At 30.0% G+C, this 57,671-nt stretch carries 50 protein-coding genes and 1 other RNA gene (2 of these 51 only partly in view); 26 read left to right on the forward strand and 25 right to left on the reverse strand.

Going from position 1 to position 57,671, the window contains the following annotated elements; translation table 4 throughout:
* The 3 genes from L872_RS0103600 to L872_RS0103610 form a co-directional block, all read right to left on the reverse strand.
* A protein-coding gene (locus L872_RS0103600) for a TatD family hydrolase (RefSeq protein ID WP_027063474.1) crosses the window boundary here: on the reverse strand, positions 1–491 show its 5' portion. 319 nt of this gene lie to the left of the window's left edge; 491 of the gene's 810 nt are visible here — the first part of the coding sequence; the start codon lies at positions 489–491; its stop codon lies off the left edge, out of view.
* Between the two features lie 82 nt (positions 492–573).
* Complete coding sequence (locus L872_RS04775) at positions 574–3,483, reverse strand: cation-translocating P-type ATPase (protein WP_051418464.1); 2,910 nt, start codon at positions 3,481–3,483, stop codon at positions 574–576.
* Between the two features lie 70 nt (positions 3,484–3,553).
* A complete protein-coding gene (locus L872_RS0103610) occupies positions 3,554–4,351 on the reverse strand; it encodes a TatD family hydrolase (protein ID WP_027063475.1) in 798 nt (265 codons plus the stop codon).
* 83 nt (positions 4,352–4,434) lie between these two features.
* Between L872_RS0103610 and L872_RS0103615 the strand changes: the two genes are divergently transcribed.
* Positions 4,435–5,037, forward strand: coding sequence for an FMN-dependent NADH-azoreductase (locus L872_RS0103615; protein WP_027063476.1), 603 nt, complete (start codon positions 4,435–4,437; stop codon positions 5,035–5,037).
* Between the two features lie 17 nt (positions 5,038–5,054).
* On the opposite strand, the gene L872_RS0103620 is transcribed toward L872_RS0103615, so the two are convergent.
* The 12 genes from L872_RS0103620 to L872_RS0103675 form a co-directional block, all read right to left on the reverse strand.
* The gene (locus L872_RS0103620) at positions 5,055–5,807 is read right to left on the reverse strand and encodes a hypothetical protein (RefSeq protein ID WP_027063477.1); all 753 of its coding nucleotides are present in this window, start codon (positions 5,805–5,807) and stop codon (positions 5,055–5,057) included.
* 1 nt (position 5,808) lies between these two features.
* Positions 5,809–7,167: a tRNA uridine-5-carboxymethylaminomethyl(34) synthesis GTPase MnmE gene (gene mnmE, locus L872_RS0103625; RefSeq protein WP_027063478.1), complete on the reverse strand. Its 1,359-nt coding sequence runs from the start codon at positions 7,165–7,167 to the stop codon at positions 5,809–5,811.
* Positions 7,168–7,214: 47 nt separating this feature from the next.
* Positions 7,215–8,480, reverse strand: coding sequence for a serine--tRNA ligase (gene serS, locus L872_RS0103630; RefSeq protein WP_027063479.1), 1,266 nt, complete (start codon positions 8,478–8,480; stop codon positions 7,215–7,217).
* An 84-nt stretch (positions 8,481–8,564) separates the two neighbouring features.
* The gene (locus L872_RS0103635; RefSeq protein WP_027063480.1) at positions 8,565–8,771 is read right to left on the reverse strand and encodes a hypothetical protein; all 207 of its coding nucleotides are present in this window, start codon (positions 8,769–8,771) and stop codon (positions 8,565–8,567) included.
* A 1-nt stretch (position 8,772) separates the two neighbouring features.
* Complete coding sequence (locus L872_RS0103640; RefSeq protein WP_027063481.1) at positions 8,773–9,528, reverse strand: hypothetical protein; 756 nt, start codon at positions 9,526–9,528, stop codon at positions 8,773–8,775.
* Positions 9,528–10,022 (reverse strand): dual specificity protein phosphatase family protein, encoded by a 495-nt coding sequence (locus tag L872_RS04780; RefSeq protein ID WP_051418465.1) that lies wholly within the window; start codon positions 10,020–10,022, stop codon positions 9,528–9,530. Before L872_RS04780 ends, L872_RS0103640 begins: the two co-directional genes overlap by 1 nt.
* Positions 10,022–11,644 carry a PTS transporter subunit EIIC gene (locus L872_RS0103650; RefSeq protein ID WP_027063482.1) on the reverse strand — a complete coding sequence of 541 codons (1,623 nt, stop codon included), beginning with the start codon at positions 11,642–11,644 and terminating at the stop codon, positions 10,022–10,024. The genes L872_RS04780 and L872_RS0103650 overlap by 1 nt, the downstream gene beginning before the upstream one ends.
* 107 nt (positions 11,645–11,751) lie before the next feature.
* Positions 11,752–12,507, reverse strand: a complete 756-nt coding sequence (locus L872_RS0103655) for a MurR/RpiR family transcriptional regulator (RefSeq protein ID WP_027063483.1) — start codon at positions 12,505–12,507, stop codon at positions 11,752–11,754.
* A gap of 104 nt (positions 12,508–12,611) precedes the next feature.
* On the reverse strand, positions 12,612–14,438 hold the full coding sequence (locus tag L872_RS04785) for an ABC transporter ATP-binding protein (RefSeq protein WP_036268993.1): 1,827 nt from the start codon (positions 14,436–14,438) through the stop codon (positions 12,612–12,614).
* 16 nt (positions 14,439–14,454) lie between these two features.
* Entirely contained in the window at positions 14,455–16,296 is a 1,842-nt protein-coding gene (locus L872_RS0103665) for an ABC transporter ATP-binding protein (protein ID WP_027063484.1), read from the reverse strand.
* Positions 16,297–16,491: 195 nt separating this feature from the next.
* Positions 16,492–18,318: an ABC transporter ATP-binding protein gene (locus L872_RS0103670; protein WP_051418466.1), complete on the reverse strand. Its 1,827-nt coding sequence runs from the start codon at positions 18,316–18,318 to the stop codon at positions 16,492–16,494.
* Between the two features lie 252 nt (positions 18,319–18,570).
* Positions 18,571–20,568 carry an ABC transporter ATP-binding protein gene (locus L872_RS0103675; protein WP_245576616.1) on the reverse strand — a complete coding sequence of 666 codons (1,998 nt, stop codon included), beginning with the start codon at positions 20,566–20,568 and terminating at the stop codon, positions 18,571–18,573.
* 176 nt (positions 20,569–20,744) lie between these two features.
* Between L872_RS0103675 and L872_RS0103680 the strand changes: the two genes are divergently transcribed.
* Together L872_RS0103680 and L872_RS04790 are read left to right on the forward strand one after the other, a co-directional pair.
* The gene (locus tag L872_RS0103680; RefSeq protein WP_027063487.1) at positions 20,745–21,581 is read left to right on the forward strand and encodes a hypothetical protein; all 837 of its coding nucleotides are present in this window, start codon (positions 20,745–20,747) and stop codon (positions 21,579–21,581) included.
* Between the two features lie 243 nt (positions 21,582–21,824).
* Entirely contained in the window at positions 21,825–22,274 is a 450-nt protein-coding gene (locus L872_RS04790) for a nuclear transport factor 2 family protein (protein WP_051418467.1), read from the forward strand.
* Positions 22,275–22,328: 54 nt separating this feature from the next.
* Here L872_RS04790 and gyrA read toward each other — a convergent pair whose 3' ends face one another.
* From gyrA to L872_RS0103705, 4 genes are all read right to left on the reverse strand, one after another.
* Positions 22,329–24,809, reverse strand: coding sequence for a DNA gyrase subunit A (gyrA, locus tag L872_RS0103690; RefSeq protein WP_027063488.1), 2,481 nt, complete (start codon positions 24,807–24,809; stop codon positions 22,329–22,331).
* 39 nt (positions 24,810–24,848) lie between these two features.
* On the reverse strand, positions 24,849–25,424 hold the full coding sequence (locus tag L872_RS0103695; protein ID WP_027063489.1) for a nucleoside 2-deoxyribosyltransferase: 576 nt from the start codon (positions 25,422–25,424) through the stop codon (positions 24,849–24,851).
* A gap of 25 nt (positions 25,425–25,449) precedes the next feature.
* Positions 25,450–27,354: a DNA topoisomerase (ATP-hydrolyzing) subunit B gene (gene gyrB, locus L872_RS0103700; RefSeq protein ID WP_027063490.1), complete on the reverse strand. Its 1,905-nt coding sequence runs from the start codon at positions 27,352–27,354 to the stop codon at positions 25,450–25,452.
* Positions 27,355–27,544: 190 nt separating this feature from the next.
* Positions 27,545–28,297, reverse strand: a complete 753-nt coding sequence (locus L872_RS0103705; RefSeq protein ID WP_027063491.1) for a MurR/RpiR family transcriptional regulator — start codon at positions 28,295–28,297, stop codon at positions 27,545–27,547.
* A 108-nt stretch (positions 28,298–28,405) separates the two neighbouring features.
* Here L872_RS0103705 and L872_RS0103710 point away from each other — a divergent pair, with 108 nt between their 5' ends.
* Positions 28,406–29,773 (forward strand): alanine--tRNA ligase-related protein, encoded by a 1,368-nt coding sequence (locus tag L872_RS0103710; RefSeq protein WP_027063492.1) that lies wholly within the window; start codon positions 28,406–28,408, stop codon positions 29,771–29,773.
* A 25-nt stretch (positions 29,774–29,798) separates the two neighbouring features.
* Here the strand turns inward: L872_RS0103710 and L872_RS0103715 are convergent, their stop codons facing one another.
* From L872_RS0103715 to rnmV, 4 genes are all read right to left on the reverse strand, one after another.
* Positions 29,799–31,247, reverse strand: coding sequence for an MATE family efflux transporter (locus L872_RS0103715; RefSeq protein WP_027063493.1), 1,449 nt, complete (start codon positions 31,245–31,247; stop codon positions 29,799–29,801).
* Positions 31,248–31,308: 61 nt separating this feature from the next.
* Complete coding sequence (locus tag L872_RS0103720) at positions 31,309–34,056, reverse strand: P-type ATPase actuator domain-containing protein (protein ID WP_027063494.1); 2,748 nt, start codon at positions 34,054–34,056, stop codon at positions 31,309–31,311.
* Between the two features lie 49 nt (positions 34,057–34,105).
* Complete coding sequence (gene rsmA, locus L872_RS0103725) at positions 34,106–34,912, reverse strand: 16S rRNA (adenine(1518)-N(6)/adenine(1519)-N(6))-dimethyltransferase RsmA (RefSeq protein WP_027063495.1); 807 nt, start codon at positions 34,910–34,912, stop codon at positions 34,106–34,108.
* Position 34,913: 1 nt separating this feature from the next.
* Positions 34,914–35,453, reverse strand: a complete 540-nt coding sequence (gene rnmV, locus L872_RS0103730) for a ribonuclease M5 (protein ID WP_027063496.1) — start codon at positions 35,451–35,453, stop codon at positions 34,914–34,916.
* A 74-nt stretch (positions 35,454–35,527) separates the two neighbouring features.
* Between rnmV and L872_RS0103735 the strand changes: the two genes are divergently transcribed.
* Positions 35,528–36,496, forward strand: coding sequence for a rod shape-determining protein (locus tag L872_RS0103735; RefSeq protein WP_027063497.1), 969 nt, complete (start codon positions 35,528–35,530; stop codon positions 36,494–36,496).
* Positions 36,497–36,705: 209 nt separating this feature from the next.
* On the opposite strand, the gene dnaN is transcribed toward L872_RS0103735, so the two are convergent.
* On the reverse strand, positions 36,706–37,833 hold the full coding sequence (dnaN, locus tag L872_RS0103745; protein ID WP_027063499.1) for a DNA polymerase III subunit beta: 1,128 nt from the start codon (positions 37,831–37,833) through the stop codon (positions 36,706–36,708).
* Positions 37,834–38,045: 212 nt separating this feature from the next.
* On the reverse strand, positions 38,046–39,392 hold the full coding sequence (gene dnaA / locus L872_RS0103750) for a chromosomal replication initiator protein DnaA (protein ID WP_027063500.1): 1,347 nt from the start codon (positions 39,390–39,392) through the stop codon (positions 38,046–38,048).
* 304 nt (positions 39,393–39,696) lie between these two features.
* On the opposite strand from dnaA, the gene rpmH reads away from it, so the two are divergent.
* From rpmH to lysS, 21 genes are all read left to right on the forward strand, one after another.
* A complete protein-coding gene (rpmH, locus tag L872_RS0103755; protein ID WP_027048299.1) occupies positions 39,697–39,831 on the forward strand; it encodes a 50S ribosomal protein L34 in 135 nt (44 codons plus the stop codon).
* 20 nt (positions 39,832–39,851) lie between these two features.
* Entirely contained in the window at positions 39,852–40,184 is a 333-nt protein-coding gene (gene rnpA, locus L872_RS0103760) for a ribonuclease P protein component (RefSeq protein WP_027063501.1), read from the forward strand.
* A gap of 40 nt (positions 40,185–40,224) precedes the next feature.
* Positions 40,225–41,388, forward strand: a complete 1,164-nt coding sequence (yidC, locus tag L872_RS0103765) for a membrane protein insertase YidC (protein WP_027063502.1) — start codon at positions 40,225–40,227, stop codon at positions 41,386–41,388.
* A gap of 64 nt (positions 41,389–41,452) precedes the next feature.
* On the forward strand, positions 41,453–42,259 hold the full coding sequence (locus L872_RS0103770; protein ID WP_027063503.1) for a Cof-type HAD-IIB family hydrolase: 807 nt from the start codon (positions 41,453–41,455) through the stop codon (positions 42,257–42,259).
* The gene (locus L872_RS0103775; protein WP_084340197.1) at positions 42,252–43,064 is read left to right on the forward strand and encodes an HAD-IIB family hydrolase; all 813 of its coding nucleotides are present in this window, start codon (positions 42,252–42,254) and stop codon (positions 43,062–43,064) included. Before L872_RS0103770 ends, L872_RS0103775 begins: the two co-directional genes overlap by 8 nt.
* A gap of 19 nt (positions 43,065–43,083) precedes the next feature.
* Positions 43,084–43,167: signal recognition particle sRNA small type (gene ffs / locus L872_RS05020), an RNA gene on the forward strand.
* Positions 43,168–43,179: 12 nt separating this feature from the next.
* A complete protein-coding gene (locus tag L872_RS0103780; RefSeq protein ID WP_027063505.1) occupies positions 43,180–43,617 on the forward strand; it encodes a nucleoside deaminase in 438 nt (145 codons plus the stop codon).
* 91 nt (positions 43,618–43,708) lie between these two features.
* Complete coding sequence (dnaX, locus tag L872_RS0103785; protein WP_027063506.1) at positions 43,709–45,700, forward strand: DNA polymerase III subunit gamma/tau; 1,992 nt, start codon at positions 43,709–43,711, stop codon at positions 45,698–45,700.
* 1 nt (position 45,701) lies between these two features.
* On the forward strand, positions 45,702–46,292 hold the full coding sequence (gene recR / locus L872_RS0103790; RefSeq protein ID WP_027063507.1) for a recombination mediator RecR: 591 nt from the start codon (positions 45,702–45,704) through the stop codon (positions 46,290–46,292).
* A gap of 3 nt (positions 46,293–46,295) precedes the next feature.
* Entirely contained in the window at positions 46,296–46,928 is a 633-nt protein-coding gene (tmk, locus tag L872_RS0103795; RefSeq protein ID WP_027063508.1) for a dTMP kinase, read from the forward strand.
* Positions 46,910–47,653 (forward strand): hypothetical protein, encoded by a 744-nt coding sequence (locus L872_RS0103800; RefSeq protein ID WP_027063509.1) that lies wholly within the window; start codon positions 46,910–46,912, stop codon positions 47,651–47,653. Before tmk ends, L872_RS0103800 begins: the two co-directional genes overlap by 19 nt.
* The gene (locus tag L872_RS0103805) at positions 47,653–48,375 is read left to right on the forward strand and encodes a tRNA1(Val) (adenine(37)-N6)-methyltransferase (protein WP_027063510.1); all 723 of its coding nucleotides are present in this window, start codon (positions 47,653–47,655) and stop codon (positions 48,373–48,375) included. The genes L872_RS0103800 and L872_RS0103805 overlap by 1 nt, the downstream gene beginning before the upstream one ends.
* A 147-nt stretch (positions 48,376–48,522) precedes the next feature.
* The gene (locus L872_RS0103810; protein WP_027063511.1) at positions 48,523–49,500 is read left to right on the forward strand and encodes a MurR/RpiR family transcriptional regulator; all 978 of its coding nucleotides are present in this window, start codon (positions 48,523–48,525) and stop codon (positions 49,498–49,500) included.
* Between the two features lie 81 nt (positions 49,501–49,581).
* Entirely contained in the window at positions 49,582–50,766 is a 1,185-nt protein-coding gene (gene tilS / locus L872_RS0103815) for a tRNA lysidine(34) synthetase TilS (RefSeq protein ID WP_027063512.1), read from the forward strand.
* 63 nt (positions 50,767–50,829) lie between these two features.
* Positions 50,830–52,902, forward strand: coding sequence for an ATP-dependent zinc metalloprotease FtsH (gene ftsH / locus L872_RS0103820; protein ID WP_027063513.1), 2,073 nt, complete (start codon positions 50,830–50,832; stop codon positions 52,900–52,902).
* A 64-nt stretch (positions 52,903–52,966) separates the two neighbouring features.
* Entirely contained in the window at positions 52,967–53,827 is an 861-nt protein-coding gene (locus tag L872_RS0103825) for an Hsp33 family molecular chaperone HslO (RefSeq protein WP_027063514.1), read from the forward strand.
* A 415-nt stretch (positions 53,828–54,242) separates the two neighbouring features.
* On the forward strand, positions 54,243–55,130 hold the full coding sequence (locus L872_RS0103830; RefSeq protein WP_051418481.1) for an ABC transporter ATP-binding protein: 888 nt from the start codon (positions 54,243–54,245) through the stop codon (positions 55,128–55,130).
* Between the two features lie 161 nt (positions 55,131–55,291).
* Positions 55,292–55,954 carry a nitroreductase family protein gene (locus L872_RS04965; protein WP_027063516.1) on the forward strand — a complete coding sequence of 221 codons (663 nt, stop codon included), beginning with the start codon at positions 55,292–55,294 and terminating at the stop codon, positions 55,952–55,954.
* 202 nt (positions 55,955–56,156) lie between these two features.
* On the forward strand, positions 56,157–56,471 hold the full coding sequence (locus L872_RS0103840; RefSeq protein ID WP_027063517.1) for a DUF1904 family protein: 315 nt from the start codon (positions 56,157–56,159) through the stop codon (positions 56,469–56,471).
* Between the two features lies 1 nt (position 56,472).
* On the forward strand, positions 56,473–57,450 hold the full coding sequence (gene dusB, locus L872_RS0103845) for a tRNA dihydrouridine synthase DusB (RefSeq protein ID WP_027063518.1): 978 nt from the start codon (positions 56,473–56,475) through the stop codon (positions 57,448–57,450).
* Between the two features lie 26 nt (positions 57,451–57,476).
* On the forward strand, positions 57,477–57,671 hold the 5' end (the start) of the coding sequence (gene lysS / locus L872_RS0103850) for a lysine--tRNA ligase (protein WP_036268998.1). 1,311 nt of this gene lie beyond the right edge of the window; the window shows 195 of its 1,506 coding nt (coding positions 1–195); its start codon is at positions 57,477–57,479; its stop codon lies beyond the right edge, outside the window.

The raw sequence follows: 57,671 nt of genomic DNA on the forward strand, positions 1-57,671 counted from the left end.
GAATGAACAACTCCAGAAGTAACTTTATGTTGTTTTAAAATTTCCAATGCATCATCATAAGCATTAGTTGAACCCTTTACATCACGAATGTGTAACATAATTGGTAAATTTAGTTCTTGGGCAATTTTAATTTGATTAATAAATGATTCTTTTTGTTGTTTGATATATTTAGTTGATCGATTATAATCCAAACCTGTTTCCCCAATGGCAACAACTTTATCAGCATGAGCCAAATCTTTTAAAAATTCATAGGCCTCTTCTGTAAATAAATGAGCTTCATTGGGATGAATTCCTACGACTGCAAAGACATTCTTATTTTTTTCCGCTTGAATGATAGCAACTTTAGAAGATTTAATGTCAAAACCAATGTTATTAATAAGATCTACTCCAACCCTATTTGCTTCCTTAACAATTTCTGACGATGTGATTTCCATTTCTGCATATGCACTATCATTTAGATGACAGTGAATATCATAAATTCCTGATGGCATAAGTAGTCCCCTTTTCCTATTAAGTTAATTATAAGTCTTAATTTTATTAAAAAAAATAGAAACCTTAAAGATTTCTATTTTCTTAAGATTTTCGTAACTCCTCGCTTAGTTTTGCAATCTTTGATTTAATTTTTTGCTTACGGATTTGAGTACGGGCCTTCTTGGCTGCTCGTGCTTTTTTCTTTTCATCACGAAGCTGTTTTTTTCTAAAATTGAAACTAGCCAATGTTAATTCATCGCGATGAATATGTTGATATATTTTACGGAAACAATAGTTTTCTAATCATTTTAATAAGAAAGTTGCAAAAGCTAAACTAAATGAAACAACTCATATTCAAGCTGGCATACTTGCTATTTTAAATCCAGAACTGATTCCGGGAACTACAAGTGTTCCAATATTTAAAATAAGTGCAAACATTATTGCAGCAATCATTCACTCGTTAATACGTAGTTTCTCGGCTTTTTCACGAGCAACTTTAACAGTGTAGTTACGTGTTTGAGTTGTTCAAACATAAAACACTGGAGCAAAAATAATTACTACATAAGCCGCAGTTGAACCTGCTTGGGCATTATCTGTTGCTACAGCTGCAATAAAGAAAGCCATTACCGCACAAACTGTATTAATCAGAGCCATTGATAAAATTTCTCATGAAATTCATTTAAAAACAGATTCCTTAGAACTTCGTGGTTGGTATGCCATCAAAGTTTCTTTAGAATGGGCCATTCCAATAGGAATTGCTAAAATTGTTTCTACAGCAAGAATATGTCATAAAACATTGATGTCTCCCAATGCTTTAATAATTCCGTCTGGAGTTCCATATTTTTCTCCGCTAATTGCAGTTATTGCTAAAACAATTAAAATTGTCAAAATTTGTGATAAGTTTGCTCCTAATAAGAAGGCAATTGAACGTTTAATTTTTTCATAAACGTTACGTCCTTCACGAACTCCTGAAATTATTGTTGCAAAGTTATCATCAGCTAATATTACTTTTGCAGATTCTTTAGCAACATCAGTTCCAGTAATTCCCATTGCAATTCCCACATCTGCTTTTGCAAGAGAAGGAGAATCATTTACTCCGTCTCCTGTCATTGCCACAATTTTTCCTTGAGCTTGTAATGCTTCAACAATACGAGTTTTATGCTCCGGATTTACACGAGCAAAAACATTCGTTGTCTTTAACTTTTCATTAAATTCTTCATCATTTAATTGATCAATTTCTTCACCAGTTAAACCTTCATAAAATTTTGAGTTTGATATTCCTAAACGTTTAGCAATTTCTAACGCAGTTATTTTGTGATCTCCTGTAATCATAATTACGCGAATTCCTGAATCATTTGCTCTCTTAATCGCACTTTTGGCTTCATTTCTCGGAGGATCCATCATTGCAACACATCCCAAGAAGATTTCATCTTGATCATATTCTTCAATTTTTTGATTTTGTTCTACATAAGCAAAACCTAAAACACGCAAAGCTTCTTTTAGCAATGGAGTACATTTTTCTTGAATTTCCATTTTCATAGTTTCAGTTAAAGGAACAATTTTTCCATCTACATAGGTTTTAGAACAACGTTTCAACAATTGATCTAACGCCCCTTTTGTGTAAACAACACGTTTTCCGTCAACTTCATTAACAGTTGTCATTAATTTTTTGTCACTATTAAAAGGAATTTCGTCCAATCTCGGATACATTTCACGATATTTTAGTTCATTTAGTTTTAGTAGTTGAGTTCAATTTGTTAAGGCTAATTCTGTTGGGTCTCCAATTTGGACTCCACCTTCACTTATTGAATCACTACATAACATTAAGGCATTTATAAAATGGAATGACTCTGGATCATTTTTATTATAGCGATAGATACGTTGATCTTGAATTTCGTTGTTGGTAAATACTTTTAAAATAGTCATCTTATTTTGAGTAAGTGTTCCTGTTTTATCAGAACAAATTACATTAACAGCTCCTAAGGTTTCAATCGCATTAAATGTTTTAACAATAACTTTACGATCAGCCATTTTACGGGCACTAATTGATAAAGTAATCGTAACAATAATCATAATTGATTCTGGAATTAGCGAAATTGCTGCAGAAATTGAAAAAATTAAGGCATCAACTAAATTTTCTGAAGTACGATTACTTTCTAAAAACATAATCGTAAAAATTAAACTACCTAATAAAACAGCAAAAATTGAAACTCACAATGTTAATTGACTCAATTTATTTTGCAAAGGTGATTTCTTTTGTTTTGTATTAGCAATACTTGACGCAATTTGACCAACAGCTGAATATTTACCAGTTGCAAAAACAACTCCTACTGCTCTTCCATCAGTAATAAATGTTGACATAAATCCTAAATTGATTTGGTCACCCAAAACCATCTCTTTATTCATTAAAGATTTAGTAACTTTTTCAACAGGTAAAGATTCTCCAGTCAATGCTGATTCATCAACTCTTAGCTTCGGTGATTCAATAATACGAATATCCGCTGGAATAAATTTCCCAGTTTCAATACATACAATATCCCCTCTAACAATATTTTCTACAGCTATTTCAACTTGTTTTCCATCCCGAATCACAATTGTTTTAGGCTCAGCCAATGATTTTAATGCATTCAATGATTTATGAGCTTTAATTTCTTGAATTGAAGCAATTAGCGAGTTAACCAATACAACTCCAAAAATTACACAAATACCAGCAATATTTTCACCTTTGAAAGAAATTTTTAAAGATAACGGCAAAATTATCGATAAAATTCCTGCCAAGATCATAAGCATTGCTAACGGGTCTAAAAAGGTTTTAAAGAAAATAACCAAATTCGAAGTTTGTTTGGCTTCTTCGAGTTTATTTGGTCCTTCTAACTCTAAACGACGTTTGGCTTCTTCTGAAGAAAGTCCAACACTTGGGTCAACATCAAATTTACTACAAATTTCCTTATTCGACATTGCATATCAACGTTTCAAATCTTTTTTCGATTTGACACTATTATTTACACTCATGACATAAACCTCCTGAGTTTCAAATTTTCTTAATTATAGCACTCTAAAATTTAGACTACTTGTCTTTTTGTTATATTTTGAAAAGCTTTTTAGCATTTTTTGTTGTTGATTCAATAACTTTTTCAACATTAATATTTTTTAGTTCAGCAATTTTTTGAGCAGTCAAAAAAATATATTTTGGATAATTGGTTTTCCCTCTATGAGGATGCGGTGTCAAATACGGAGCATCAGTTTCTAACAAAAGTTTATCTAACGGAATATACTGAGCAGCTGCTTGTAAATCTTTAGCATTTTTGAAAGTTACTGCTCCACCAATATTGATATAAGCTCCAATTTCTAAAAACTTTTGAGCATACTCAATGTTTGCTGAAAAACAATGAACAATCATTTTTTTAGGTTGATATTTTTTTAAAATCTCTAAAGTGTCATCATACGCCTGATACTGATCTTTTTCATCGCGAATATGCATTTGTAATACCAAATCATTTTCAATTGCGATTTCTATATGTTTAATGAATCACTCTTTTTGCAGTTCAATATCTTCTTTTGTATAAAAGTAGTCCAGTCCAGTTTCTCCAATTGCGATCACTTTTGTTTCAGTTGCTAATTGCTTTAATTGCTCATGTTCTCTTGTAGATTGATTGCTTACTTCATTAGGATGAATTGCAATTGCTGCATAAATATCGTCATATTTGGCAGCATAACTAATTGCTTTCAAAGATGACGGAATATCAAACGAAGCGCAAAGCCATGCGCCAACATTATTTTCATAACCTTCTTGTAATAAATCTCCAATCATCTCATCATTAAAAAAAGTTTCATCATTAAAATGAATATGAGCATCAAAAATTTTTTTATCATCAATCATGTTACACCATCCTTTATTAAGGTATATCTTATCAAAAATAAAGTTATAATAGTTATATATACAACTACAGGAGGTATATTATTATGAGTAATAAAATATTAGTTATTTCAGGTTCTGTTAGTCCAGTTGAGACTTCATACTCTGCTGAATTAACAAAAAAGTTTATTGAAGAATATAGAAAAACAAATCCAAATGATACTTTTGAGTATTTAGATTTGAATGAAGTCGCTATGGCTTCAAAGACTTTGACAAGAGCAACTATGGGAAATTATTTTAATGAAGAAGATTCAATAAAATATATTAAGCAGTTAAAAAGTGTTGATAAAGTTATTATGGTAAGTCCAATGCATAACTTTAATGTTACTGCGCTAGTAAAGAACTATTTAGACCACGTGCTTTTAGCAAATGAAACTTTTTCATATAAGTATTCAAAAAAAGGTGATGCAATTGGTTTATTGGAACATTTAAAAGTTCAAATCTTAACTACTCAAGGAGCTCCATATGGTTGATACTTATGAGGAAACCATACTGAATATTTAAAAGGAACTTGAGAGTTTGTTGCCGCTAAAGTTAACACACCAGTATTGCTGGCAGGAACAAAAACTGAACCACTAAGCAAATTAAGTCCAACAGAAGCTGTAAAAACTATTGAAAAAGAAATAATTGCTGCTGCTCAAACATTCTAAAAAAGTAAGTAACTTAGTTACTTACTTTTTTTCTCTGTTTTCAGGTGGTTTTTTCAATATTGTGAAATGCAATTACCAGTATACACATAAAATATAAATATTCCCATATGCCCAAAAAGTAAGATTATTGCAATTGCAAAAAATCCCGGTCAAGATAAAACATCAGGTGACAAGAATCAATACGGAAATAGTTCACGTTTTTCTTCTAAAGAGTTTCCTGCAATTCCGCTACTTTTCAACCATAGAAATCTATACAAAGCGAATAACATATAAATTCCAATATAAAACATAATTTTTCATGCATCTTTTCGCATTACTTCTTTAAGATTGCGTGGCTCATTAGCATATAAAAAGAAATGTAACAATAATATTGCCGGAATTACTAAGTGTCCCAAAATTGCTTTAGCGGTTTTATCTCAAGTATCTAAGGCATTTGCTGCATTCGATTTAGGAGCAATTATATTAGTAAACAACCCTGCAAAATATAAAATTCCAATAACTGTGTTAATTGAAACTACAAAAACTTCAAAGCAACTCAGTGAGCTATTTGGAGTTTTGTTAATTGCATTACAGAACGTAAAAATTGCATATACTAAAGTAACTGTTAAAGTTCAGTTACTATAATATTTCATTTGGTCGAAAAAAGACTTATTAAAATCAATATCGGTTTGTCTTGCCAAATCGGCAATATTAGTAATTGTAAAAGTCGCAATTGCCAAAATTATTAATACTGTCGCAAAGATATATTCGCTTCATAGTTGTTTTTTCATACTATTTACCTAAGCAATATTTTCGGAAAATGTTGTCAATAATTTCTTCGTCATATTGTTCCCCTATTAATTCATTTAAAAAATTTCAAGCTTCATATAGATCAACATTAACAATATCAATTGGCATAAAATTTTGAATCGCCTGAAGCGATTGTTGAATCTTTTCTTGAACTTTTTCAATTAAGGCAATTTGATTAATATTAATTAAAATTAATTCATTGGAAGCTAAAATTTCTTCATTGATGTACATATTTTGAATTTTTAAAATCAGTTCATCGATCTGATAATTAATAGCACTAGTAAAAATTGCTTCTGGGTATTTTGAAATAATCATTTTCAACTCTTCTTTACTTAAAAGTTCAGATTTGTTAACAATTAAAATATGTGGTTTATGACTTAATAATTTAAATATCTCAGTATTTTCTTCGTCATTAAGATTATCTTTTGTAACAACAAAAAGTACCAAATCTGCTTTATTGATAAGACTTTTTGACTTTTGAATTCCTAGCGATTCTACAACATCATCAGTTTGACGAATTCCCGCAGTATCGACTAAGTTTAAAGTTACATTTCCCAAACTAATTTGACCTTCAACGATATCTCTGGTTGTTCCTGGGATATCAGTGACTATTGCCTTATCCTCATTCAATAATGTATTTAAGATCGAAGACTTTCCGACATTAGTTTGACCAACAATTGCAGTTTTAATTCCTTCAACAGATTTATTAGCCATTTTTGAGCGAATCACCAGTTTCGTAACTTGTTGTTCGATCAAAACTAATAACTTTGTTAAATCACTAATGCTAGATCCCTCAATATCGTCGTAATCGGGATAATCAATAGAAACTTGGATTCGTGAAATAATATCCATTAAATTTGCTTTCAATTCAACAATTGCTTGATTATTGGCTCCGCTCATATTATCAATTCCAATTTTTAAAGCTAAATCATTAGTGGCATGAATCAAATCATTAATTCCTTCAGCTTGAATTAAATCAATTTTTCCATTCAAAAACGAACGTTGTGAAAATTCACCCTTCATTGCCATTCGAGCTCCCTGGTTTAAAATTAATTTAATGATTCGGTTAGTATTTAAAATTCCTCCATGACAAGCAATTTCAACAACATTTTCTCCCGTAAAAGATTGAGGATTTACGAAAGTTGTTAAAACGACCTCATCAACAAGGGCATTATTATCATAAAGTTTACGAACAAAAACCCCTTTTGTTAAAGGAACTGGTTTTTTTAATAACTGATTAGTAATTGCAAATGCATCATCACCACTTATACGAATTAAGGCAATAGCCTGGGTTGCAATGTTGGTTGCTGGCGCAACAATAGTGTCATTTAAATTAGCCATTCTATACCTCGCTCAAAACTATTATATAAAAAATAAGACATAAAGTCTTATTTTAAAAATTCTTGATTATTAAAATATGGTTTCATTACTTTTGGTAACGTTAATTTTTCACCATCTCAGTAGTTTTCTAAAATCGCTGCGAACAAACGATCGATTGCAACTCCTGAACCATTTAAGGTATGAACTAGTTTAGTTTTACCATCTTTATCTTTAAATCTTGTAGCCATATTACGTGCTTGGAAGTCTCCACAATTTGAGCATGATGAAATTTCACGATACTTATTTTGTTCAGGGAATCATACTTCTAAATCATAAGTCTTCATTGAAGAAAATCCAACATCTCCAGTACATAACTCTACAACGCGATATGGTAATTCAAACATTTGCAAAATATCTTCAGCATCTTTTACTAGTGCTTCCAGCTCAAGATCTGATGATTCTGGATGAACAATTTTTACTAGCTCAACTTTGTTAAATTGATGCAAACGAATCATCCCTTTTGTATCTCGTCCAGCTGAACCTGCCTCTTGTCTAAAACATTGAGTGAATGAAGTATACTTAATTGGCAATTTATCGCAATCTAAAATTTCATTAGCATGTAAATTTGTTAATGGAACTTCTGCAGTTGGAATTAAATATTGATCACCAACTTTATAAGCATCATCTTCGAACTTGGGAAGATTTCCAGTTCCATACATTGAATCTGAATTTACAATAACCGGTACAAACATTTCCTGATAACCATTGTTAGTATGTCTTGTTAGCAAAATATCTGCAATAACTCTGACAATTTTAGAACCTAACCCAGTGTATACCAAGAATCTAGAACCACTTAACTTTGGACCTGCCTCAAAATCTACAAGCTTCAGTTTTGAAGCAATATCTCAATGAGGAGTTTTGTGGTTGATAATTTTATCCTCTCCAAAACGGCGAACTTCAATGTTATCATTATCATCAATTCCAATTGGCATATTTGAATTTGGAATATTTGGAATGTAGCGTAATTTATTATCTAATTCCTTTTCAACTTCTTTCAATTGCTTATCCAATTCTTCAATTGTAATATTCATTTGTGAAACTTTTTGTTTAACTTCTTCAGCTTCTTTTTGATTGTTGTTTCTTAAAAGTTGACCTACTTCTTTTGACATCAAATTTTTAGAAAATTTGACCTCTTCTACCTGTTTAAGCAGTTGCTTTCTTAACGTATTTTTTTCAACTACAAAAATAAGATCATTTGTATAATCTTGTGTGCGAGAATTCAAACGTTTAGTCACTTCTTTTAAATTTTGTTCAACATAATTTATATCTATCATAAAATACCTCTTTTGTTAATTTAATTATATACTCTATCACCTATTTAAAAGATAAAAACTTTTCTACTTTGTGCCTTTTTGTCCTTAAATGTTAACAGCAATACAAAGTCCTAATAAAATAATTCCCGCAGCAACAAAAATTAACCAAATAGAATCTTTAAATCAAAAAGCAAGCGATGGTTTTCGAACATTAAGTTTTTTGTTTTTTGTCTTATTATATTTAAAATAAATAGTTGCACCAATTCCAATTAATAAAACTCCAAAAACACTTAGTACAATGATCGCAATCACTTTACTGTCTCTTAATAATTCTTAAAAAATCGGCATTTCCATCAACTGCTTTTGTTGTTGTGATTTTTTCTATATCTTTTTGCAGTTTTTCAATTGGCTTCATTAACTCAGAGTTTTTTCAAATTTTGACTTTAAATGGCTCTCCTGTTCCAAATTCTCTTAGTTCAAATTTGGTCATTTCAAAATCTTTTTTGCAAATAGTATCTAATAATAAAATAGTTTTCTTGGTATTTAAAAGACCTTTAAAATTTGTATAAATATATTTATGCAAATCTTTTTGTATTTTTAAAAGACCATAATCAAGTTTAAAAATTTTGCCGTAACTTTTTTCGTAGATTCATGTAGAATGATATTCTAAATCAACATAAAATTCTGCACTTTTATCAAGGACATTTTTATAAAACTTTCGTTGCGTTATAAATTGAGCTTTGGGGAATTCCATTTTACAAAGCTCTTGCAAAAATTTACTCATTTTAACAAATGTGATTTCTTCATTTTTATTTAAAGTTCCACTGCTTTTTAAATATCTCAGATAAAATATAAAACTTTCAATGTTAATCATCTTATCGTTTTCAAAAAAACGCGTTGATAAAAAATTCCCTTTTTCACGAATTTTATCTTCAGCAAAGTTTCCAGCTCCAACTAGCTTTAAAGTTTTTAAGTCATAAGCAACTAAATTTGACTCACGAAAAATACATTTATTGTTTTGAAAAATTTCAACAAAGTAATTTCCAAATTTAATGATTTTATTATCCATTAGAATTTACCTCATTCTAATTTAGCTTTTTTAGCAATATCTACAAACGGAAAGTGAGTTTTTAAAAAATCGAAAACTCCTTGATTTAATTTCATATATGGGTAAAAGTTATCAATAAATTCAACAATTGCATCGGAAAAGTTATCAGCCTTAATAAACTTTTGAGTGACTAAGTAAATAAAAACTAACGACGGACTTCTGCTTACCCCCAACTGACAATGAACATAAATGTCACTTTCCTCATTTTCAATTAGAAATTTTAGACCTGCAACAAACGGTCTTTCTGATAAATAGTTAACATCATGAATATCTACGATGTTTAATATAATTTTGTCTGGTAGCAACAGAAAATCTTTATCACGAATAATAATATCTTTATTTTTTGAAAAAATGTTATAGTATATATCACTGATTTTTACTTCTTTTACAGTACTGTTCGGAGCCGAAAATTGGTCTCCCAGTATTAAATTATTTACAATTAATTTACGTGTCATTATTCCTCCATTTTCAAGTATTTTTTTAATTCAGTAGCAATATTAATTACCTTGGGACCATAAATTACTTGATATTTATTGCCCATTTTTTTAATTCCAAAGTTTCCAGTTGAGTTCAAAATATCTTCATTAACTAATGTTTCATCAGCAACCGTTACTCGTAAACGCGAAACACAGTTAGTTAAGATTGCAATATTTTCTTGCCCTCCAAAACCTTCAATAATTGTTTTTGTTAAACTTAATTGCTCACTTTCTTTGTCGGTCACATTTATGGGCTCAAGATTAATTTTTTCTCTAAACTCTTTTTTTGAATGTAATTTAATCTCAGTTCCATTAGCACCAGGTGTTTTTAACTTCAGTTTTTTAATAAGAACAACAAATGTTGTTGTATAAACTGTAAACATAATTGGACCTATTACAAAGATTCCTCATGCACGTTCTATATTTTTAAAATTAATTCCATTAACGATTATTCATGTTATTAGACCTGATCCTCTTGTCGAAACTTGGGCAAAATTCCCTAAGTACATAAACATATAAGTAAATCCTGTAAAAATTACATGAAATACATATAAAATTGGTGCTGAAAATAAAAATGTAAATTCAATCGGTTCAGTAATCCCTGATAAAAATGAGGACAACATTGCTGAAAAAATTACACTTCCTCCAACTTTTCGATTTTGTTTAGGAATGCAAATTCACATTCCAAATGCTGCTCCTGTCAAGGAAAACATGTTTGTTGGAAAAGTTCCATTAATAATTCAGGCAGACTTCGCTGTAACAAATTCTCCAGCTCCTAACTTAGCAATTGCAATACTGTAGATTCCTTTAACTGTTTCATTAGTTTGGGGGTTTACTCAAGTATCACCAACTTCGGTATAATACAAAAAGTAATTTAGTACATGATGCAAACCAAATGGGATAAGCATTCTAATAATAGAACCGTACATAAACGGTGCAGCGACACCCATACTACTAATACCTTGTCCAAAACTTTTAATAGCTCCTGAAATTGGAATTCATGCCAATGCTAAGGGCATTCCAAATAATCATGCTACTAAAGTTGTCGCAACTGGTGAAAATCGCGGTCCTCCAAAGAAAGCCAAATAAGTAGGAAATTTTAAGCGATAAGTTCAACGATGAACGATATAACCTAATAATCCAGCAGTCATTCCACCAAGAGCTGAATATTGAAAACCAACAACTCCAAATCTTGTAATTAATCCATTTTCTTTTGGACCATTACCTATAAGCATTTCTGGAGACACAATTGACAAAATCATATTACCTGCAACATAAAGCGCAGCTAATGCCATCAATCCAGATAAAGCTGCAGCAATCTTCTCTTCTTTGGCTAATCCCGCTGCTAATCCAACAGCTACCAAGAAGTCGATATTTGTAATTGCAATCATTCCAATATTTTTAATTGCATCAGCGGCAATTTTAGTATTTCCTGAATAAGTTCCTGCAGAAACGGCAATTGCTTGTACAGCATATCCCATAGCTCCAATTAGCGCCAATAACGGTATGATTGAAATCGGTATTAAAATTGCACGAGCAAAACTTTCCAATGAAGAACGGGCACTAAGTATTTTGTTTTTAATAATTTGTGCTTTTTTCATTTTTCCTCCTCGAAAATATTTTATTAACCAAGCGATAAAAAATAAGGTTTTACAACCTTACACTTTTTCTTTTTTTATGGAAAATATTTTCTAAAAGGTATTAGAAATTAAATATAATTTAACATTTCTAAAATAAACTGATCAATTATTAAAAGTAAAATATACTTAGCCGTCATGGGAAATCTTTTGCTATCTAAGATATATTCATCTTCATAACTACCATACAAATGATAATCAAGATATTTTTCAAAATTAATTTTTTGAGAACCAGTAATTCCGATTATTGCATAAGGTTTAAAAACAATAATTTTTTTTAAGTATTCCTTAATTTGGTTGTTAAACCCTGAAGAACTTAATACAAAAATAATTTTTTCTTCTACATCAAAAATTTGAGGATCATATTTGTCATATCTTAATTTGACATTTACATGCATATCCAAAAAAGTTGAAAACATGTACTTTGCTAAAATTAGCGTTTTCCCTGAAGCATAAATAATGACTGAGCGTTTGTCTTTAATAATTTCTTTAGAAACATTTTTAATTAATCTTAAGTTGATTTCAGTTAGCGTTTTAACAATCGGGTCACATAAGTTTTTTTGATAAAGACGAATGCTCAGTGACTCTTTATCATCATCACTAATTGTAGAATTATAAGTTTTTTTAATCATATCTTTAAAACCATCAAACCCTATTTTATTACAAACTTTTGTAATTGTACTTGGACTAACATTGCAATCAGCAGCTACTTTCTTAATTGAAATAGTATCAATCACTTTATGATAAATTACAAAATAATCAGCAATCATTTTTTGTTGTTTTGTTAATTTAAGATAATGATTCTTAATTTCTTTTAATAAGTTCATAGAAAATCCTTCTTTCAAAATAATCATATAAACAAAACGACAAAATCTATGAAACAATTTTTGTATTAAAAAACAAAAAACCCACAAATGTGGGTTTATATAGTCTAACTCATTAATCCTGCTTGATAAAGATTTTGGAAATGCCCTGGAGTATTGATTAACTCATCAAAAGATCCTTGTTGAACAATCCCTTTACCATTTGCTCCAAGAACAATGATTTGATCAACATTTTTAATTGTTGATAAACGGTGGGCAATTGTCACACTAGTACGGTTTTGCATTAACTCGTCTAATTTAGCTTGAATTTCTTTTTCAACAATATTATCTAATGCTGAAGTTGCCTCATCTAAAATTAAAATCTGTGGATCTTTTAAAAACATTCTCGCAATTACCAAACGTTGTTTTTGACCTCCAGATAACATAAATCCTCGTTCTCCAAGAACTGTTTTATATCCTTCTGGTCAGCTCATAATTAAACCATGTAGTTCGGCTTTTTTACATGCTTCAATTACATCATCATCTGTAGCTTGAAAACTTCCATACTTAACATTTTCAAAAACATCACCAAATAAAATTTGAGGGTCCTGTTCGACATATCCTAAATGTTGCAGATAACTTTCCAAATTAAGATCTTTCAAATCGTATTTTTTATTAATGACAATTTTCCCTTTGCTTGGATCATAAAGTCTTAATAATAACTTAGCAATTGTTGATTTACCTGAACCAGTTTCTCCAACAAAAGCATATGATTTACCTTGCTCAAATTTAAAATTAAATTTTGGTAGAATTTGTTTTTCAGGTTTTTCTGGATAGTTAAACTCAACATCTTTAAACACAATGTCACTAGTAATTTTTTTAATTTTGATTCCATCATTATAGTGAAAATTCATAATTGAATCGGCTTGTAATGTTGTACTAATTCTAGCTGATGCCACTCCAGCAGAAGCAAATCCTCCTGACATATTCAGTAAAGTAAACAACGGACCAATTAGCAACCCTTGTGATAAAGAGTACGCTGCAAAAGTATTTTTGAAAAAGTCTAATGTTTGTTGTGAGTCTCCTGATGAGCCATAAAAGATAACTGCAAAGATAGGAGCAGTAAAAGAAATAATAAAATCTCCTGCAAAAACAACTGTAAATAACAACGATAATCAACTAGCAACTGGTTTTGTTTGTTCAAAATAATCAACGTGTTTAGCTTTGAAATTTTCAGTTTCATAAGCTTCAGTTCCCGAAGCTTTAATTAATCTAACCGAAACAATTCGATCAATTACGTTACCATTTGTTTTTTCCAAAGTTTGACGAACTCTTTCATATCGATTAACTAACATTATGTAAACGAACACAAATCCACTTAAAATAACTATGAATAGACCTGTCCCTACAAGAGCGATTTTTCAATCTAAAATAAATGTCATTGTAACAGCAATCGCAATTTGAAAAACTGAAATAATTCCTCCAACAGGAATATTAATTGCTCAATCACTAACAAACTTTGAATCAGATATTACATTAGTTAAAAGTTCTCCAATTTTTTTGTCAGAGTAATACGAGATATCTTGACGAACTAATTTTTCTAAAATACGATTTCGTAAGTCTATTTCAATACGTATTGCCATTAAGTATCCTAAGTAGTTAATTGCAAAAGTATTAATTGTGTTAATAACAATTGAAATTGCCCCAATTAATACTAAATAAGGTCATGATAGATTTCAATAGCTTGTAATAAAAGACGACCCAACAGTTTCGGTTGCAAAGTCTTTAGTCAAGTCCATGTTAATTTGTTGAGTTAACAATGGAATCATCATCACAGTGATACCGTAAATTAAAATCAACGGCATCATTAAAACACTTAATTTTCATTCTTTGACATAATAGCGAAAGATGATTTTGAAAAACTCACTATTTTTTGATATTTTTCTTTTTCCCATAAGTTCAACTCCTTTCTTAACCTTGTTGGGTCATTAGACCTGCATTATACAAGTTTTTAAAATGCCCTGGTTTGTTAACTAATTCTTCAAAGGTTCCTTGTTGAACAATTCCCTTACCATTTGCACCAAGAACAATAATTTGATCAACGTTTCTAATAGTTGATAAACGGTGTGCAATTGTCACGCTAGTACGATTTTTCATTAACTCATTTAACTTAGCCTGAATTTCTTTTTCAACGATATTATCCAACGCTGAAGTTGCTTCATCTAAAATTAAAATTTCTGGGTTTTTTAAGAACATTCTTGCAATTACTAGACGTTGCTTTTGACCTCCAGATAACATAAATCCTCGTTCACCTAAAATTGTTTTATACCCTTCTGGTCAACCAGAAATTAAGTCATGAATTTCGGCTTTTTTACATGCAGCAATGACTTCTTCATCACTAGCGTCAAAACGGCCATAGCGAACGTTTTCATAAACATCTCCAAATAAAATTTGTGGTTCTTGTTCAACATAACCAACGTGTCTTAAGTAAGAAGCCAAATTTACATCTTTAAGATTTTGATTTTTATTAATAATGATTTCTCCACTGCTTGGATCATAAAATCTAAGTAATAGTCTCGCAATTGTTGACTTTCCTGAACCAGTTTCTCCAACAAAGGCATATGATTTTCCCTCTTCAAATTTAAAACTAAATTTTGGAAGAATTAATTGTTCTGGTTTTTCGGGATATCTGAATTCAACATCTTTAAAGATAATGTCGCCTTTAATTGATTTGACAATATTTTCTCCAAAGTAGTTTGGATCTAAAATTGATTCAGTTGCAATTGTTTCAGAAATTTGCGAAGCTGCAACTCCAGACATTGCTAGTCCAAATGAAGAGTTCAATAAATTATATAGTGGTCCAATTAAAATCGCTTGAGCTAGCATATATGATGCAAATGTTGTTCCAAAAAAGATTTTTGCTTTTTCGGGATCATTACCTAAACCATAAAAGATTCCGGCAAAAATTGGTGTTGATAATTGAATAATACATTCCCCTGCGAAAATAATCGTTAACATTCACGACAAACTAATTGCAGTCGGTTTTTGTAAACTATAATACTTCTGATGAGTTTCTTTAAATTTATTTGTTTCATAAGCTTCAGTTCCTGTTGACTTAATTAATCTAACTGTTGCGACTCTGTCAGTAACATTTCCATTAACTATTTCAATTTCTTCCCTGATTTTTTCATATTTTTTAACTGTATTTTGGTATGCAAATATAAACGCTATACAAATAATTACAAAAACTGTAAATCCCGCTGCAGCTATTTTTCAATCAAAAATAAATGTCATAGTTACAGCAACAATAATTTGAGAAACTGAAATTCCGATTGAAGACGGAATTGTAACTGCTCATTCTCCTACCACTTGAGTATCAGAAACAACTTTTGTTAAAATTTCTCCAATTTTTTTATCAGAATAATAAGAGATATCTTGACGAACTAACTTTTCTAAAATACGATTACGTAAATCGACTTCAATTTTACGTCCTAAAATATAACCATAATAACTAAATACAAACGTTGCTATAACGTCTAACAAAATTATCGCTACTGCGATATAAATACATTCAGTTCAATGTAGCCCTCAAAAATTTGCTGGGATTGGTTCAATATTTCCTACATTTTCGTTTGCTTCTTGAATGATACTCATAGTCATTTGTTGAGTTAACATTGGCACCATTATTCTCGTTAATGCAAATAAAATAATCATTACTAGCATTAATGAAACTAATTTTCATTCTTTTAAATAGTATTTTCAAATTACTTTAAAAAATTCACTATTTTTTGATATTTTCTTCTTCCCACTCATAAATTCTCCTTTGAATGATATGAAACTTTAAACTACTCTTAATATTCAAAAGAACTGTTTATTCTGCTTAATTATTTTTTAATTTGCTCATTTTTATACACATCATTACCAATTAAAATTGGCTTTAAGTCAAGTTTAACACAATCATAATTGAATTACTTTAAGCTATAAAAAAATTAGCATTTTGCTAATTTTTTAATCCATTAGTCCGGCTTCATATAGTTTTTTAAAATGTCCCGGAGTATTTTTCAATTCTTCAAAAGTTCCTGTTTGAACAATTCCAGCTCCATTTGCTCCTAAAACAATAATTTGATCTGCATTCTTAATTGTTGACAAACGGTGGGCAATCGAAACTGTAGTTCTCCCAACCATTAAAGTTTCCAACTTTTCTTGAATTTCTTTTTCTACAATGTTATCTAAAGCTGACGTTGCTTCATCTAAAATTAATACTTGCGGATTTTTTAAGAACATTCTCGCAATTACCAAACGTTGTTTTTGGCCTCCAGACAACATAAACCCTCGTTCACCTAAAATTGTTTTGTAACCCTCTGGTCAAGTTTTTACTAAATCATGTAACTCCGCCTTTTTACATGCTTCAATAACCTCTTTATCTGTTGCTTCAAAAGTTCCATAGCGAACATTCTCAAATACATCACCATACATAATTTGCGGCTCTTGTTCTACATAACCAATATGTTTTAGGTAACTCGCCAAATTTAAATCTTTTAAATTTTGTGTACCATTAATTAAAATTTCTCCCTCAGTTGGGTCATAGAATCTCAATAATAATTTAGAAATCGTTGATTTACCCGAACCTGTTTGACCTACAAATGCATAAGATTTTCCCTTTTCAAAAACGAAATCAAATTTCGGTAAAACAGTTTTAGTTGGTTTTTCAGGATAAGCAAAACTCACACCTTTAAAAATAATATCTCCGTCAATTCCAGCAATTTCTTTTCCATCAAAATAATGTGGATCCATAATTGATTCCGAGTTAATGGTCTCATTAACTCTTGAAGCAGCAACACTTGCTTGAGCTAAACCAAATGCTGCATTCATTACATTAAATAACGGCCCAATCATCATTCCTTGAGCTAAGGCAAACGCTGCAAAAGTCACTGTAAAAAATGTTTTGACTTGTTCAGTGTTTCCCGAATTCCCAAAAATTAACATTGCTGCAATAATTGTGGAAAATTGTAATAGCGAAACTCCTCCAAATAAAGTTGTCAGCATTAACGCCTGCATTCTCCCAACTAGTTCAGACTTTGAGTAATACTCTTGATGCACTTCTTTAAATCTTGCAGTTTCATAATTTTCAGTTCCTGTTGATTTAATTAATCTAACTGTCGCAATTCTATCAATAACATTACCGTTAATTTCCGTAATAACTGCACGTACTTTGTGAAAACGTTTTGTAGTTACATTAAATGTCAAATACATAATTAACATAATTGTTGCAAATGTCACTAACGCTACTAACGCTAATTGTCATTGCAAAATAAACATCATCATTAAAGCCGCAATAATTTGGAAAACAGAAATACCAATTAGCATTGGAATCATGACTGATTGATCTCCAACCATTTGAGTATCTGATACAACTTTTGTTAAAATTTCACCGATTTTTTTATCTGAGTAATATGAAATGTCTTGACGAACAAGTCTTTCTAAAGACCTATTTCTTAAATCAATTTCAATTTTCTTTCCCATCAAGTATCCGACATAGTTAAATAAATATGAACAGATACAGTTAACAACTACTGCGGAAATTGCAATATAGACCAGCTTATCTCATCCAATCCCTCAAAAGTTCGGTGAGGGTTCTACACCAGCTTTTTCGCTCATAATAGACATGGTCATCTGGTTTGTAAGTAGTGGAATCATTAATCCACAAGCAACGATAAAAATCATTAATGTTGCAATTACGATTGTAAACTTTCACTCTTTGATATAAAACTTGTAAATCATTTTTCAAAAAATCTTGTTTGATTTTTGATTTTTCGCTAATGTTTGATTCTTCATTGTATCCCTTTCTTGTTTAGCAGTTTTACACAATAAAAATATCAACTACATCTTGATTAGTTTTTTATTGCACATTGCCTGTTAAATTTTATTATTATTTCACAAATTTTGACTTACTTAATTTTTTTATACTTCATAAATTGATTTTCCTTAGGAGTAAAGACTACCATCTATTTTTTAATTATACCAATTAAACATTATAAACAAAATTACTCATAAAAAAATACTTTAATTGCTTAAAGTATTTTTTGATTAGTCCATTAATCCTGCATTGTAAAGTTTTTGGAAATGTCCTGGTTTATTTTTCAATTCATCAAATGTTCCTGTTTGAACGATTCCGGCTCCATCAGCTCCTAGAACAATAATTTCATCGGCATTACGGATTGTTGATAAACGGTGGGCAATAGAAATAGTTGTACGATCAACCATTAATAATTCAAGTTTCTCTTGAATTTCTTTTTCCACAATATTGTCTAAAGCAGATGTCGCTTCATCTAAGATTAGCACCTGAGGATCTTTTAAAAACATTCTCGCAATAATCATACGTTGTTTTTGACCTCCAGATAACATAAATCCTCGTTCACCTAAAACAGTGTCATAACCGTCTGGTCAAGTCATAATTAAATCATGCAATTCAGCTTTTTTACATGCTTCAATTACTTGTTCATTTGTAGCATCAAAACGTCCATAACGTACATTTTCATAAACATCACCAAATAAAATTTGAGGATCTTGTTCAACATAACCTACATTATATAAATAACTTGATAAATTAATATCTTTTAAATTACTTTTACCATTAACAATAATTTCACCCTCAGTTGGGTCATAAAATCTTAACAGTAATCGTGAAATAGTTGATTTACCAGATCCAGTTTCTCCAACAAAGGCATATGAACGCCCCTTTTTAAAAGTGAAGTCAAACTTAGGTAAAATAGTTTTTGAAGGTTTTTCAGGATAAGCAAAACTCACACCCTTAAACTCAATATCTCCTTCAATTGAGTCAACAATTTCTCCATCGAAATAATGAGGATTTAAAATTGAAGTTGAACTAATTGTTGAATCAATTCTTTGTGAAGCAACTGATGCTTGAGCAATTCCAACAGCTGACATTACAACTTGAAATAATGGTCCTACCATGATTCCTTGTGCTAGTGTAAATGAAGCAAATGTTCCCATAAAAAAGCTCATAGCTGCTCCAGAATGAATAGCATCAGCATTTCCATATCTCAACATTGCAACTCCAATAGAAACAAATTGAATGAAGCTAATTCCTGAAAACAAAATTGTTACCATTAACGCTTGAACTTTTGCTAATTTTGTTGCTTCTGCATAATAATCTTTATGTAAATTTTTAAAACGTTGTGTTTCATAGTTTTCTGTTCCTGTTGCTTTAACTAAACGAACAGTTGAAATTCTATCTGTCACATTTCCATTAATATCTGTAACGATTTCACGAACATTACTAATTCGTTTTTTAGTAAATCGAAATGAAATTGTCATCGCTACTAAAATGATAAAGAACATTCCTAAAACACATGCTGCTAACACTGCTTCAAAAACAAACATCATTACTGATGCTCCAATAATTGTTAAAACAGCGCTTAACAAAGTCACTGGGACTTGAGCTGATTGATCTCCAACTATTTGAGTATCTGATATTACTTTAGTGATAATCTCTCCAATTTTTTTATCAGAATAATATGAAATATCTTGTCTAACTAACGCTTCTAATGCTTTATTACGCAAATCAATTTCAATTCTTTTTGAAAGCAATACAGAAACAAATTGTGATAAAAATGAAACTACCGCATTTCCAATAACGATTCCTAAAGCTATTGAAAGTGTCGCTTGTCAACTTAGTCCCCAAAAAGCAGGGTCGCGAGTGTATTCTTTGGCACCTGGTAATTTTGCCACTTCCTGCGCAATTTTATCAGAAATGTCCATTGTCATTTGACGAGTTAATAATGGAATTGCCACTGAGGCAATTACTGAAATAATAGTTAAGACAACAATAATTGTTGCTAATCTTCATTCAGATTTGAAATATCTCCCAATCATAATGAAAAAAGTTCCTTGAGCCTTTGATCATTGAATATCTTTTTCAACCAGTACAGCTACTGCTGCATCATGTTCTTCTTGGGTAATTTGCTCATTATGCAAACGTGCATCTAAAATTTTTACTTCCTTTTGAAACTCTTCATTACGAATTTGACGCTTCTCAGAATTTACTGTATGTTTTTTCTTCATATTCTTACTCATTTCTTTTAAAATAAACTCCCATATAGTTTATAAGTTTAATTTTACAACATTTAAGACCAAGGAATATCATATTTTGAATATTTTAAAAAATGTAGAGTTTTTTATTGGTTTTAAAACACAATGCTATTTTTCATAAACTTTGTAAAATTTAAAAAGAGGTATCTATGAAGCCAAAATTAAAAGAAGAAGTCACTCAAATTTTGAGAAAAAAGGTTAAAACTAAAATCTTATTGATTGTTTTATGTTTTTTAGTTGTTTTACTATTTTTTATTAGCAGTTTGGTTTACTTAATATTTGCTAGTGCATCTTTCTTTGATACTAAAGGGAATAATTTAGTGATTTTATTTTTTATAATTATTTCTTTTGTTGGAATCACTATTTGAGCATATTGATTCTTAGTAAATAAAAAGAAGTTTCTTTGTTCATTGAGCAAAAACGATACATTTGAACTTTACGAAAAGTTTTTTGCAGATAATAATTTTAAATTTAAGTACCGCGGTGTGTTTCATGATCTGGATGGTGGGGGAAGTTATTTAAAAATTCAAGCTAACAATTTTCATATGACTTTTGCTGCTTATGAAAATCAACGAACTTCTTTAGTTTCTTTAGATAAATTTTATGTTACCAAATATATAGCTAGAGCTTATAGCCCAAGAATTCAACCACCAAAAAAAATTTTTCTTAATCCTGTTACATGAAAGTTACTAGAAGATTCTGATTATAAAAATAAGTTGAGCTCTGATGAGTTAGTTTTTACTAATAAACTAAGTAGTTTACCAATAGAAGCTTATAAAAATAAGGCTATTAAAATTAAATTTGGCGAAATTCGCTTATCTTGAGAAAAAATTAATCGTGAACAATCATTTTCTGACCTTCGTACTTTGAAATTTAGTTATCACACAATTTCCAAAGCAGCAGAGTTAATTTTAGAAAAACTTGAATTTGAGGTAAGTGAAATCCAACAAGCTATTGATATTTTTAATCATCTTATAAATGAATAACTAATCAAAATTATATTAGTTAAATGAAATTACATAAAAACCGCTTTTTTTGCGGTTTTTTAGGCATTTTTAATAATATTCTCATAATTAATTAGAATTCATTAAACCAAGTTATAATAACCAAGTGATGAGAAATATAGAGTTAACCTATTGAGTGTCTTAAAAAGAAACTATAAAGTTACAGCTTTTGAAACAATTCTTTGTTAAAGCAAATACTTTTGATCACTAAGAAAAGAGATTTATATGGGAAAACAAGAAATATTAGACAGTTTTTATACAGCTTTTAAAAACGGAGATTCTGAAAAAATGAATAGTTTGTATTCAAAAAAAGTAACTTTCAATGATGCCATTTTTGAAAACTTAAATTATAAACAAGTCACAAACATGTGAACATCACTACTAGCAACTAAAGAACAATCACAATTTGTAGTAGATTTTGAAATTAAAAATCTTAATGAAGAAATCTTTGTAGTATGAACTGCAACATATTTATTTGGACCTAAAAGGCGCAAAGTTGTTAATGTAGTTGAATCACGAATGACCATTCAGGATGAAAAAATTATTGTTCATACTGACAGCTTTGACTTTTATAATTGAGCAAAGCAAGCCATTGGTGGACCAGCAATAATTTTTGGTAAACAAAAATGATTTCAAAAAAAAGTTGCAGCCAAAGCAATGAATAAATTAAAGTAATAAAAAAGTCACTTTACTTGTGACTTTTTTATTACTTATTATGCTTTTAAAATTTTAATCTTCTTCAAATTCTTGATTCTCTTCTCCGTTTTTACGGTATTGTAAAGTCACGGCCTTAATCTCGTTTGTTCCTGATAGTCTAATTCCTCGAACTCCGGCTGCAGAACGTCCTAATGTTGGAATATCTGCAACTTTTGATTTAATCAAGTTACCATCGCTTGAAATAATTAAAATTAAGTCTGTTTCTCGAGCAGCAATAATCGCTTTAAAATCTCCGGTTTTTTCATTCAGATTCATAACTTTAATCCCTTTACCATTTCGTCCAGAAATACGGTACTCTGATAAGGCAGTTTTCTTAAAGTTTCCTTTTGAAGAAATTGTTGTAATGTTCTCAATTCCAAATGAAGAAACTGCTCCAACAACAATGTCATCTGTATCAAGTTTGATTCCTTTAACTCCTGATGCCGTTCTTGATAATGGACGAACGATATCTTCATTAATGCGAATTACTTTTCCTGATTTATTGGCAATAAAGACTGTATCTTCACCAGTTGTTGGCATTACTGTTACTAGTTGATCATCTTCTTTTAAAGTAATGGCAATTTTTCCATTTTGATTAATACTATCAAATAATGAAATATCGGTACGTTTAATCATTCCGTTTTGAGTAATAAATGTTAGATATTTAAACTTCTCTTTAGTATTTCTTAATGGCAGAATTGCTGTAATTTTATCCTCATTTGTTAATCCATTTAAGAAGTTAACAATTGGTAATCCTCTAGCTGTTCTTGAATATTGACGAATGTTATAAGCTTTTGTTCTAAATACTTTTCCTGAATTCGTAAAGAATAAAATTCAATCACGCATTTTTCCCATTGTTGCAATTGCAATTGGGTCATCATTAGCTGAATTGACACTTACTCCACGACCACCACGTTTTTGAATTCTGAATTCTTCAGCATCAACACGACGAATATAACCCTCTTCAGATAGTAAAATCATTGTTTTTTCATCAGGAATCAATTCTTCATCTTGAATATTCATAACAGATTCACTAATGGTTTCTGTTCGACGGTTATCCCCAAATTTAAGGGCAATATCTGATAATTGTTCTTTAAGAACACGATTTTGTTCTTCAGTATCAGCAATTAAGAAGTTTAAGTATGTAATTCTTTCTTGAATGGCTGCCATCTCTTCAGCAATTTTTTCACGCTCTAAACCAACTAAACGTTGTAAACGCATATCCAAAATTGCTTTATTTTGTTCATCATCAAAACCAAAAGTTGCAGTCAACTGTTCTTTTGCCTGATCTGAAGTTTTGGCGCTTCGAATAATTGCAACAACTTGATCGATATTACTTAAAGCTTTATGTAATGCTTCTAAAATATGATGGCGTTTATCCAATTTATTTTTTTCAAAAATACTACGTTTAATAATAATTGCAATTTGAAATTCAACATAGTTTTTAATAATTGTTTTTAAGTCTAACAATAGGGGAATATTGTTATGCAACGATAACAAGTTAATAGAATAACTTGACTGTAGGTTTGTATATTTATATAGTTTTGAAAGTACAACGTCTGGATTAGCATCGCGTTTTAAGTCAACGACAATACGAATTCCTTCGTAGTTAGATTCATCTCTTAAATCTGCAATTCCGTCAATTGCCTTATCTTTAACTAGTTCAGCAATACGTTCAATAACCTTTGCCTTATTAGTTTGATATGGAATTTCTGTAATGATTAAGCGAGAATGACGATCGTTTTCCTCAATATCAATTTTTGCACGAATAATAACTCCACCACGACCAGTTTTGTATCCTTCACGCATTCTTGCTCCGTTTGTCATTAAAGCCCCAGTTGGAAAATCTGGACCTTTAATATGTTTATCTAAGATTTCATCAATAGTAATCTCATTATTATCAATGTATGCTGAAATTGCACTAACTACTTCTCTTAAATTATGTGGTGGAATTGATGTTGCCATCCCCACGGCAATCCCCATTGCTCCATTAGCTAATAAATTGGGGAAATAACCTGTTAAATAAGCAGGTTCTCTTTCTGATGCATCATAGTTATCGACAAAAGGCACAGTATCCATATCAATATCTTTAATAATAAAATTAGAGATTTTTGATAATCTTGCTTCTGTATAACGCATGGCCGCAGCTCCATCACCATCGATTGATCCAAAGTTTCCGTGACCATCAACTAAAGGATAACGATAAGAAAAGTCTTGCGCCATTCTTACCATTGATTCATAAACAGCACTATCACCATGAGGGTGATACTTACCAATTACTTCCCCAACAATACGGGCAGATTTCTTATGCGGTTTTTCAGCAGTAATCCCTAAATCGTTCATTGCATAAATAATACGACGGTGAACTGGTTTTAAACCATCTTTTAAATCTGGTAAAGCACGTGAAACAATAACACTCATTGCATATTCCAAAAAGTCTTTTCTAACTTCTGCTGAAATATCCATGGGTTTAATCGTACCGTGATTATGTTCTATTTTATTTTCGTTACTCATTTTTACACCTACATTCTATTGATAAGCAACAACTAAAAACTATTTTTTAAAACCGTGGTAAATTGAATCCTCAGCATATAAGTCTTTAATGTCAAAACGTTCTCTATAATTTTTTGTATCACCAGTTTCGATAGCTTTAATAGCTTCTCTAGCAGTTTTATGTGAGTCACAAACGATTAATTGAGGAACTTCTCCTTGATTTAAAGCATCATAATAAAATGCTCCAGTAATCATTTCATTGATTCCTAAACCTGGAATTTCACCACGTAAAATCCCTTGTTTAAATCTAAAATCAGAAATAATTGGGAATAAGTATTTTTGCTTATTTGCAATTGCTTGTTGAACAACTAATCCAAATTCCATATGCGTTCCTGAATCTCAACCATCAATTTCCAAAATTACATAGTCAGCATCAGTTAACCCTTCAAAATCCATTTCAAAAATTGCTTTATTTGTTGGTCTTTCAGTTTGGTTAGTGTCAAAATCCACTGGATTTCCAATTCAGAAATCAGGGAACATTTCTTTTAGAGCAGCTCCCTCAGCTTTTCGAGCATCTCATTGAGCTTCAGTAAACATACTTCCGGCATTATAAATTACTTTTTGATTATTTCTCATAATTTTATTCCTTTTCTTTTTGACTCTAAAAGTCAATATTTTCGACAAATTCGGCGTTTTCTTGAATATAGTTTTTACGTAATTCAGGGTCTTCTCCCATTAAATCAGAAAAAACTTCATTTGCAATTGCTGCATCTTCAAGATCAATTCTTAGCATTGTTCTTGTTTCTGGATCCATTGTCGTTTCTCATAACTGCATTGGGTCCATTTCTCCAAGTCCTTTGTAACGTTGAATTGTATAACGACTATTACTAAACTCGTTTTCCTTTAGTTCGTCTAATTCAGCATCTGAATAAGCGTAAGCAACTTTTTTCCCAGCTTCAATTTTATATAAAGGTGGTTGGGCAATAAATATGTTTCCGTTTTTAACCAAATCTTTCATATAACGGTAAAAGAATGTCAACAATAATGTTCTAATATGAGCCCCATCAACATCGGCATCTGTCATAATAACAATTTTTCCATAACGTAATTTTGTCAAATCTAAGTCTTCTTTAATCCCTGTTCCAATTGCAGTAACAATCGATTTAATTTCATTGTTAGCAAAGGCACGGGCTTCAGCAACTCTTTCAACATTTAGGACCTTACCTCTTAACGGCAAGATTGCTTGAAATTTACGGTTACGTCCTGTTTTAGCACTTCCCCCAGCTGAATCCCCTTCGACTAAGTACAATTCAGCAATTGTTGAATCTTTTGATTCACAATCGGCTAGTTTTCCTGGTAATGAAAAAGTATCCAATGCCGATTTACGACGAGTTTCTTCACGGGCTCTTTGAGCTGCAATACGAGCTTTTTGAGCATTCGCATTTTTATCTAAAATTGCTTTTGCATCTTCTGGTGATTTCAACAAGAATTCTTCAAAAGAATCTCCTACAACTGCATCAACTGCTTTTTTAGCATCGGGATTAGCTAATTTTGTTTTTGTTTGTCCCTCATATTGTGGGTCAGTATGACGAATTGAAACAATACATACCATTCCCTCTTTGATATCGTCTCAAGAGTATTTACTTGGGGCTTTAGTTCCTTTAGCGACTTTTTCTGAATAACGATTGATTACACGAGTTAGAGCTTGACGTAATCCATCTTCATGTGATCCACCTTCATGTGTATTAATATTGTTTACAAATGTAATTAAATTTTCTTGGTACTCAGCATTATATTGAAGTGCTACTTCAACTTCAATGTCATCATGCTTTCCATCAACGTAATATACACTTGGGTTAATTTTTGATTTAGTTTCATTTTTTTCTTTAACATAATCTAAAATTCCATTTGGGAAATGATATTCCACTGTCTTATCAATTCTTTGATCAGTTAAGTTAATTTTAATTCCTTTGTTTAAGTAAGAAAGTTGTTTAACTTTATTTCTAATTGTTTCATAGTCAAAAGTAACTGTTTCTTGAAAAATTTCTGGGTCTGGTTTAAAACGAACAATTGTTCCTCGTTTATCAGTAGTTCCTAAAATTTCCAATTCAGTTTGCTTTGTACCACCATCACTAAAGATTTGATGATAAACATTGCCATCACGCATAACCAGAACATCTACATACAATGAAAGAGCGTTTACAACTGATGCTCCAACCCCATGCAATCCTCCAGAAATTTTATAAGAATCAGAATCAAATTTTCCTCCAGCATGAAGTTGAGTAAAAACTAACTCCAACGCTGATTTTCCTGAATCTTCTTGAATTCCTACTGGAATTCCACGACCGTTATCTTCTACGATAACTTCGCCTTCTTTTGTAATTGTTACCGAAATAGTGTTTGCTTCACCAGCCATTGCTTCATCGATTGAGTTGTCTAAAATTTCTCAAACCAAATGGTGCAATCCTGTTTTTGAAGTTGATCCAATATACATTCCGGGACGTTTTCTAACAGCTTCAAGACCTTTTAAAACTTTAATCGATCCTGCTCCATATTGTTCTGCCATATTATTCACCTTTTTTTCCTAAATAACTATTATAATTATATCTTATTTTCAATTTAAAAGGGCATTTTAAATGTTTTTGGTCTGCCCTAATAAAGTATGTGCTTTGGAGATGAAAAGGTCATAAAAAGCAAATTTTATGCCAAATATGTGATTTTAATGTTTTTAGAAAAAAATAAGAGCGAACTCTTACTTAAGATTTAAAAAATATCTCCATTGCTGCAAAAATATAGTCCAAAATAATTTTTCAGTATAGTAAGTTACTTGAAAGCAATGAAGATGATGCTGTAATAATAAAATTGGCCTCTTGAAAATTTCGGATTTGTTTAGACGAAGCAAATACTGCTGTTTGCGCATTCTTGGTTTTTTTGGCAACTTCAAAAAACTTTTCTAGATGTTTATTGTCAGCTCCAGAAATAAAGAATACAACTAAATCATTATTATTAATTTTATATGCACTGCTATCATCAGTTAAAAAGCTTGGATTATAAATGCGTGTATTTTCTTGGTATTTAACAATTAAACTATGAAAAAACTGGGCTTCATTTCAGCAATTATAAGCAGAGACAATATGAACAGTTTGAGCAGTCTTAATATTTTTTGCTATTGTTTCAATATCGCCCATAACTTTATCTAAATCTGCAATTGTATTTTTTAGTAATTCATTAAGTGATGATAAATCATGAACTTCAGAAACATATGAAGGTTTAACATTTTCACATTCCACTTGTAAACGTAAAATTACTTCATTATAACCTTTGCAATCGACTTTTTTAGCAAATTTTGTCAGAGTTGCCTGACTTATAAATAGCTTTGATGCCATTTCTTTAGAAGATAAGAACTTTTTTTGTAAGAAGTTTTCAAAAAGTTGAACTGCAATATTTTTATTTAATGATTCTTTAGTTTCATCTTTAATAACAACTATTTTATTAATTATTGAGTTCATACAAAACTTCTCCTTTATATAAAAATTATACTTAATGTTTTTAGAAAAAAAGTGTTTTAAGTAAATAAATGTTATTATTAAAAAAATAGAAATGAGAGTTATATTTATATGGAAAATTTTAAAAATTATGCAAAATCTTTAAATATTGAAAAAACCAAGTTTGTTGGTCATGAAGTGTCAGAAGCAGACGCTCAGATCTTAAAGATATTTACCGAAAATCATGAAGAAACTAATTCTTTAAAAGGTCTTGGATTTGTTATTTTTAATCAAACCCCATTTTATGCAATGGGTGGTGGTCAAGATAGCGATAAAGGAACTTTATCATTTAATGGAGTTGAATTTGAATTAGAAGATGTTCGTAAAGATTTAATTTATGGATACTACATTCACCAAATTAATACCGGAGATCAAGAACTAAAAGTCGGTGACCGTTTATTTTTAAAAATTGATCAAACATATCGTGATCGCTCATCAATTAACCATTCAGCTATGCATACAACATGACAAACAACTTTAAATGAAGCCGGTCATTACATTGAAGAGTTGGGAAGCAAATTAAACGATGAAAAGTATCAAGTTCAATTTGTTGTTGATGAAGCAATTACGGAAGAACTAATTTTAAAAGTTGTTAATAAAATTAATAATGAAATAATCCCTCAAGATATTAAAGTAAATATTTTTGAAGTTACCCAACAAGAAGCAATTGAAAAAGATTATTTATTTGAATTTACTAAACTTGTTGGTGACGAAATGGTGCGTATGGTTGAATTCCCGGGAATTGTTATTGAACCATGTAGTGGAACTCATGCTAAAAGCACTAAAGAATTATCACAAGTTTGGTTTTTAGTTTATGATAAAAACTCTAAGCGTATTTTATTAGAACTAACTACTAATGCTGAATATGCAACTAAATTCTTTAATGAAAAGTTAATTGACCGTTTTGAAGAAATTAAAGCTTTTATTAAAAAGGGTTATGACAATGGATTAACTTATGATTTTTCTGAAATAACAAATCGTTGTGAAGAATTAGTTAAAATTTGAAATCCTTTATCAGTCAAAGAAATAAATTTATTACATAACAACGTTACACTAATTGTTAATAAATATTTAAAAGAACGTGAAACAGAAATGATTAAAAATTTTGCTTCTCAAGTATTGCCTTTTGAAATTATCAATAATAAATTTAAGCTAATTACTTTGACTGACGAAATGTATACTAACAAAGTTTTAATGGCTAAAGCATCACAAGAAGCTAATGAAGATGCTGAACACATTATCATTTTAGCGAATAAACATCAAACAGGTGCTAACGTAGTTATTATTCGTAATAAGAACTTAGATATCGATCTTAAAGAATTTAATGCAAATGTAATCATTCCTCAAACTACTTTTAAAGGTGGCGGGACTAACTCAATGATTCAGCTTGTTTCTCAAAACTCTGAAGATATTGAAATTCTTAAAAATCTTTTAAAATAAAAATGTGCCTAATTGGGCACATTTTTTAAATAGTTTTAGCATATTTAAATCATTTACGCTTAAATCATCTAATCGCATAAATAATCGATCTTGAAATTGGATCCAACGAAATCACTAAATAAATTAAAATCAAACCAACTCCCGGTGTTCCAATAAAAGTTAAGGTAATAATTCATGGTAATGCAACCATTCCAATAATCATTGTGAAAATTGAAATCATTAACGGAACTCAAAGATCTCCAACTGACCATAATGCTCGTAACAGGGTCATGTTTACTGTATCGAATAAGCATTTAATGAAAATAATTGCATATAAGTAAAATCCATAATTTACAATTAAGTTCTTTGGAGTGTTATATGCCAATAGCAGCGGATATATTAAACTAAAAATGAATAACGATAAAATCAATTGAGCATAAATCGCGACTTTTCAGCAATCTACTCCTGCTCTAAAAGCTCCATTCAAATCACCCTCTCCAATTTTTTTGGCAACTAAAATTGAAGTAACCGTCGCCACTGCTTGTAAAAATGTTGTTGAATACTGAATTATTGCATTAATACTTCGATGCAAATTTAAGAGATTATCAATTGTTTGTTGATCTTCACTTAAGTGCCCAATGGCACCATTCATTGCAAAGTTGCAGACATTTCATAAGCCTATTTCTAAAGTTATTGGTAATCCGATTTTGATTGTTTCAAAAGCAAACTTGCTGTTTATCAGTGTTTTAAAAGTAGCCCCACGATAATCAATATACTTAAAGTTAATCACAATCATGTAAACCATTTGGACAAGCCCTGCAATTGGCATTGCAAATGCGGCTAAGACGGGATCTATCTTTAAAATATACAGAACCATACAAACAACAAAGACATCAACTATATTTGAAATAATTGCTCCAATTGCAACATGTCGTTGCTTTTTGAGAATTTGTAATCCCGCAATATATACTTGTGCAATTGACAAAATAAATAAATTTAAAACAATAATTCTAAAGTACAAACTCGTAAATTGAAGGTTTGTATCATATTGATGAGTTGAGCCCAAAATACTTTCGTTTCCAGCACCTAAAAAAACTAATAAGCTATTGGCAAAAATTTGCATTAACAAAATAACAAACAAAGAAATAATTACATTAACTACTACTCCAGTTGTAATTACTTTTGATAATTCTTTTTGTCTTCCTTGCCCGTATAAATTTCCTCCAACAACAAGAGTACCTGAAGCAATTAACGATGGAATAAACTGTATCGTTGTAAATAATAATGTAGCTCTATTAATCGACGCTAGATACAGTCTTTCATCGTATCAACTAAACAGCAGGACATTAATTTGAGCTATAATTGCGGCAAAAAATAATTGCAAAAAAATATGTCCGGTTAGGGCTAAAATTTCTTTTCAATTATTTGGATAAAAGCGATTTTTTCGAATAAAGTTAAGATTATTTTGTGTATTGGTTTCAATGTTAGTAGTCATAAAAATTCCTTTAAAAATATAATACCTTTTTTGCAATAAAAAAGGGACACAAGGCCCCGTTTTATAACCATTTTTTAAATAACTTAAGATATAGTATTTTTCAACCGTCAAACATAAATAGCGCAACAAACCATGTTGACAAAATCATTAAAATTCATTGTCAATTTGATCTTGCCAAATCAAAGATGATTTCTGTTCCAGGAATCAATGGTAAGCAAAAAGCAATTACCGCAACTGTTGTTAAACAAATTGTTGTTGGTTTAGCCGGAAATTCTTTAAATCATGGTTTAAAGTGATTACACATAACTAAACAGAATACTACATTTGTTATGGTATCTTCTAGTCAATACATCGCTTGAAACTCTAATAGTTTAGATTCATAACCAGGAACTTGTTGACGAATATCACCAATAATTCCTGGATGAGTAACTAAACCAATCATCAAAATATTAAAAATTGCAATTATTTGAAATAGTACACCATTCCAAATAGCAAAAGGAATAATTGACTTAGTATCTCATCTAACTGGCTGTTCTACATAACGAGCATCTAAATTATCAGAAATAATTGAAAACTGCACGGCATTTAAAAGTAAGTTTTGAATTAACAGTTGAATTGCGCTCATTGGTTCATGATTAATAATAAACATTCCCAATAACAATTTAAATGTTAACGAAATTGCACTAGTGATTTTAAACTTTACAAATTTCATCACATTCATTAGGGCTTTACGGCTTTCATGAATAGCAATTGAAATTGATTCAAGATCTCGTTCTTTTACCAGTAAATTAGCACAATTTTTCCCAAAGCTATCTGAAGAGGTTGTTGTAATACCAATATCTGCTGCTAATAATTGATTGGCATCTTCAATATCTTTTCCTAAAAATCCAACTGTGGATTTATTCTTTTGCAAAACTTCAATTACTTTAACTTGAGCTCGCGAATCCATATTATAAAAAAGATTAACTTTGCTCAAGCATTTTGTTAATTGTGAATCACTTAGTTGATAAATTTCTTCAGCACTAAGACTCTCTTTAATGGTGTAATTTAAGGCCTTAGCAATTACATTGGCATCATCTAAAGAACCACGAGTAAAATACTTAATATGGACTTTTTCCTTGCGAATATTTTTTATAAAATTTTGTGAATTAGTTTTGGTTTTAATTTTATAATTGATTAGTCCAACAAAGGTATAGTTACTTGAAGTTATTCGGCGTTTTTGAAGATCATCAAGTGGTTGAATTGCGACTGCTAATGATTCAATATGATTTTCTAATAAATCAATAAAAGAAGCTTGAATTTGATTTCGCTTACTTGTAGTTAAATTATAGTTAAGATCATTGTATTTAAAATAGCGACAACGATTAAGAATATCAGAACGTGGTCCAATTAAAATTGCTAACTTATTGCCTTTTAAGTCTTCTACAATAGTGGTTTTAATATTATTTATATCTGCTTCATAACTTTCAATAAACTTATAATCTCGCTTCACTTGCAACTTAATTTGCTCATATTCGTCAGCTTGTTTCAGAATTTTTAGTTGACGTTCATCAATGACTATTTCATTTTTTAAACCTAAAATAGCCATTGCTAAGGCATCAAGGTTTTTTTCAAAATAAACATCTGTAATTGATTTCAATTTTAATTCATTTTTTAGAAAAACTGATTCAAAGTCAATTGTTAAAACGTCCATTGAACCAATATTTTGAGCAACGGAAGTATCACGAGAAGTGATTTCTTTGGCACTTAAATTTTTACGAACCCTTGCAAAAGCGGAGGCTAAAATTAAGGGTAATGCGTCAGGGGCAAGCGCTACAGCAATTGCCATCGCAAAAATCATCGCTTCAATTCACACAAATGGATTGCTAAATCCCTTTTGCAGTCCCGTTAATCCGGATGCTAATAAAAAGATAATCGGTACAAAAATAACTATTGTCAATATTAATATTTTAGTTACCTTACCAATTTGCTGATTAAATGTTGTATCTGGTTTATTATCCACTTGAGTTTGTTTTTTATGACCAAAATATGTTTTGCTACCTGTAAATAAAACAATCGCTCAACATTCACCACTTTTGACTTGTGATCCTCGATATAAAATATTATCAAGTTTGAAAATATCTTTACCTTTGTAAAAATTTTCTGAATCTTTGGTAATTAATGTACTTTCTCCAGTTAATACTTGTTGATTAACAATTAAGTCATTTACATAAATAATTTGACAATCAACTGGGATAATATCTCCTTGAGCAAAATAAACAATATCGCCTTTATATATTTTTTCATTTGGAATTAGCGATAAACTGCTTTTAAAATTTTCAGCGTCATTAACAATTTCTTCAAGCAGTTTAATTTGAGGTAGATTTCTTAAAACCTTAACTCGATCACGCTGCTTGGAAATAATTTTTTGATTATTTCTATAAATTGAATATGAATTTCAAAGTTGAAACCCTGTTGAAGAACTTATTAAAAAGATCACTAAAATTCCTCCCGCAAGAGAAGCATAGTCTTTAGGGTTAAGTGCAAACATTAAAAAGTTATAAAAAATAATTAGCAGCAAGATAATTGCAAAAACATCGCGCAAAGATTTAAATAGGTTTTGAAAAAACTTTCAATTGTCATTTTTAGAACTAAACTTTTTCTTATTTTGAAAATTAACAAATTTTGTATTTAATACAGTTGAGGGACTATTAAGTTTTTTAAGAGTTTTTTCTGGTTGTTGATTTGCGTAAGAAATAATTTTTCTTTCGTTTGATCATTTCGGTATTCGAAAACTTTTAGGTACTTTTTTAGTGGCGCTTTTTTTCATCTTTTATCAATCCTTATTTCTATTTAAACACATTATAGAAATAATGAAACTATTTTTCATAGGCATTATAAAGTTTAATAAAATCTTCAATTCCGATAACTTCAGGTCTTAAAGTTTTATTAATTGAAACTTCATCTAATAGTTGATGAGCTTGTTCTTTATTTGTAGTTAATGTTGAAAGATTATTTAAAATCGTTTTTCGCTTATTATTGAATAATTTTCTAACAAAAGCGATAAATTTATCGCTATTTTTAACTAATTTTAAATTATCAGTTTTAAAGGTTAACGAAATAATTGCTGAATCTACTTTTGGAATTGGTCTAAACATTCCCTTATTAACAGTGAATTCATATTTTTTATTAGCAAAAAACTCAGCTGCTATTGATAAGTTATTATAATTGTTTTCCCCTTTATTGGCGCAAACTCTCAACGCAACTTCTTTTTGCATCATAAACACGGCTTTTTCTAAATATGAATGTATTTTAAATGTTCTAAATAAAATTTCACTTGTAATGTAATAAGGCATGTTAGAAATTAGAGAAACTTTTTGTTCAGGATAAGCGCGATGTTGATTAATTAGTTTTTCAAAATCTACTTCTAAAACATCAGATAAGAAAAATACAAAATTATCATCTTTAATTTTGCTTTTTAAAATTGGCTCCATATCTTGATCAATTTCGATTGCTATAACTTTAGAAAAAGTTTTAACTAGTTTCTTAGTTAAAGCTCCAGTTCCTGGTCCAATTTCAATAATTAATTGATCGTGATTTTCTCCTAAAGTAGCAATAATTTTATTAATTAAATTTTCATCACTAATGAAATTTTGTCCAAACTTTTTCTTTGCCTGTATTTCCATTTTATTCTCCTAATATCGCTTTGATATCTTCTACATTTAAACTAATTCAATTTAATCACTTAAATAAAGTTTTTGAACTAATTTGTTCATTTCAACCATACTTTTTACAAATTACCATGCGGTTATTTTTTAAGTAAAAATCATTATTTAAGTATTCACTTCAACTAAGAGATTCTTTTGATTGGTCAAATATAATCAAATCATTTAAAGCTTGTTTAATTGCTGCTTCACTAGCTTCAGCAATACCAATCTTTTTACTACTAGAATCAATAGCAGTTTTTTCAATAAACGCATTGGCCACCTTAGTGCCTAAAAACCCAATAATTTGCTCACGAATTTTTTTACCTGGTCCATCTGGATCTGTAAAAATAATTACGCCAGTTTGTTGATTAGCTTTTTTAATAAATTCTAAAGTTTGTTGATTTAAACTTAATCCTTGTGTTTCGATTGTTTTTAAATCTTCACCATAAATATTTTTAAGTTTTTGCGTATCAGTTTTACCCTCGACAATGATTATTTGTTTGATTTTTGCACCATTCATATCGTATTCCCTTTTTAAGTACTTATAAAAATGTTAAATTATTATTATATTATAACAATCAAAAGGGGTAAATTATGAGTATTAAAAGAATTGGAATTGTTTTTGGTGGTGAATACACAAGAATTATTTCTAGCGAAAACGGAACAATTTATGATGATTTATCGTTAGTCTGTTGAAATGACTTAACAACTGAAGTTGTTGTTATGGGTAAAGACGCTAAGAAAATGATTGATCGTGTTGATAAACCTTTACGTGTTGTAGCACCTTTAGAAAATGATGAAGTTCAAAATTTGGAAATCTTTAAAGATATGGTTAAAGTAATTTTAGATAATTTTAAAGATCATATGGAAGGTGCTGAGTTAATTATTTCTGGACCGACAATTGAGAATGAACAAGTTCAAAAAATTATATTAGATGTTATTAAAAACTTTAAATATGAATCAGTTGAATTTGTTCCTCGAATTTTCTTAGCAGCCGTTGGAGCTAACACTGATATCGATGATGAATATGGAACAGTTATTTTAGATATTGATTATTATAAAGCAACTGTTGCAGTAATTGCTGAGCGTGAAGTTTTGGCTTATAGACAAACAACATTTGCTGAAAAACATTTAGACGATTTACTAATTCAAATTTTAAAAGAAAACTTTGGACTAGTAGTAGAACAAGAAATTATTGAAAAAATTAAATGATCACTTGGTTCTGTAATTAAGTTGCGCGATGATTTAGAATTAATTATTAATGGGCGCGATATGATTACAAACGAACGTCGTACTGTTACAGTAAGTGATTCTGAATTTAAAAAAATTTTCACACAAATTTTCACAAGTTATAAAGCGCTTGTGACTTCTGTACTTGAAAGTTGTCCAATGTTTATTCGAACAAGTGTTATTAAAAACGGAATTAAAATTACTGGTGAATTAGCCGGAATTATTGGTGTTAAAGACTTCTTTGCAGATTTCTTTGATGTTCCTGTAAAAACTGCCAAAAATCGAGGATATGCAATCATCGATGGAGCATTGAAATATAAGAAAATTCAATAAGCCGAAAACTAAAGTATTAAAAAATCTTTTAAGTATTGAAAAAGTGGCTGCAATGTTTGCATGAGCTTTTGTACTTAAAAGATTTTTTATTATGAAATGTAGAATATTAATAGCCAATGATATTTATAATAAAAAGCTTCCTAAGTAATTTATTACACAAACTAATTTCAAGTTTGTGCTTATTTAAGAAGCTTTTTATTAACTTTTTATTAATTTCCTAAATAAGTTGGTAAAACAACTTGTTTTAATTCGTCACTTGTTTGTTTACAAATAATAACTGGTCTTGTTGGATTAACAAATTGTAACTTAATTGGTTCATTATCAAATGTCTTTAAAGCATCTAATAAAAATTTTGAGTTAAAACTAATAACTAAGTTTCCTGTTCCTTCAAGTTTGAAGTCTGTAAACTCTTCTTCATAATTTCCCACTTCAGAAACCGTTGATTTTACGTAAATACGGTCATTTTCAATGCGAAGGTTAATAATCTGTGGCAGACCATCATCATTTGGCAAATCGGCTCTATTTAAGGTCTTTAAAAGCTTTTTAGACTCTACAAAAACTACAGTTGCAAATTCTGTTGGAAAAGCAGCACTTACATTAGGAAATTGTCCATCAATCAAATTTGATTGAAATAGTACATTGTCAATAACAAAGGTTACATAACCATCTGAAATAACAACTTTTAATGTTTTAGCATTCTCAACTAGTTTTGGTAATTCCAATAATGTTTTGTATGGAATTGTAATATTAATTTCTTCTGGCTGTTTTTCTGGTAAACTAATTGTCTTTTGACTAATTCGGAATAAATCTGTTGCTGAAAAAACGACTTTATCTTCAACAACATGAACATTTAGTCCTGAAAGAGATAATTTTTTACTTCATTCATCAATAGAAATTAATGTTTGAGCCAAAGTACGTTTGAAGTCATGACCGTCCAATTCTAAAATAGTTCCCTTTTCTCTAAAACCTAAACTTGGATAATCTTCAGCATCTAAAATATTGATATTAAATTCTGAAGAGTTTGTTGAAATACGCAATTCGGAATTTTCAACTGCTGTAAAATTCACAAATTGATCATCAAGTCGTCTTAGCATCTCAATTACATAACGTCCCTTAATTAAAATTTTTCCTGGCTCATTAATATCTAAATCGGCATTGCTATTTGTCAAAACACTCTTAAATGACAAAATAGTGTTTGTTGAAATGATTGTTAGTTTATCCATTGTTAGTTCTAAAAAAATTCCGCCAATTGTAGGATTTGGATTTTTTGTATCTAATATCTTATTTGCTTTAAAAATTTCTTCTAGTAAAATTGCTCTATTAATTGAAAATTTCATTTTGTATACTCCGTTTTAATTAAAAATATTATCTCATATTTAGTTAGCAGATTTAATAAAATCTTAAGATTTATATTTGTCTTTTCCCGCGTATTTCTTATTACATTACTATACTTTATTAGTATTATAGTGTGGAAAAGTGGATAACCTTAAAAACCTTAGAATGCATATAGAAATTGATCAAAAGTTTTCCCATAAAAAAAACTAAAATCCTATTTCGATAAGATTTTAGTTTTTAAAACTTCAACGACTAATTTGAAATTTTTATCAGTATTAATTAGATTTTCAATTTTATTAACTGCGTTGATAACAGTTGTATGATCTTTACCACCAAATTCATTACCTATTTGAGACAAAGAATGATTTAAAATGTTTTTAACTAAGTACATTGATAAGTGGCGAGCATTAGCAATATTAGCCGTACGAGCTTTTCCATCAATTGACTTTACAGAAACACCGTACTTTTCACCAACAATTTCTTTAACTTTCTTGACATTTAAAATCCCTAAATTTGCAGTAGAAACATCTTTAAATAAACTTGAAATAACATCCATGTTTATTTCTGCAGATGGTTCGTTTTGAATTCCTCAAAAACTAATTTTTGAAATTGATCCCTTGATCTTACGGACATCATCAGCATAGTAAGTTGCGATATAGTTTAAAGCTTCATAAGAAATTTGTTGTTTAACACCTTGCATTTTAATTTCGGCTTTAGTGATTAAAACAGCAGTTTCAAAATCTAAAGTTTTAATTGAGGTTGTTAATCCCATATCAAAACGGGTAATAATCCGCTTATCAAACCCATTTAAATTATCCGGAGATTTGTCACTAGAAAACACTAGTTGTTTATTATTTTCAATAAAGTGATTAAAAATTGTAAAGAAAATTTCATTAGTCTTTTCTTTTTTTGCCAAAAACTGGATGTCATCGATTAAAAGAACATCGTATGACATAAGTTCTTCTTTAAAAGCTTCAATAGCATCGTGGTCTTTGTATAAAACATCAACAACCCGTTTGATTAAAGACTCACTTGATAAAAATAAAGTCTTTAATTCAGGCTTTTTCTCTGATATTTCGTTATAAATTGCCTGCAATAAATGTGTTTTTCCCAAACCAGAATCACCATAAATAAATAAAGGAATATATTGTTTTCCGGGATTATGTGCAATCATTTTTGAAGCAAGAAAAGCTTGCTTATTGCTTTCACCTTCAATGAAATTGTCAAATACAGCAGAATATTTTTTGGTAGGTATTTTTGTTACTGTTTTTGCAGCAGCAATTTCTTTAAGTTGCTTTTGATTTTCTTTGTATTGAGCAGCAGTCATAAAATTAAAAATTACTAAATGACCTAAATGTTTTTTAATTTCTTTAACAATAACGTCTTTTAAAGGAGTAATAACTCTAATAGCGAATTGTGATTTAACAACTAAGTTATATTCGTTTTGATCATTTCTAACTAACTTTGCAGTTGTGATGTAGTCATTGTAAACTTCTTCATCAACAATTTCGCTGGTTGAAAGTGACTCTTTAATTTTTAATCATAATTCAGTTTCATTCATAAAGTTATTCTCCTAACGTGTTTAGATTATAAAATAATTAACAGGTAAAAACTTTTAAAATGTTAATAAAATTGTTTTTGCTAACAGATTAATAAGACTAAGTTTTTAGATAAAATAGATTTTTCCAAGTCCGATTCTTATTTTCCACTTTTCCACATTAGACGTTTTTTATTGGGGAAAACTTTTGTAAAAAAAACTTTCTGGGGAAAAGACATCATTTATTTAAAATTCCTAATTCAAAACAAAGAGTTTTCATATATAATATTTATTGAAATTGTCTAAAAAAGGAGGATTGACGAAACTTATGAAAAGAACTTGACAACCATCAAAAATTAAAACTGCTCGTACTCACGGTTTCAGAGCGAGAATGGCTACTAAAAACGGAAGAAGAGTAATTAAAGCTCGTAGAGCTAAAGGTAGAGCTAAATTATCTGCTTAATGCTTTAGATAGAAATCTTGATGAAGAACAAAAGAATTATCAAAGGAAACTTTGATTTTCAAAATATAATCTCTAAACAAAGAACCTTAAAAAATGTTTCTTTTGTTGTATATTTTGAAAAAACAGAAAACAATTTCTTAGAATATGGAATTAGTGTTGGTAAAAAAATTGGTAACGCTGTTATAAGAAATAAAATTAAGAGACAAATTAGAATGATGATCAATGACATTATTCAAACAAATAACGGTGACAAAAATTTCCGAATCGTTATTATCGCTCGAAAAGCAATGTTGGAAAAAGATTTTGAATTTAACAAAAAAGCTTTAACCAAACTAATTGAGCAACTTAAATAGAAAGGGGTATAACCTTTTGTATAAAGCAAATAACAATGTTATGAGTTATCTTAATCCACAAAAAATGGGTAAAGGTAAAGCTACAAAAAAAGAAATCTTATTAAAAGTTTGAAAATGAACTAAAATTTTAGGGTTTTTATTCATTATTATCTCTATGCTATGAGGATGTGTACAAATGTACCAATCTGAATACATGGTGCAAGAAATTTTAGATATGACAGGTAATAAAGTTATTACCCCCGGAGTTTCATTTGAAATTGCGATTCGATCATTAGGAGACTTACCTGGAAAAGACCATATTATTATTGGTAATGGGGTTGATGCTTCTGAATACGGTTACAATGTTATTACTAGTTGGGGAGAAGCCTTCAGTAAAACTGGATCTCCATTTTATGGATTCTTCGTATATCCAACAGCGTTTGTATTAACAGGAATCATTAAAGGATTTGCTGGAACACTGCAACCAGGATTTAGTAATAGTGAACAAAGTAAATACGGAGTTTCTGTATTCTTTGGAATCTTATTTACTGTGGTTATTATTAAGTCAATAACTTTAGCATTTACATGAAAATCACAGAAAAATCAGATTAAGATGCAACAAATGCAGCTAAAACAAGCGGAAATTCAAGCAAAATATAAAGATAAAAAAGATCAACTTTCAAAAAGTAAACAACAGCAAGAAACAATGGCGTTGTATAAAAAAGAAGGAATTTCTCCAATGTCATCAGTTGCTGGAGGATTTGCTTCAATGCCGTTCTTATTTGCGATTTACGCAATCGTTAGATCAACAAGAGCATTGAAAGTTGCCAATATTGGTCAAATTTCATTGGTTGCTAAACCTTGAGAACAAGTAACAAATGGAAATTGAATTTACTTTACTTTATTAGCAGTTTACTTACCATTGCAAATTATTTCGATGTTGTTACCAACATTGTTGCAATACCATAAACAAAGAAATATTACTTTGACTGAAGCTCAAAGAAAAGCACGTAAAAAACAATTAATCTTACAATTAGTAATGATGGTTGTATTCATCTTCATTGTCGCATCTGTTGCGTCAGGGGTTGCAATTTACTGAATTATTTCTTCAACATACCAAATTTTCCAAACACTTGGATTCCATGTTTATAACCAAAAACATATTAAAACTGGAAACCGAGAAAGAGAAAGAAGACTTCGTCAACAAGCGAAACAAACAAAATAATAAAGAATAGCGCAAGCTGTTCTTTTTTTGTATAAAATATTTGTAATAAACTAGAGGTGCCAAAATGAAATGATTTTTTACAGATTTTGATGGAACATTAAGAAATTCCCGATCAGCTAAAGTGGAAATAACTGACCAAGATTTGGAATTTGTGAAAACTTTACAGAAAGATGGTCACAAATTGATTGTAGCTACAGGAAGACCGTACTCATCAATTAGTAAGCATGTACAGACTGTCTATGACTTATATCCAGACTTTTATATTTGTAATGCAGGAGCAACAATTAATAGTCAAAATGGTGAAGTTTTATATACTCATGAATTTGAGAAACAACAGCAAGATTTGATAACAAAACAACTAATAGAGTTAGAAAACGAAATTACATCAGTTATTTATGCCACTGCTAATAACGAGAATATGTTATTTCATAAACAATGAGATAGTGAAAAAGCAAAACTATTTATTGATATGCAACCTCAAGATCAAGAAATTGATACATTGTTTGACAAAACATTGATTTGTTTCAAAATTCTATGTGACAAAAAAACTTGAAGTAAAATTACTCAATGACTAAGTAAACAATCTTTTGAAGTTAATTTAACTTCAAATAATGTTGAGGGGTTAACATTTAATGAAATTCATCCCCAAGGGATTAATAAAGGGAATGCCATTCGTGTGTTACAAAAGCAATTTGATTTTAAAGATGAGGATGTAATTGTAGCTGGTGATGATAATAATGATATTTCAATGTTCAACGAGTTTTACGACAATTCATATATTGTTGAACAAGAATATAACGCTGAAATTCGACAACTAGCAAAAACTGTTATTCAGCAAATAACTGAAATTGAGATTAATAGGAATGAGTAATAAAATGGCAAAATGATTTTTTACAGATTTTGATGGAACATTAAGAAATTCAAGAAATAAAGATTTGAGTTTAAATCCGAAAGACCATCAGTTTGTTTTAGATTTTATGGAACAAGGTAATGTACTTACAGTTGCGACAGCAAGACCATATATGCAAATCAAAAACTTTTTGAAAAAGCATTATAATTTAGTTCCTGATTATTTAATTTGTAGTAATGGAAGTTGTGTTTATGATAAGACTGGAAAACTATTGTATGACAATCCAATCCCTCAACGAGAACAAAATGAACTATTTAAATTATTAAAAAGTTTTCATGAACATCTTATTGGAGTAATTTATACAACAATTGATAAGGAAGAAGTTCTTTTTCACAAAACTTGAAATGAAGAACTGCGAGATGCTTATTTTGGAATGATGCCAGAAAATGATTCATTGGAATCGTTAGAAAAGCAGGCAATTTTATCAATGCGAATCATTGTTGATGAAGTCCTTAAAGAAAGGATTGAAAAACTGGTTGAAAAGTTTAAATCAACAATTGGATGTTTTATTTTTAATTTTGCTGATGGTATTTATATTGACATTACTTGTATCAAGACGACTAAGGGACAAGCAATTCGTGAATTACAACGATTTGTAAATTTTGCTGATGCTGATGTAATTGTGGCTGGTGATGATGTTAACGATCTTTCAATGTTTGAAGAATTTTATGAAAGTTCTTATCTTGTTAAGCAAGAACGAAATGAAAGTTTTCGAGATCGAGCAAAAAAAATAGTTGACCAAATACATGAAATTGAAGTCGAGTAATTAAAATGATATAATATTTATGCCGTAATAAAGATAACGTCTGAATTGGTCAGGACCGGAAGGTAGCAGCTATAAGGATCTGTGTCTTGTATTGCGGTTTTTTTGTGAGGTAATTATGAAAGAAAGTATGTTTGAACAATTAATGTCAACAGCAAAATTAGCATTGGAATCTGAAGATATTCCAGTTGCTGCTATTGTAATTGATGACGCTGGTAAAGTTGCTGGCGTTGGTTTTAATACTCGCAACAAGGAGCAAAATATTGCTTGTCATGCAGAAATTAATGCAATTAATCAGGCCATCAAAACTACTGGTAATATTAATTTGTCAGGTTACAAAATTATCTCAACATTAGAACCGTGTGAAATGTGCTATGGAGCAATTAAGCAAGCAAAAATTAAAAAAATTAATTTTATCTTGAGTAACGCAAAATTTGGAATTAATAATATTTATAGCATCAATGATATTGATATAAAACTGATCAAAGTTGGAACTAATCAACAGGAAAATGAATATCAAGAATTGTTAGAATCATTTTTTAAAAATAAACGTTAAAGAACTGAGAATATTCTCAGTTTTTATCTTTATATCTCAAAATATCAAACATTATAAATGATAAAATAATATGGAATAATGAGGAGGACTTATGATAGAAAATAAAAAATCACTGTATCGAACATATCGTCCCTCAACTTTTAAAGCTTTAGCAGGACATAAAAATGTTGTGGATATTTTAGTCAAACAGCTAAAAGAAAATAAGATTTCACATGCATTGTTATTTGCAGGTCAACGTGGAACTGGAAAAACATCAGTGGCAAGAATTTTTGCAAAAAGTGTCAATTGTAGTAATTTAATTGATGGTTTTTGTTGTGAAACATGTGAAAACTGTTTGTCAGCAAATAATAATTCAGCACCAGATATTTTTGAAATTGATGCAGCTTCAAATAACGGAGTAGATGAAATTCGTGGAATCAAAAATAATGTTGCAACATTGCCAGTTTTAGGAAAATATAAAGTTTATATTATTGATGAAGTACATATGCTAACTAAAGGAGCTTTTAATGCGTTATTAAAAACTTTGGAAGAACCACCAGCACATGCTTTGTTTATTCTAGCAACAACTGAGTATGCCAAAATTCCAGCAACAATTGTTTCTAGATGTCAAACTTTTAATTTTCAAAAAATTGATAAAAAATCTTTAAAAGATCGTTTGAAGTTAATTTGTAAAGAAGAAAATTATCTTATTAGTGAAGAAGTGTTAGATGAAATTTTCTACTTGTCGGAAGGATCTCTAAGAGATGCTTTGAATATATTAGAACAATTAATGATTGTAAATAATACAGAAATTAATATTGAGAGTTTAAAGGCAATATTTTATATTGCAACTAAGCATGAAAAAATTGCAATTATTGAAAGTATCATCAAAGGTGAAACAGAAGCAATTATTAGCTATTTTGAAAAAGCTGATGGTCAGGGGATGGACTTTGATGTATTTGCTTTGAGTCTAATAGAAATTATTAAAGAAGTTATTGAATACAAGTTAACCAATAATTTAGAATTTTTAAGAATTTTGGAAATAGATGATTTAAAAGTAATTAAAGAAGCATCGTTAGAATCAATGTTTAAATTAGCAGATAATTTAAGTGAGGCATATGCTAAAACTAAAGGAACAACTGTTAATTTTAATTATTTATTAATAAGTCTGTTGAAATCGGTTGGAACTGTTGAACAAAAGAATCAAGCAAATCAATCTGATCAACTTGTAGAAAAAACAGCAGAAATTAATATTGAAGTTGAGAAAAAACAAGTAGCAGAAGTTAAAACAACTGTTAACGACGAAATCCAAAACTCAAATTCAAATGTAACTGTCAGTCAAAAACAAACTTCAGTCACTGAAGAAAAACTTCATGCGGAAACAAAGATAATCGAAAAAACTGAAACTAAGGAAACAGAAAAAGTATCAAAAGTTGATGTAGAAGTTCCTGAACGAAAAGTACAGAAAATTGAGAAATCTACTGACGAGAAAGAAAGAATTTTTGAGGATGTCAAAAGTCCAGTAGTCACGCTTCTTTCAGAATTAGCAAATTTACAAAGTTTGGAAATTCTGAAAAATAGTAACCAAGAGGCACATTCGGTTGAAATGTCTAACATAATCAATTTATTAGTAGGTGCTAAAAAAGATTTACGAGATTTAATAGAAAACAAAATTAGCAGTTGATTTAAAACTGAAGATGGCACAAAATTAGTGCACCCAGAAAAAGCTGCGCTATTTTCCCCATTCTATAAAGTCAAAGTTGTAGCTGTATCAAATAAGGAAGTTTTGATAAGATGCGATGATATTGCTCAAGCAAAATTGCTATGTTTAAAATTGGAAAACAAGCAGTTTCGTCAATTAATTTTTAAAGAGTTTAATAAGGAATTTGTCATTTATCCAATTGATGAAAATAAATGAGAAGATGTCAAGATTGAATTTAAGAATTTAAAAGTAAAAAATAGTTTGCCAAGTTATCAAGAAATTAATGTAACTGATTATTATGAAAGTTTAGCTAAAGATAAATTAGAAAAAACTTTAAATGATGATCTGATTGAGGGTGCAGCAAAAATCTTTGATTTAGAAGAAATAGAAATAGGAGAATAAGATGAAAGAGTTTTTATTTGATGAATTAGTTGAAAAACTTCGAAAAACTGAAGGATTAACTAAAAAAACTACAGAACGTATGTTGACAAAATTAATTCAAAATGAAAACGCTTTTGAAAATTTTTTAACTAATCTTCAAGAAGTAAAACAAAAGATTACAATATGTGAAATTTGTTTTTATTATAAAGTCGAAAATGTTTGCCCAATATGTAGCGATAGTTCTAGAAATCAAAAAGTAATTTGTGTTGTTAGCACACCTTTGGATGCTAAAAATATTGAAAGTGTCGGTAAATACAAAGGAGTTTATGCAATCTTAAATGGAGAAATTAATTTAGCTAAAAACGTAACACCCGATAAATTAGAAATTGAAAAACTTTTTGTCAGATTGGATTCTGAAAGTGAATTAATTTTGGCACTAAATGCAACTTTTGAAGGTGAAGTAACAGCTAATTTTATAGCTCAACAAGCAAAAAAACAAAAAATTAAAACTACAAGAATTGCAAAAGGAATTCCAATGGGGGGAAGTCTAGATTATATGGACGAAAGTACTTTGGAAAATGCTATTTTAAATAGAAAGAACTATGAGGGCTAAAATATGTTTATTACAATTGAAGGAATGGATGGATCTGGTAAAACTACCGCGATTGCACCGATTAAAGAATGTTTAGAATCATTAGGTTATAAGGTTTTATTAACTAGAGAACCTGGTGGTCATAAAGTATCTGAAGAAATTCGCAAAGTTATTTTAGCTGATTACAGTGAAGGTATGCATCCTTGAACTGAAGCATTATTGTATATTGCTTCAAGAAAAGAGCATATTGATAAAGTGGTAGTTCCAGCATTGCAACAAGGTTATGTAGTTATTTCTGATCGTTTTATGGATTCAACTAGTGCATATCAAGGAAATGCTCGTGGATTAGGAATTGCAAAAGTTAATGAAATTCAAGAAATTGTTTTGGATGGATGTATTCCCGATTTAACAATTTATTTTGACCTAAATATGGAAGAAGCTGAAAGAAGAATTAATAAACGCCCGGAATTAAAAAATCGTCTTGATCGTGAAAATTTAGATTTTAAGCTAAAAGTTAAAGACGGATATGATCAACTAGTTAAAAGTTTCCCAAATAGAATTAAAGTTATTGATGCCAATTTAGGAATTGAGGAAGTTCAACAACAAACTAAAAAAATAATTGTTGAAGCGATTGAAAAATGAAAAGTACAGACTTAATCGGACATTTACGAAATCTCTATAAAGAGAATAATTTGTATAGTTCAATAATTCTCAATTCTAAAAAAAACGAGACTAATTTAGAAGTTGCAGATGAAATTATTCGTAATATATTTTGCATAGAGCACTTAGAAGCTCAAAAAAGTTGTAATAATTGCCAAAGAGTCATCATGCATAAAAATTTAGATATTATATATATAGGTGACGGGGCAACCGCGATTACTAAAAATGAAGTCCAGACTGTTATTCAAAAAATGTCAATGACGGCATCAGAAAATAATGGTAATAAGGTTTATGTAATTGCTAATATTGAAAACTTAAAAGTTGAAGCAGCAAACTCGCTTTTAAAATTTTTAGAAGAACCACCGGCCAGAACTTATGCATTCTTATTATCCAATGATCGTAGTAAAATTTTGCAGACGATTAAGTCAAGATGTAAATTATTTGTTATTCAAGATAATCAGGAAAATTTTGAGAATAATATTTTTGAAAATATTTTGTTTTCAAAAAACCAAAATAGTTATTTATTAGCTGCCCAAGAACTTAAAAAAATCTCTAAAAAAGATTTAATTATGATGGTTGAAGAAAGTTACTCACGCACAGTTATTAAAAACTTTCCAAAATTTGCGGAAGCAACTTTACTACTAATTGAAGATTTGAAATATGTGGTCAATCCAAATTTATCGATTGATAATTATTTTATTACTATAGCAAAGGCGATCTAATGAAAGTACTAAACGAAATTTTAGGATATAAAAACCTGCAGCTTTATCAAGATAGTGAAATGTTTAATTTCACATTAGATAGTATTTTAGTTGCGCGTTTTGCAAATCTTAGCAATAAACGCACAAAAATTGCTGATTTTGGAACTAATAATGGAGTCATACCATTAGTTATTAGTAAGTATACTAAGGCCTCAATTATCGGAGTTGAAATTCAAAAGAAAGCAGCAGACCTTGCCCAAGAAAATGTAGTTTTAAATAATTTACAAAAACAAATTACAATTGTTTGTGATGATATAAAAAACTTTGCAAAAATTAATCATGATTCACTGGACTTAATTATTTGTAATCCACCGTTTTTCAAAATGGATGGTAAGCCCAAATTACGGGAAGTGAGTGAAGCAGTTGCAAATGCTCGACATGAGACGTTAATAACTTTGGACGAAATCGTTCAATCAGCAGCGTTGGCTTTAAAAAATGGTGGTGTTTTTACACTAGTTCATAGAGCTGATCGAGCAGGAGAAATAATTGCTACGTTTACAAAGCATCGAATTGTTCCGAAGCGGATTCAATTCGTGCATTCAAAGATTGATCAAGCGGCTAAGACTATTTTAATTGATGGTGTTCTTAACGGAAATTTAGGAACAGAAATCTTGCCACCGTTAATTGCGCACAATGACGATGAAACTTACACTAATGAATTGCTAACTCTTTTTAGAGATTAGGTCTATACTTTTTGCTAAAAGTAAGTCTATAACCGAAAAATAAATTGAAAACCATAAATTGTAGATTTGAATTAGAATAAAACCTTTTTGTTATATAAATATTGTTGTTAATTATTAATACTAAAGAGTAAAGGCGGCCAGTTTTATATGGAAATTCAAAAAATCATATCAAAAATCAAATTATTTTCACAAGATACTAACAGTAACTATGCATTGACTAGTAAAGTTATTTTAGAAAATATGGAAACAGTAGTATCATCAAGTATTTCAAAAGTTGCTCAAATGGCATATACTTCATCAACTTCGATTACAAGATTTTGTCAGCAAGGATTAGAACTTGATGGATTTGGTGAGCTACAAACAATTATTAAATTATACTTAAAAAACCAAGAATCACGTATCATTCATGAAGAAACAACTAGGAATGAAAACACTAGTTATAAGAGTGATGAATGGATATTTAATGAGACCATTTGGGCATTAGAAGAAACTCGAGAATTAATAAATGATGTTGAGTTAGAAAAATCAGCAAATGAAGTTAAAAAAGCTAAAGTAATTGCAATTATTTCATTTAATAACGGACTTGATATTTTGTCCGAAATTGTTAATAAGTTATCGATGGTAGGATTACCTCCAGTTGTGATTCAACAGCGAGAAGTGTTAGAGCATGTTAGTGATATATGCGATGAAAATTGATTATTTATTGCAGTTACATACTTTGGAGAACGTAAATTTGTTGCAGAGTCACTTGCAAAAATAAAACAAAATGGTTCAACAGTAGCTTTAATATCAATCAATCATCAAAATGATTATGTTAAATATTCTGATGTCTGAATTCAATTTTCAGGAATTAATGATAGTGATCCTTTACAAATGACCAGATATTCAACTATTTCAGCGTTACTATACACATTTCAAATGTGCTTTATTAAAATTCTGCGTCATGACCCAGAACGATTTAAAAAAATTTATCGAAAATGCAAGATTGATGTACCAGAATTGGAAGTTGAACATGAATGTGACGATGAATGTGAAATTGAATGTGACAAAGCGATTCAAAAAGAGGAGCAAACTTCAGTTGAAAATGAATTGACAAATCAAACAGTCAAAAAAGAATCTGAGTAATATTTTAAGGAGCATGAGCATTTCATGTTCTTTTTTGTTTTAAAAATCCTATATTATTAAAATATAAAAGGAGAGGGCTAAATGATAAATTTAAATAAAAGTGAGCAATATTTGGTTGCTGTATCAGGTGGTCCTGACTCAATGTTTTTATTAAACAATATTAAAAATTATAAGATTGTTGTGTGTCATGTTAATTACCATTTTCGAGAAGACTCGGACAGAGATCAAAAAATTGTTGAAGCTTTTTGCCAAAAACATGGCATTAAGTATGAAATTTTAAATATAACGACTGATTATACAAAACTCAAGCAAAATTTCGAAGAATTTGCACGAGAAGTTCGCTACAACTTTTTTACTGAAATTGGAGTAAAGTATAAAATTAGTAATTTGTTAGTAGGCCATAATTTCAACGATTTGGTAGAAACTTATATTATGCAAAAACAACGCCAAAATAACGTCGATTTTTTCGGACTTCGCCCAGTTACAACTTATAAAAATTTGACAGTAATTCGCCCAATATTAAATTTAGTAAAAAGTGAAATTATTAAAAATCTTGAAGAAAATGGCATTTCATATGCAAATGACATAACAAATTCAGACACTAAATATTTAAGAAACTCAATTCGTAAGGAATTAACCGAAGATAAATTTGCAGCCTATCGTCAACTAATTGATCAAGAAAATAAAGAGTTAGAGTTATTAAAGAACGAAGTCGATTTTTATACCTTAAATAATCTCAGTGCTGATGAACTAATTTTGCAGCAAAAGCTTTTTAACTTTAGTCAAGAAAAGATTCAAAGAATTATTTTCAAGTATTTTGCAATTTTAAAAAAAGGCTTTTTATTACAAAAACGAAAACACAAAACAGTCAATGAAATTGCCCAACGAATAAAATCATCAACAAAGCCATTTTGAAAAATTCAGTTGAATGAATTTTTTTTAGTGAAAGATTTTGATCGTTTGTACTTAGTTCCAGTTGAAGCCTTTAACTTTAAAACAGTAGTAATTAATTCGAAAGCGGATTTACATTTAGTAGAAGAATTTATTAACTGATTAGAAATTTTTAATGCAATAAAAAGTGATGGAGAGTCATACCCATATGTTGTTTCAAATGATTATGAAACTTATAAACAAATAACAACGGTTGGTTTTGCTAAAACTAATCGCTATTTGATTGAAAATAAAATTCCTTATCGAAAGCGAATTTTTAAAGCTGTTGTTTATCAGCAAAATGAACGACGAATATTAAACAAAATGACGAGATAACAAGTTAAAAAAGCGGCTATAATATGTTATTATTATTTATATTTAGCCAAAAGGAGAATACTGATGAAAAAGAAAAAAAGTTCTTTATGGTTCTGGATAATTTCATTACTAATAGTTGCAGTTATTATTGCAATTATTGTTTTTACAATTAAAGGAACAACCCAAGTTATCGGATGAGAAGAATTTATCGGATATATGGGTAGATCTGAAGAGAAGATCAAGAATTTAGTTGTTTATAATTCAATAAATGGAACAACACAGATTCATGGGATTATTAATGGAGACAAGGGATGAACCAAATTTGTTGTTTATCCTACTCAATATCAAGTTAATATTGTAGACGACATATTGGCAGGTAAAGTTCCATCTGATATTCCAGGTTGAGGTGCACTAGTTCAAAAATGAAAAGAAAATAGTTGAGCTATAAAATTATGGGGAAATAAATCAACAGTTCCTTATCAACCTTCATCTGCAGCAGCAATAATTTCATCAATATTACCAATGATTATCTTAATTGCTTTATATATTGGAATTTACTACTTCATGACTAAAAATAGTGGTGGAGCAGGTGGACCTGGTGGAATGTTTGGAATGGGTAAAAATAGAGCTCGTCAAACTAGATCAGATGTTAAATTTGCAAACGTAGCTGGTATTGAAGAAGAAAAATCTGAATTAGTAGAATTAGTTGATTATTTAAAAAATCCACAGAAATATGCTGCAGCCGGAGCTAGAGCACCAAAAGGTGTGTTAATGGAAGGTCCTCCAGGGACTGGAAAAACCTTATTAGCTAAAGCAGTTGCTGGAGAAGCAGGCGTAGCCTTTTTCTCAATTGCTGGTTCAGAATTTGAAGAAATGTTTGTAGGGGTTGGAGCAAGTCGTGTTCGTGAAATGTTCAACGACGCTAAAAAAGCAGCGCCAGCAATTATCTTTATTGATGAAATTGATGCTGTTGGACGTAAACGTAACTCAGGAATGGGAACAGGAACTAATGAACAAACACTTAACCAATTGTTAGTTGAAATGGATGGTTTTGGAACAAACGCTGGAATCATCGTAATGGCAGCAACAAACCGTGCTGATGTTCTTGACCCTGCGTTATTAAGACCAGGACGTTTTGATAGAGTAATTCAAGTGTCATTACCAGATATTAAAGAACGTAAAGCAATTTTGGCATTACATGCAAAAGGTAAAAAAATAGCAGCTGATGTTGATTGACATCGAGTAGCTGAAAGAACTCCAGGATTTTCTGGAGCGCAATTGGAAAACGTGTTAAACGAAGCCGCAATTTTAATGGTTCGTGAAGGTCGTGACATTATTTCAATTAAAGAAATTGATGAAGCAATTGATCGTGTTGTTGGGGGACCAGCTAAAAAATCACGTGCAATGACTTTATTAGACAAACAAATTGTTTCTTACCACGAATCTGGTCATGCCTTAATTGGATTAAGACTTGACAGCGCATCTAAAGTTCAAAAAGTAACAATTATTCCACGTGGAAATGCTGGTGGTTATACTATTATGACTCCACGAGATGAAACAATATTCTCTTCTAAAAAAGATTTATATGCAACAATTGCTGGATATTTAGGTGGTCGTGCAGCTGAAGAAATTATGTTTGGAAAAGATAACGTAACTACTGGAGCACATGATGATTTAGATAAAGCGACAAACATTGCAAGAAGAATGGTTGTTCAATTCGGGATGTCAGATTTAGGAATGACTAAATACTTAACTATGGCAGAAGAATCTTATGGAAAAATGGAAGGGACATATTCTGATGCAACAGCATTAAGGATTGACTCAGAAATTGAGAAAATTTTAAATGAGGCATATGTGCTGGCAGTTAAAATTATTAAAGAAAATAAAGATACTTTGGAATTGTTAGCTGAATCTTTACATGTTTTGGAAACAATTACTGCAGAACAAATTGATTACATTGATAAATATAATCAACTGCCACCTGAAGTTATTGAAGAAAAAAATAAATATCAAAAAGAAAAAGAAAAAATTGAAGCAGGAGAAATTATTGACATTGATTTAGATGATCTTGTTGAAGAAGTTGACACGCCTGTAGAAATTATTGAACCAGTGATTGAAGATACACCAGTTACTGATGAACCAGAAGAACAAAAATAATAAATAATTAAATAACGAAATGATTAGTCATTTCGTTATTTTTATAGAAAACGAGATACAAAATATGGATATGCGAATTCGTGGAATAAGTTCCAAACACAATGCAAAAATTTCAATTGTTGATTTAACAGAATCAATGCAAAAAATTGTTAATCTACAAGAATCAAACCCTTTAGTGATGATTGCCCTTTCAAAATTTACTACAGCAAACGCTTTACTAGCAATGGAATTGAAAAATGGGGAAAGAATGACAGCAAATATTACTACTAAGGATGGGGCAATTGGTAAAATGATTACCGAGTTTCAAAATGACAAAGTTCGTAGTTACGCTCAACGTAATAACTTTAACTGTGAAGAAATTTTAAAAATGAGTAATCCAGTTATCGGAGCCGTTGGATCTGAGGGTAATTTATTAATCAGTCAGGATTTAAATATGCGTGATCCCTATGTGTCAAATACTGATCTTGTAGATGGAAGTATCGATTTAGATTTCATGAATTATTTGAGAACTTCTAATCAAGTTCAATCGTTCATTACAACTAAAGTAGCATTAAATGAAGATTTAACAATCAAAAAAGTTGTAGGAATTTTAGTGCAATTGTTGCCAACTCATACAGAAGCTGATATTGACTATTTGGAGCAAAAAATTGGTAATAGTAATTATGTTGGAGAAATTTTATTAAAGTCTACTAATTATGAAGCATTAATTAAAGAAATCATTGAAGATGCAATAATATTGGAACAACGTGAATTAATTTTTGAATGTACATGTTCTAAAGAAAAAGTAATGCGTTCAATTAAGATGCTTGGACAAGCTGAAATTAAAAGTATTATTGAAGAAAAAAAACAAGTAGAGACTATATGTGAATTTTGTAATAAAAAATACTTAATTAGCTCAACAGAAATTTCTGAACTTCTAGATTAAATAAAACGGTTAATCTATAAAAAAGTAAACTTATTGTGTGATAAAATAATTTTGACATTGTTTTGAAATTAGAGGAGGATAGATGACAAATTCTACAAAACTGGAAAAACTAAAAGAAGCTTTAGCAAGTACAGAAAAAAATTTAGAGTGACAAAAGCAATCTTTAATTGAGGAAAATCCTGACCGTGACAAGTTAATTGAAAAATTAGAGAAAGTTGCTGTAGATTTAAAAACAAAAATTAATAAACTTGAACCTATTAACAGTGAAGTTAATGAACAACAAGAAAACTTAGGCACTCACGAAAATCAATCAACTGAAACTGAAGTTGTTATTGAAGAAACAGTTGTAAATGAAGTTACTGGAAAAACTTCAAAAGCAAAGGTTTCTAAAAAAACTGTAAAACCTGAACCAGTAATTGATGATGCTGAAAGAAAATTTGTAGTCGTTGGAGAAAAACCGGAATTTGAAGAAGGAGTTAAAGGTTTAAAACAAAAACTTAAACTTCAAAAACAGTTAACTGCTAAATACTCAAAAAGTATTTTAGATGGTGATGTTGTTACAACTGAAAATTACCAACCAAATTTAGAAAAACACATTATAGAATTAAAGAACGTGCGTAAATCTTATATTACAGGAGATTTAGAAACACCAGTTTTAAAAGGAATCGATATTATTTTAGACAAGGGAGATTTCATTGTAATTTTAGGACCTTCAGGTTCTGGAAAAACTACTTTCTTGAACATTATTTCAGGACTAGACAAGGCCAGCGAAGGAGATGTATTTATATTAGGATCAAATTTAACACTGTTAAAAGATTCTCATTTAACTAAATTCCGTCGCCGTAATGTTGGGTTTATTTTCCAACAATATAACTTGTTAACTAACCTAACAGCTAAAGAAAATGCTGAAGTTGGAGAAAACCTTTCATCTAACAAAGAAAATGCAATGTCAATTGAAGATATCTTTACAACTATTGGAATGGCTGAGCAAATGAATAAGTACCCTCACCAAATGTCAGGGGGGCAACAACAACGTGTGTCAATTGCTCGTGCTCTTGCAAAAAACCCAAACATTCTGTTTGCCGATGAACCAACTGGGGCTTTGGATGAAGAAATGGGACGTAAAGTTCTTGAAATTTTAGTTAAAGTAAATCGTGAATACAAAACAACAATTGTTGTTGTTACTCACAACCCAAATATTGCTAAAATTGCTAATACTGTAATCAACATTAAAAATGGATTAATCGATAGTTTGGAACATAATGAAAATCCTGCTGATCCTCAAACAATTGATTGATCATAATTATCAACAAATATTTATTTAAAAGCTTATTTAATTTGAGAAAATATTCTCAAAAGCAATAAGTTTTTATTTACTTTTAAAACAAAAAGTAAAGAACTTTTTAAGTATTTCAAATATTTTTATTGTAAATTTAATTCATGAAAAGAAAAGGGAGAAAAATTATGTCTGAAAACAAAAAACCATACGTATATGAATTAATTCGCAACCGTCGTGCTACTAAAAAAATGGTAGCAGATTATACAATTGATGATGATAGCCTAAAATCAATCACTGAAGCAATTCGTTGAACTTCTGCTAGTTATGGAGTTTTCAGCTATCGAATTATTGTTTTACCAAAAAATAGTTTACGAACAGAGCTGGCACCATACTTTTTTAACCAAAGCCAATTTGTAAATGCTAGTCATGTCATTCTATTTGTAAGTGCCAAAGAAAAGTACTTACGTGAGTCACTTATTGAGAAAAGTATTGAAGCTACTGTACCAGTTGCTGCCATGCGTTATTCACGAGTAGAAGCAGTTTACAGTAATTGAAAACAAAATCATGTCCTACCTGACTGATGAGCGCAGAAACAAGCTTATATAGGTTTAAGTAGCGCAATGATCGCAGCAGCAGATCTTGGAGTTGCGACAGGACCAATGGAAGGCTTTGACAAAGATGGAGTTAATGATATTTTAACTAAGCATAACTTAATTAATCCTGAAAATGAACAATTTGTTGTTGCCCTAGGTATGGGGAAACCTGATTTACAAGATCCATATGTTCACTTTTTTGAAAAAGTTCGTATGGAAGAAAGTGAATTTACAACAATTTTAAAAGAAGACTAGAAAGCTTTTATAGACTAATTTTTGTTAAGTAACCTATCCTTATAAATTTTTGAAGCAAGTACTCAAAAATTTATAAGGTTTTTTTATGTTGACAAAAGAAACAATTCCTTTTTAAACTAATGTTTCTTTTCACTTTGAGTTCTTAGTTTTGTTGTGTTTTGGAACTTAAAAAGTTAAAATTAATTTATTATGGAGGTAATTTATGCCAATTTTAAAATTTAGTGGAGTTAGTACAGAATTAGTAGAAAAATATTCACAGTTAATTGATGAAATTGGAGAGTTGGTGAATGCTGCTCCAGAAAACATTATGTTCATTAGTGAGCAAAGTGAAATTTTTCCTAAAACAGGAAATCAAGCGCCAATTTTTGTTACAGTTGAATGAATGGCTCGTTTAGATAAGCAAGAGCTTTTAGCAAAGCATTTGACAAATTTTTTTAAAGATTATGGAACCAAGGTTGGAGTCTTTTTTACAGATATTAATAGTAAATGATATATGAATGGAAATAAAGTAGGTTAAAATGAAAATCGGGAATATTGAAATAAAGGGAAAAGTGATTCAGGGACCAATGGCCGGAATCTCGAATGCACCGTTTAGAGTTATTGCAAAAGAAAAGGGAGCAGCTCTAGTCGTTGCCGAAATGGTCTCAATTGAAGGAATGGTTCACGAAAATGCTAAAACTTTTAGCATGCTAGCAGTTGATCCAACTGAGCATCCAATGAGTATGCAAATTTTTGGAAATGATGTTGAATCATTTACTAAGGCAGTCAAATGAATTGATGCAAATGTAGACTGCGATATTATTGATTTAAATATTGGTTGTCCTGCTCCTAAAGTCGCTGTTCGTTCTGCATCTGGATCAAGTTTATTAAAAACACCAGAATTAATTTATGATATTGTTAGAGCGGTTGTTGCTAATACTAAAAAGCCGGTAACTGCAAAAATTCGTTTAGGATGAGATAAAGATAGTGTTAACGCGGTTGAAGTTGCTCAATTAATTGAAAAAGCTGGAGCAAGTGCAATTGCGGTTCACGGACGCACACGTGCGGATTTTTATACAGGTCATGCAGACTGAGAAAAAATTAAACAAGTTAAGGATGCAGTTAAAATTCCTGTTATCGGTAATGGCGATGTCGTTGATGCTAAATCAGCTAAGAAAATGTTAGATGAAACTGGATGTGATGCTGTAATGATTTCTCGTGCTTGTCAGGGAAACCCCTGAATCTTTGGACAAATTAATCATTTTTTAAAGACAGGAGAAGAAATTCCTGGACCCAGTTTAGAAGAATGAAAAGCAACTGTTGAAAAGCATGCTAAGATGTTAGTTGAATTAAGAACCGAAGAATGAGGAATGCGAGAATTTAGAAAACATTTAGCATGATACTTGGATGTTTTACCATATAAACCAAATGTTAAGGCGCTTAAAGATAAGGCCAATCAAATTTTGACATTAGATGATATTCAAGTAATTATTCAAGAATATATTGATGCAAAGTAAATAAACAAAAGAAAGGATAACCAACAATGGCTATTGAAGAAAGAAAATTTACGGAACAAGAACAAATTCGCCGTGAAAAATATCAAAAATTAGTAGAAAAAGGTCAAGACCCTTATCAAATTAGTAAATATGTAAAAACTGCATCTTTGACTTCTTTGAATAATGAATTTAATCATTTTACAAAAGAAGAATTAGCAAATTTAAAACAAGAAAATATTTCT

The sequence above is a fragment of the Mesoplasma seiffertii ATCC 49495 genome, from assembly GCF_000518725.1.
Classification (GTDB): Bacteria; Bacillota_I; Bacilli_A; order Mycoplasmatales; family Mycoplasmataceae; genus Tullyiplasma; species Tullyiplasma seiffertii.